Source organism: Sphaerochaeta sp. UBA5849 (genome assembly GCA_002432715.1).
GTDB lineage: Bacteria > Spirochaetota > Spirochaetia > Sphaerochaetales > Sphaerochaetaceae > Sphaerochaeta.
On sequence record DJGJ01000065.1, the window covers coordinates 1 to 41,030 of the forward strand.

The following is a 41,030-nucleotide window of genomic DNA, read 5'->3' on the forward strand; positions in this document are numbered from 1 at the left end:
GGGAATGGAATTACTGCATATCACCATCAGAGACATTTGCATAGTTTATTTTTGCACGATTCCTTAGATTAAAAGTAGGGAATTCCCTACTTTGGAGGAGAAACATGGCACAACAGTTCGTTGACAATGCAAAAGTGATGGCCAAAGGTCAGGTGACCATCCCCAAGGACGTCAGGGCTGCCTTGGGTGTCGGAACCGGGGACCGTGTGACCTTTTTGGTGGATGGAAGTAGTGTGCGGATTATCAATTCAGCGCTCTACGCCATGGAGATGCTGCAGAACCAGATGGCTGGTGAGGCACAAAAGTCAGGCTTGAAGGATGATGAGGATGTGATAGCTCTTGTCAAAAGCTTACGCTCCGAGGATACTGAGTGAGAGTTCTTATCGACACAAACGTTTTGATTTCAGCTGCGCTGTTTCCCCACAGCACGCCTGCCCAGGCTTTCTGGAAAGCCAATACCTATCCATACCAGGCAGTGATTTGAGAGCAGAACCTAGACGAGATGAAGCGCATTTTCACGAAAAAGTTTCCTGACAAGCTACCGGCTTTAGAGTCGTTCATCTCGAACTCTCTTCTTTCAATTGAGATAGTGGATACTCCCGAAATTCCTGTGGAAGAAGAAAGTCTGATGCGCGACATGATGGACAGACCGATACTGCGTAGTGCGGTAGTTTCAGATGTGGATATCATTTTGACAGGGGATAAAGACTTCCTTGAGTCTGGAATTGATCACCCTCGGATGATGACTCCATCGGATTTTTGTTCATCTGTCTTTTAGGGAGTGATTTCTTTATCTGTACTATTTTAAGGTTTGAGATTTTCTCGAACGTGAGGGCGACTATTCTCCATCTGCGTAAATAGTAAAGGACTTACAACCGTGCCACGGATTATCCCGGGGCATTCCCTTCTGAACAGCAAACCAAACAACAGCTTGCTTCTTGGGCTAAAAAACCAAAGGCTGACCATTTCTGATCAGCCTTGTGGTTTTATTGGAACTTGTACCTGGAACCCTGTTTCTCAAAACCCTTGATTCAAACCGCTATCTTGCGATTCCTGAGGAACTTTTGGAATCCGTACCTGGTACCGATGGTTACCCTGTTTCTCAAAACCCTTGATTCAGACCGCCATCTTGCGATTCCTGTGGATTTTGTGGAGATTGTACCTGGTACCGATGGTTTTAATCTTGGAGAAATTTGAGAATATCCAAATCATCACAGCAAGAGAATTCTGCGAAAGATTTCTTGTTTGATAGTTTCCAGCTATTGAGCACATTCAAAGGCTGACCATTTCTGATCAGCCTTGTGGTTTTATTGGATGTTGTACCTGGAACCCTGTTTCTCAAAACCCTTGATTCAAACCGCCATCTTGCGATTCCTGTGGATTTTGTGGAGATTGTACCTGGTACCGATGGTTCATCAGCCTTGTGGAATTATTGGAAGCTGTACCCGGTACCCTGATTCTCAAAAACCTTGATTCAAACCGTCATCTTGCGGTTCCTGTGGAAACTTTGGAATCCGTGCCTGCGCCCCGGATTATTCCGGGGCATTCCCTTCTGAACTGCAAATCAAACAACAGCCTGGCTCTTGGGCCTAAAAACACCAAAGGCTGACCATTTCTGATCAGCCTTGTGGAATTATTGGAAGCTGTACCCGGTACCCTGTTTCTCAAAACCCTTCATCCAGACCGCCATCTTGCGATTCCTGTGGATTTTGTGGAGATTGTACCTGGTACCGATGGTTTTATTGTGCAGTCAGCTTGAAGGTAACGGTTGCTGAATAAAGACCAGCAGGATAATTAGCAGCAGACCCTGCAACTCCACTGATTTGAATCTTTCGATGGTCAGTAAAAAGTGAAGTACCGCTGGTTGCTTCGAAAAGTACCACGTCTGCTGTGGTATCACCAGTCGCATTGAGCTTAATAAGGCTCTTAGTTGTATCACCACTTACATCGCCAGCAAGTACATCAATTTGATAAGGGATGATATATGCATTATTAGCAGCGTTCGCCAAATATGTACCATTCATTGAAACAGTAACGCCGTTAGCATTATTAGTCTTGTAATGGATATAGCCAACATCAACAGCAGCAGTACTAAAAGCAACCGTATGGGTTATCATACTTGCTTCTGATACGATTGGATCTACAGTACTCAATGTAGGAAAACTATAGGTGGAACCTGTGGTAATTGCAATCCTATTTACTTCATCAATGGTCGTTTGAAGATTCAAGGTTGCATTAGCCTCCTCCGCCCACACCCCAACCATTCCGATTACCAGGACCAACAAGATAGCGATTGTCTTTTTCATTTTCTTCCTTTCCTTTAGGGGCTTCCTTTCAAGCTCCTGTGCAAGTTATGTTTTTTCTGCTCTTTCCCTGAGCACACTTGTATAATAGGAACAAAAGAGACTTATGTCAATACTAAAAAGATAAAAGTGATAAATTTTTGAAATATTTTTAAAATATTTTCTAAAATGTTTATATATAAGTAATTGCAAATAATATCTTGTACACCTACTTGTGACAACACGTTGTACATAAGAGGAACCTGGCAAAATATATGAGGGGAGAACAATTCCTATTAGACTGATATTACATTGCAAAACAAGCGACATACGTTAGAAGTAGAGCAGAAGATGAAACAGTGTTGCTTGCACTATTGGTGTATGTTTATTCACTTATGCTCCAGAAAAGTACCGATGGAACCGCAAGTTTATTCAAAATGTGTAAAAAATGGAGAAACTTTTTTAAAGTTACAGAAATATTTACGTATATACACACTTTTTGCTTGTGCAGATTCGACAGAGAACGCAATAATAATTCATCTATATATGGAGGGCTCTTGTTATGAAGAAACTAACTGTGTGCTTGTTGGTTCTGTTGCTAGCCTCTTCCGTACTCTTTGCTGCCGGTGGGGCAGAGCAGAAGAGCGGGGCAAAAGAAATTGTGATCGGAGTATTCGAACCCCTCACTGGTGAAAACGGCGGCGGCGGATACCAGGAAGTCCTGGGCATGCGCTATGCCAACAAAGTCTATCCCACCGTAAAGATCAACGGTGAGACCTACAACGTCAGACTCGTTGAAGCTGACAACAAGTCAGACAAGACAGAAGCAGTCACCGCAGCCCAAAGCCTGATCTCCAGCGGCGCTTCCGTCATTCTCGGCTCCTATGGTTCCGGTGTATCGATTGCAGCCGGCGACATCTTCCTTGACAACAAGGTACCCGCCATCGGCGCATCCTGCACGAACCCCCAGGTAACCCTCGGTAACGACTATTACTATCGCGTATGTTTCCTCGACCCCTTCCAGGGCACCGTCATGGCCAACTATGCTTGGCAGGAAGGCGCCAAGAAGGCTGCAGTCATCACCCAGCTTGGGGATGACTACTCCTCCGGCCTCGGGAACTTCTTCCTCCGCGCCTTCAAGGAGCTGGGTGGCAGCATCGTCAGCGAACAGCAGTTCCAGACCAACACCACCGACTTCAAGTCGATTTTGACCAACATCAAGGCAGCAAACCCTGACGTAATCTTCGCCCCGTCCTCGATCGCCACCGCACCGCTTATCATCAAGCAGGCACGCGAGCTGGGTATTACGGCCAAGATCATGGCCGGCGACACCTGGGAGAACTCTTCTATTATAGAGAACGCAGGCGCGAGCGCTGAAGGTGTCGTTCTCTCCACATTCTTCGACGATGCAGACCCTGCAACCGCTGAAGCAGCAAAGTTCATCGAAGGCTTCAAGAAGTACTTGGTTGAGAACAAGCAGCCGGAGATCATCCCTGCAGTCTCCGCACTCGGCTACGACGCCTACATCACAGCCCTGAAGGCCATCGAGCTGGCAAACTCCTCCAAGGGTCCCGCAATTCGCGACGCCCTGGCCAAGGTTGACGTTGAAGGCGTAACCGGACGCATCGTATTCAACGAAAATGGTGATGCCAACAAAGACATGGCATTCATCAAGGTTGTTGAAGGCGGCCAGTTCAAGTTCCTCAAGACTGTCAGCGTTATCTAAGCTTCATCGCTTGGCTGGGACGGATTGTCCCAGCCAACCCTCTTTTTTTTGCAGTTTGAGTTTCCGTTTCTCTTTGTTATTGGCAGCTAATTTGCCTATGTTTAGCTTGACTCAGGTATGGAGAATTACTGATGAGTATGACAACAATCCTGCAGCACTGCCTGACAGGAATATCTCTGGGAGGAGCGTATGCCTTGATAGCCATCGGCTATACGCTGGTCTACGGCATCCTCCGGCTGATCAACTTCGCCCATGGCGATATCTTCATGATGGCAGGTTACTTCATGATCTTCTCGCTTGCCAGCTTCCCCTGGCCGGTAGCCATAGTCATCACCCTGCTGGTGACGACCGTGCTGGGAATCGTCATCGAACGGATGGCGTACAAGCCGCTGCGCAGCAGTCCGCGCATGTCGATCATGATCAGCGCCATCGGCGTCTCCTATCTCTTGCAGAACCTCTCGACGTATCTCTTCACCGCCATTCCCCGCGGGTATCCGGAGATTCCCATTCTCAAGAGAATCTTCCAAATGGGAGAGCTTTCAGCCTCCTTCGTCACCATCCTTACCCCGGTGCTCACCATCATCCTGGTCTTCATCCTGATGGTACTGGTCAACAGGACCAAAACCGGTATGGCCATGCGGGCGGTGAGCAAGGACTTTGAAACCGCCAAACTGATGGGCATCAACATCAACAGGGTCATCTCGGTGACCTTCGCCATCGGCTCCTTCCTCGCCGGTGTCGGCTCCATTCTCTACTTCACCGACCGCATGTCGGTCACGCCGTTCTCCGGAACGCTCCCCGGCCTCAAGTGCTTCGTAGCCGCTGTGTTCGGTGGAATCGGGAACATCCCCGGTGCCGTAGTAGGAGGCTTCTTCATCGGCATCGTCGAAACCCTGCTCGTAGCCCTGGGCTACTCAACCTTCTCCGACGCCTTCACCTTCTTCCTCTTGATCGTGATGCTACTCGTACGACCGACCGGACTCTTCGGCGAAAAAACGGTGGAGAAAGTATGATCAAGATCAAACGAAACAACATCTATACCATAGTCACCCTGGCACTGCTGCTGGTCTTCCTCTACTGGCTCAACGCCAACAGATTGCAGAACGGCATGCTAGTCTCGGTCCTGCAGAAAGGAGTCATCCTCGCCCTGGTGGCAGTCTCGATGAACCTGCTCAACGGCTTTACCGGGCTGTTCAGCCTCGGACAAGCAGGCTTCATGTCCATCGGAGCCTATACCACCGCCATCCTGCTCATTCCTGTGCAGAACCTCGACGGTGTCTACTATATGAACGGTGTACATCCGGCGATACGGGCCTTCAAAACGATGGTTGCCTCATCGCCTGAATTCATCCAAATCATATTCCCTTTCATCGCCCTGCTTTTGGGAGGCCTGTTGGCAGCCTTTGCCGCCGCCTTGGTCGGCATCGCCGTCCTGAGGCTGAAGAGCGACTACCTGGCCATCGCAACGCTGGGCTTGTCGGAGATCGTCCGTGCAATCTTCTCCTCGCCGCAGTTCGACCAGATCACCAACGGCTCCTACGGCCTGAACAAGATCCCCAACTTCCCCCCGATGCTCTGGGGAGCCATTCCCTCGCTCATCACGCCGTTCATTGTTGTGACCTTCTGCATCATTTTCATCATGATGCTCATCAAGAGCTCCTATGGAAGAGCCTTCAAGGCTATCAGGGAGGATGAGATTGCAGCCGAAGCAATGGGAATAAACCTGTTCAAGCACAAGGAGATGAGCTTTGTGATCAGCTCATTCTTCTCTGCTGTCGCCGGCGGATTATTGGCCATGTACATGCGCTCCATCGAGGCGAAGACCTTCTCCATTACGCTGACATACGACATTCTCTTGATCGTCGTCATCGGAGGAATCGGGAGTGTCACCGGCTCGGTGCTCAGCGCCTTCCTGGTAACCGCTGCAAAAGAGTGGTGGCTGCGCTTCTTCGACCAGCCGCTTACCATAGGAACCTTCGAGGTGCCGCTCTTCCGCACCGGCTTCAGGATGGTCATATTCTCCATCCTCTTGATGATCGTCGTACTTATCTACCGCCGAGGTCTGATGGGAACCAATGAGTTCAGCTGGGATCGGATCATCAATCGATTCAAGAAGAGAGAGAAGGAGGCCGCTCATGAGTGACATCCTTTTGAAGACCGAACACATAACCATGCAGTTCGGCGGCGTGGTCGCCGTCGATGACTTGAACATCGAAATCCAGAAGGACAGGATTACCGCCCTCATCGGCCCGAACGGGGCCGGCAAGACCACAGCTTTCAACGTTATTACCGGCGGCTACCAGCCCTCCAACGGCCGTGTGACCTTTGACGGTCTGGTCATCGTTGAGAACTATCCCCGCTCGAAGATGAAGAAAATCTACAACGGGACCAATAAGACACCCTTTGAGAAGCAGGTGGTCAACACTCCGGACAAGATCACCCGCCTGGGCATGGCCCGTACCTTCCAGAACATTCGTCTCTTCAAGGACCTCACCGTCTTTGAGAATGTCCTGATCGCCAAGCACTGCCATATCAAGGCAGGGCTCTTCTCCTCCACCTTCCGCCTCAACCGCGAGGAGGAGCTGAAAATGTACCAGGACACCGAGGCGCTGCTTGAGCGGGTAGGGTTGCTTGGCAGCCGAAACGAGAAGTCTTCCTCCCTGCCGTACGGCAAGCAGCGCAGGCTCGAGATCGCCCGCGCCTTGGCCACAGGGCCCAAGTTGCTGTTGCTCGACGAACCGGCTGCAGGCATGAACCCAAAAGAAACCGAGGAGCTTTCGCTGTTTATCAAGAAGATCAAGGATTCGTTCAAGCTGACCGTCTTCTTGATCGAACACCATATGAACCTGGTCATGGATATCTCGGACACCATCTATGTCCTTGACTATGGCAAGACCATAGCCCAGGGAACTCCTGCAGAGGTGCAGAACGATCCTGCCGTCATCAGGGCATACTTGGGGGTGGATGAAGCATGAGTGTATTGGAAATACAGGACTTGAAAGTCTGTTACGGTGGTATCGTGGCCCTCAACGGCATCTCCTTCTCCGTTGATGAAGGAAAGATTGTCACCCTCATCGGAGCAAACGGCGCCGGTAAATCAACGACGCTTCGTTCCATCATGGGCCTGGTTCCAATCACCAGCGGGACCATCACCTACAACGGGGTGAAGCTCAACGGCATGGATACCCGCAAGATTGTGGAATTAGGCTTGGTGTTGGTTCCCGAAGGCCGCAGGGTCTTTGCGAACCTCTCCACGCTGGAGAACCTGAAGATCGGTGGATACCTGCAGGACAAGAGCCATGAGCAGCAGAGCCTCGAACGGGTCTATGAACTCTTTCCCCGCCTCAAGGAACGTCACTGGCAGCTGGCAGGAACACTTTCTGGCGGCGAGCAGCAGATGCTGGCCGTCGGGAGGGCCCTGATGGCCAACCCCAAGATGATCATGATGGATGAGCCGTCCCTCGGTCTTGCCCCGCTTGTGGTGAAGGACATCTTCTCCATCATCAAGAGAATCAACGAGGCCGGCGTGACCGTCCTGCTCATCGAGCAGAACGCCAACGTCGCCCTCAGAACCGCCCATACCGGGTATGTCATGGTGACAGGGAACATCACCCTCACAGGATCTGGCAAGGAGCTCTTGGAGAACGAGGAGATCAAGTTCGCCTACTTGGGTAAGTCCAAGTAACGAAGATCTTCAATCCATGAGTAACTCAGACAAGGAGGGGGAGACCCCTCCTTGGTGTGTGAAGAGGGAACTTAGTGATGACCGGTATCTCTGATACGGTCAACTTGAGAGCAGATAATTACTTTTTTTACTCCTCGTTCACAAACGCCCCATTGTGGATAAGGGTGCTGATGCACAGCATCGCAGATCCTATGACGCCGATGCTGTCGCCGAACTTGGTGACGTTCACATCAAAGTCGCTCTTGATCCAAGGAGTTGCCTCGGTGATGATGGCGCGTCTGATGGAGTCGACATACTGTAAGCCGAACTCACACAGGTTGCCGCCGAGCACCACCGCCTTCGGGTCGTAGAATACCACCAGGCTGCCTACCATGGATCCGATGGTGTGGGCGCTTTCATCCACCATCTGGATGATCTGGCTGTCACGGCGTCGGATGGCCTCCTTGAGATCGGAGAGCTGCAGATACCCTTTCTCTTCTACCACCTTCTGCAGGAACGGATTCTGCTTGGTGTGAGCCAACAGCTCGGCCCGCTTGAGCAATGCACTGCCTCCGGCGATGGCTTCAAGGCATCCGACCTTGCCGCACTTGCACTGCTGCGTGTTGCCGTCGACCCTCATGTGCCCGATATTGCCGCTCATACCACTGTTGCCACGATAAATCGAGCCTTGCACGATCATGCCCGCCCCGATACCGGCACCCAGCTTGATGAACAGGATGTCCTTGCCCCGGTACTGCTCGGACAAGAATGCTTCCCCGAAGGCCATGGTGTTCACTTCGTTGTCCACGAAGACCGGACATGCGTAGAGCTTTTCCAGTTTCGGTCCAACCGGATAGTGATGCCAGCCGGGCATGAAAGCAGGGTGTACCGCATACCCTCCGGCAAAATCGACCGGGGAGGGTAGTCCCACCCCGATGCCGAGGATGGCGGTCTCCCGCTCCTTGAGGCTTTCCTGCAGTGCTTTGATGGTTTGGGAGATCTGCTTGAGAATTGCATCGGGGCCGTCGACATAGTCGATGGTGATGCATTGTTCTTTCAGTAAGTTGCCCATGATATCACAGGCTCCAACAGCACAGCAGTCGGCATCCAGTTCGATACCGATGAACAGGCCGCGGTTCTGGTTGATGACCAGACTCTTGCGCTTGTCTTGGCCTTCGAGGGGTTGTTCCAAGAGAATCCCGTCTTCGAGCAGCTTGTCCACATTGGCGGTGATGGTGCTGCGCGAAAACCCGCTGAGCCTGCTGAGCTCGGCTCGGGTGATGGTTTTTTCATTCCACACAAGTTGGATGATGGTGTGGATGGCTAGGTTGGAACAGCAGTCGGTGATTCGTTTCATAGGCTCAGCATACTGCAAAACGGCTGGAGTTGGTAGATAGAATGACATATAGGATACAAATAATGTTCGACAATCGAACAAAAAAGTTTGACAAATGAAAAATACTCCCTTATGCTGAAGCTGTACCAGACTTGAAACGACCCTTTTGAAGGAGCCGAACATGCAACTGCAACGAAAGCACAAGGATTGGATATGGGCCTATCTCTTCATAGCCCCCACTGTGTTGGGCCTGTATATCTTCTTCCTCTATCCCATGGTGAGTTCAGTCTTCATCTCCTTCACCAAATGGAATCATCTGAGTGCTCCCCAATACATAGGACTTTCAAACTACAAGCGGCTCTTTCAGGATCCAACCATCTGGCTCGAATTCAAGAACACCATGTTCTTCGTGCTGGCATCAGTACCTTTGACCGTCGGCATTTCGCTCTTTCTTGCCAATGCCCTGAATAAGAAACAACTCATGGGAAAGGGAGTATTCCGAACGATTTTCTTCCTTCCTTATGTCATACTGCCGGTTATTACAGCCCAGATTTTCATGATCGTCTTCAACTCCCGCTACGGTCTGGTAAACGGTCTGCTCAGGATTATGAACCTCCCGCAACCGGCTTGGTTCAGCAATGCCTTGCTGACCCGGTTCGTCATAGTCCTGGTGACGTTGTGGGCGAGCATCGGGTACTTTACCGTCATTCTTCTTGCAGGCCTTCAGAATATTTCACCTCAGTACTATGAAGCTTGCGACATCGACGGTGGCTCGTGGTGGGTGAAATTTCTGCACATCACCTTCCCTCTGGTTACCCCGCAACTGTTCTTCTGCCTTGTGCTCGCGATCATCAACAGCTTCAAGATGTTCGACTACATCTTTGTATTCGGCAAGAGCAATGTGATCGTCAGGGAGAACATCCGTACCATGGCCTTCGGCATCTACGAACGGGGGTTCACCTATCTGGAAATGGGGTATGCGTCAGCAGAGGCAATTATTTTCTCCCTGATTGTACTTTCCGTAACCATTTTGCAGAACGTCGGTCAGAAGCACTGGGTGCACTACAGCTGAGGAGGCAAGCCATGAGAAAATTGAATAAAACATGGGGAATCAGCATTGGCTTCTTCGTCCTTGCCGTATTCGCCCTCATCACCTTGGTGCCGTTCTTCTGGATAGTCGTCTCCTCCTTCAAGACCTATCGTGAGACGGTGCAGATTCCCGTGGTTTTTTTCCCGGCAAGCTTCACCAATCTGGACAACTACAAAGAGCTGTTCGGCAGGCTGAACTTTCTCTCGTATTACAAGAACAACATCATCAACACCATCGGCATCACCTTCCCCCAGCTGTTTCTCTCCTCGCTTGCAGCCTATGCATTCGCCCGTATCGACTTTCCCTTCAAGAATGTGATTTTCGTATCCCTGCTGCTGGCCCTGATGATCCCCATCCAGATGATTCTCATGCCCCGCTACAAGCTTATTCTCGACCTGGGGCTCTTCGACTCCTATCTGGGCATCATCATCCCCAGCATTCCCAGCGTGACAACGACCTTCTACATGCGCCAGCAGATCATGAGCCTGCCGCGGTCGCTGGATGAGTCCGCCTACCTCGATGGGGCGGGGCATTTCAGGATTTTTTGGTCCATTCTGCTGCCGCTCTGCCATAGTGCATTGCTCGCAACCGGTATCATGTGCCTGGTCTTCAGCTGGAACGACTTCCTTTGGCCGTTGGTGGTGATCAATTCGACAGAGAAGTACACCCTGTCCATCGCTGTCGCCAACCTGCAAGGTCAGCACCTGACCAGGGACAACCTGCTGCTTACTGCAGCGGTGGTGGTATCGCTGCCGATGGTTGCGGTGTTCATCATCAGCCAACGGTATTTCATCGAAGGCATCGCCTTGTCGGGAATCAAGGAATAACCGCATTCATATCCAGAATATGCTGGATTGAAATACAACAGGAGGAATCTATGAAAAAGGATCTGAGAACCGTCTTGGTGGCTATGCTGCTCATCGCCTTGTCATTGAACAGTTTGTTTGCGGCCGGAGGAGCCGAAGCAAAACCGCAGGAAACGAAAACGATCAACTTCTGGTACTGGGACCAGAATGGTGAGGAAGTCTACAAGAAAATGATTGCAGAGTTTGAGGCCCAGAATGCAGGAATCAAGGTAAACATGTCGATCATTCCCTGGTCCGACTACTGGACCAAGCTGCAGATGGCACTGCCAACCGGAACCGGACCCGATGTATTCTGGCTCAACCATCCCAATGCCGTGTCCTATCTTCCTACCGGTTTGATCATGAACCTCGAGCCCTACAAGGACCAAATCAAGTTTGAGAACTTCAACTCCATCTACTCTGAGCCGTTCATGCATGAAGGCAGCCGCTATGGTGTACCCATCTTCTTCGACTCGGTCATTTTGTACTACAACAAAGCCATGTTCGACAAAGCCGGTCTTGCCTATCCCGACGACAGCTGGACCTGGGACGATTATCTCAACGCCAGTGCCAAGCTGACCATCAAGGACAAGGGCACCACCATCCAGTACGGCACCATCGCCGACCCCGACATGCAAAGCGGAGCTTCCAACTTCATCCTGCAGAATGGTGGAACACTGTTCAGCGAAGACCGCATGAAGCTTGTGATCGACACTCCCGAGGGAAGGGAAGCAGCCCAGTTCCTGCTCGACCTGATCTACAAGTACGGCTATTCACCGACGGTCAGCGAGATGCGTGAGATCACCAAGGCCACCATGTTCCAGTCAGGCATGGTTGCCATGATCACCAACCACACCGGCATCCTCAAGCAGTTTGCAGAGATTCTGGGTCCGGATCTGGGCATTGCCCCGATGCCCAAGCAGAAGCAGCGTGCCAGCATCTACCACAACCTCGGCTATGTGGCCTCGGCGAAGACCAAGCATCCTGAGGAAGTTATGAAGTTCATGTCCTACCTTGCCAGCGAACGGCATGCAACTTTGCTTTCCAGTGTTTGGGCACCATGCTACAATGGCGGAGCAGAACTTTTCTTCAAGGAGTACAGCTGGCTTGACACCAAGGCTATTGTGGATACCGTCAACTACGGCTATCCGCTTCCAATCTCCGGCAAGAATGCTGGGCCCGTGTACACCTTGTTGAACAACGAGATGGACAAGGTGTTCATGCAGCCGCAGCTGGGAAACGGCCTTGCAGAGATTGAGAAAGTCATCAACGCAGAAATCAACAAATAACCATGCTATCATCAGGTTGCGCCCCGAACGGGGTGCAACCACATAATCCAGGAGGGAACCAATGGAGCCGATTCGTGTAGCACTGCTTGGGGCAGGAAGTAGGGGAACTCATGTATATGCCGCCTATGCAAAAGCACATCCCCAGGAGATGAGAATTGTTGCGGTCGCAGAACCCGATGATGTCAAACGACAGCACATCGTTGAGGAGCATGCTGTAAAGACTGCCTATGCAGTAAAGGATTGGCATGACTTGTTTGTCGTCAAGCAGGACTTCGATGCGGTGGTCATCGCCACTCAGGATACCATGCATCGCGATGCAATCCTGGCAGCCATTGAGAAGCAGTACCATATACTCTGTGAAAAGCCCATCGTCACCACCCTTGAGGACAGCAAAACCATTGCCCGGGCCTCCCAAAACTTCTCCAAAGTATTCGTCATCTCCCATGTGCTTCGTTACTCCCCCTTCTTCACCCGCGTCAAGAAGTTGATCGCCCAGGGTGAGCTGGGAAGACTCATCGGCATCGAGCTGGATGAGTGTGTAGGCCACATTCACATGTCCCACAGCTTTGTCAGGGGGCACTGGAACAACAGCAACACCTCGGCTCCCATGATTCTTGCCAAGAGCTGCCATGACATGGATATCCTGCTCTACCTGGCCGGCGCCGATTGCACCTCGCTCAGCTCCTACGGCGACCTGTACCATTTCAGGCAAGAGAATGCGCCGGAGGGCGCCCCGCTTCGGTGCACCGACAACTGCCCGCACTATGAAGCATGCCCGTATGCAGCACAAAAGATTTACCTTGGAAAAAACACCGCATGGCCGGTGGATGTCATAACCACCGATCTCTCGGTTGAAGGCAGGCTCAAAGCCTTGCAACAAGGTCCGTGGGGCCGTTGTGTCTACCACTGCGACAACAATGTCGTCGACCACCAGACGGTGAATGCACAGTTCGCCAACGGCGTCATCGCCACCTTCACCATGAGCGGCTTTACGATGACCACCCATCGGGGCCTGAGGCTGATGGGCACCCAGGCCGAGTTGGTCGGAGACATGGAGAAGGGGATCATTACGATTAACTATTTCTCATCGCGGGACAAGAAAACCATCGAGATAGAGACCTCCCCAGAGGGGCACAGCGGCAGTGATGAGCTGTTCGTAGCCGATTTTGTCCGCCAGGTGCGGGCGAACAACACCAACGGAGAAACCAGTGTCGCTTCCTCCTTGCAGAGTCACTCCATGGCTTTTGCTGCCGAGGCTTCGCGTCTTGAGAATGGAAAATGCATGCAAGTCGCCGATTTCGGCAAGCAGGAATAAGGAGCTCAGAGCATGATACGAATTGCATTGGTGGGCTGCGGTACGATGGGGGAAACCCATGCCCATGCCTACACTTCGCTTGAGGATGCCAAGGTGGTTGCAGTCTGTGACATCAGGAGCCACCATGCCGAAGCCTTGGCATCACTCTTGGGTTGTGAAGCCTTCACCTCCTATGAAGAGATGAAAAAGAAGGCCGACTATGATGTATTGGATATCTGCCTGCCCACCTATCTTCACAGCCGGTATGCCATCGATGCCATGAAGAGCGGCAAGCACGTCTTCTGCGAGAAGCCCATAGCCCTCACCCTTGAGGATGCCAACCGCATGGTTGAAACAGCCGAAGAGAACAAGGTTACCTTCTCCGTCGGCCATGTGTTGCGCTTCTTCCCCCAATATCAGACGGCGGCCGATCAGATCAAGGCCGGCCGAATAGGAACACCTGCACTATTGAGGACTACACGCAATCAGGCATTCCCCGGTTGGAGCTGGGAGAACTGGTATCAGGACTTGGAAAAGAGCGGCGGGCCTGAAGTCGATTTAGCGATTCATGACTATGACTGGCTTCTCTGCAACTTTGGTCCGGTGAAGCGCGTCTATGCAAAGAACCTGGGGCCGAAGCATCCAGAGCAGATGCACACTCTGGCCATCCTGCGCTTTGCAAGCGGGGCAATGGCTCATGTTGAAGCAAGCTGGGCATTGCCCAAGGGCATCGAGTTCCGCACCACCTTTGAATTGGTGGGGACCGACGGCCAACTGTGCTATGACTCCACTCGTGATTGTCCACTCAAGACGCAGCTGGGCAGTGATGAGGAGGTTTCGCTGTTCTATGACAACCCGCTCAGCGAGGAGATGAATCCATACCGTGCAGAGCTTGCAGCCTTTCTGCATGCTGTAGAGCACAAGACGGAGCCGGTTGTCACAGCCGCCGAAGCCATCGCTGCACTGCACATTGCATTGGCGGCCAAAGAGTCGGCCAGAAGCGGGAAGGTGGTACGTCTATGAAAGAATCAAGAATCGGAGTTGTCAGCTTTGAGCACATGCATGCACTGAGCTACACCCAACAGCTGTTGAAATACCCTGAAGTTGTGCTTGTCGGCATCGCAGATGAGGATGAAAAACGCGGTAAGGAGATGGCTGCCAAATTCCAGACAACCTACTATCGGTCCTATGAAGCTTTGCTTGATGAGCAGCTGGACGGGGTGATCATCTGCACCAACAACCGTGACCACGCCAAGGTCAGCATAGCCGCTGCGAAGAAAGGCCTCCACATTCTGGTTGAAAAGCCGTTTGCAACGACAATTGCTGATGCGAAGGCCATGCTTGCTGCTGCAAGGGAGGCTGGTGTTCAAATAATGAACGCCTTTCCGATGCGTTTCAACCCCAATGTAATAGCCGCCAAGAAGAAGATTGATGCCGGTCTGATAGGGGAGGTGCTTACCATCACCTCGATCAATCACGGTAAGATTCCCGGGCTTTGGTTCATCGACCCGTCCCTGTCCGGCGGTGGTGCGGTTATGGACCATACGGTGCACTTGGGGGACTTGATCCGCTGGTTCACCGGCTCTGAAATCAAGAGTGTCTTCTGCGAAAGCGGCGAGCTCTTGCACCATAAGGGCATTGATGACACCGGCTTGGTGATGATCGAACTGGACAACGGGGTGTTTGCCACCATCGATTGCTCATGGGCCCACCATACCAACTATCCCATCTGGGCCCAGGTCGATATGCAGATCATCGGGACGAAGGGCGTGATCGAGCTCAAAGCTTTCGCCCAGGTGCTGCATCTGGACGATCAGGCCAACCAATGCTTCGAGGATATCAGTTGGAATGAGGGGGGTGATGAGGGCCTGATCAAGGAGTTTGTCCAGGTGTGTGCAACAGGAAAAACGCCCTTGGTGACCGGCCTCGACGGGCTCAGGGCACTGGAAATCGCTCTTGCCTCCTATGAGTCGAGCAGGACCAATGAAGCAGTAAGCCTTACGCAGGATTGAGAAACAGGCTGTTTGAAACACCGCTTTGGCGATCGCCAAAGCGGTGTTCTTTGGCGTAACATTGAAATGGTTCACAGAAATATGACGAAATATCAGGGATATAGGCCGACTCATGAGACGTGAATATGATTTTTCAAAGGGGACCAAGAATCCTTATGTTTCCAAATTGCCGAAACAACAAGTAACCATTTGGTTGGATTCAGAAACCATTCTTTATTACAAGCAAATGGCACAGAGAACCGGAATTCCTTATCAGACAATTATCAATCTCTATCTTACAGATTGTATGAAGAAGAGTAGGATGTTGGAATTTTCGTTCCCTGAACCATCAAAATGATGAGCAAGGCTGGTCAATCACCTATAGAAACCTAGTAGGGGAGATGAGGAAAATCTCTGCAAGTTGCTTCGCTTTTGCCTTGCTGATTGCTTTTCTTCCATTCTCCAAATCGCATACGTATTGCTTGGCAACACCCAGCGTATCAGCGAGCTGCTTCTGCGTCATATTTGCAAGTCTTCTGTGGAAACGCAGAGTTTTTCCAGGACTCATTTCTGCATCCATCTCTTTAAACCAAGGCATTTCAGCTACGCTCATATACTGGTCATCATCCTCGATATAAAGATCAGAGCCATAATGCTTCTTCAATAACACAACAATATCCTCCGGGATATCACCCTTCATTCGGATATCAATCATAGGGAGCTTTTTCACGACTGCCAACATAGTATACCTCCACAATATACGATCCTTTTTCAGCGTACCAACACGCTACCCAACTCCATCCTAAATGACAATGGAATTTGGTGCCTGACGAATTCAGAGTACTGAAATTCCTGTATTCTCTTCGATATGGACCTTTTTCCTGCATATCAAGAATCAATTCGTGGAGTGTGAGTCTTGCATTCATTGGCATTTCCCGTATCACTCTTTGAAATTTCTTCTTCATTATGACTTCAAAGCACATCCTTAATAATACCATAAAAAAGAGTACTAAGTAAACAAATATAGTATATCTTTACAAATTGTTCATTGCCCAAAGACGCTAAAGAGAATCTTCTCTATGTGCTGGAAAGATTGTTTTTAAGATAAATGCAAAAGAGCCGCTGAAGTTCAGCGGCTCTCAAAGAGGTGCCAATCGGATTCGAACCGATGCATCAAGGTTTTGCAGACCTTTCCCTTACCGCTTGGGTATGGCACCATGCGTTAGGCAATGTTGACCATACCAGTTTTCTTTTCGATAATCAAGGGGGAATAGTGAGGATTCTTTACAAGGAGGCATGATGATGAAACGAATGCTGCTTGTCTTATGCTTGGGTATTGCATATCTGGCTCCACTTTCTGCGTTTGGCAGTGAGCGGCATCTGAACATCAGTTTTGCCGCAGGCCGGCACTATGGATCTGCTTTGGACTTCGATACATCCTATGGCCTGGACATATCCTATTTCCTGTTCACACCATTTCAAGGCACTGGTCTGGTGACCAAGGTATCCACAACGTTTGCCGACTCGATCACCCGCATGGCTTTCTTCATCGGTCCGGCATTTCGCTCTGTATTGGCCGGGGGAGTTGATGGCTATGCCTCTGCAGGGCTCTCCATTGCCGATATCGAGAATCAGGTTCCAGGGGGAAGTAATGAGCTTCAGCTTGGCTTGGGAGCGGATCTGGGCGCCCGCTTCCGGTTCGCAAGTTCAGGCTCGCTCGATGTGGCTCTTGCTGCAGGCATTCTTGCCGATGTTTCCCTGCTCCATCTTCTTGATGGAAAGCGAATAACCGATTGGGCGTTCTCCATCGTTCCCTATGTCGGACTCTCTTTTTCCTCGTTTGCTCTGTATGGATTTCCTTCCTACACCATATATTGAACTTTCTTGAACGTTTTTCTTGCATTCTTTCAGATATTCACGTTGACATATGAATGTTTTTGATTGTATTATGGAGATGTAACGGGTAAAAAGTACAAAAACATTCAAGGAAGTGTGCATGTCAATCATTCCTGCCAGCAGACAGCAGTACATTCTGAGCCTGATCAAGACCGAAGGTACAGTCACGGTCAGCCAGCTGGCTGAAGAGCTTGGAGTCAGTGAGCTTACCATCCGCCGCGATCTGGACCAGCTTGAAAAGAAAGGACTTGTGGAGCGCACCCATGGAGGTGCGACGGCCAGAAGAAACCTACCCGTCGAACCCGATTACCTGCAGAAAGCATCAGAATATCCCAAAGAAAAGGAAGCCATCGGACAGGCCGTGGCAGCCATGGTGGAAGAGGGTGACACCCTGTACATCAACAGCGGGTCAACCACCTTTGAGGTGATTCGCTCGGTGGTTGCACTTCAGAAAAAGGTGACCATTGTCACCAACAACATCGACGCCATTTGGCTGTGCAAGGAGAGTGAACACATCCGTCTCATTCTTGCAGGCGGAGTGTATCGAAGCCGAAGCCACTCTGTTTCCGGCTCCCTCTCTTCTATCTTGGTCAATCAGGTCTATGCGAACAAGGCAATCATCGGCGTCGACGGCTTTTCGCCATCGGCCGGGCTTACCACCCCCATCCTGGAGGAGGCGGAGACCACCCGTGCCATGATCGAGCATACCGTAGGGACGGTCATTGTGGTGGCCGCAGCAAACAAGATCGGGGTGGTGTCGAACTTCAAGACCGTAGGACTCGATCAAGTCGATGTGTTGGTCACCGATGAAAAAGGCGGTGAAATCGTCAAGCAAATGGAGATCCCTGAGGGTCTTGCAATACAAATAGCAACTACATAGGTGTAGGAGGAGTACCGAATGAAGTATATGGATGAGTATGCCGAGCAGTATAAGGATTGCGCTTGGGTCAGCTTTGAGGAACTTGAGGCATTCATGGAAGAGGCTCTGGTTCATGCAGGAGTGCCTGCCGCTGATGCCAAGATCATCGGCGATGTCCTGATCGAAAGTGACAAGCGGGGCATCGACAGCCATGGAATCGGGCGCTTGAAGCCGATTTACATCGACCGCATCGATATGGGCATCATGAACCCTGTCACCGAGATCGAGGTGATCAAGGACCAGGATGCCACCGCAGTGCTTGATGCACACAACGGCATGGGCCATGTTGCAGGCTACCGTGCTATGGAAATGGCCATCGAGAAGGCCAAGAAGTATGGTTTGGGCATGGTGGTGGTACGCAACTCCAACCACTACGGTATTGCAGGCTACTTTGCCACCATGGCTACCAAGGCCGGCATGCTGGGCATCACCGGTACCAACGCCCGTCCCTCCATTGCACCGACCCACGGGGTGGAGAACATGCTGGGAACCAATCCTTTGACCTTCGGGTTTCCCACCGATGAGGAGTTCCCCTTTGTCCTCGACTGTGCCACCAGCGTATCGCAGCGGGGCAAGATCGAGGTATACGGAAGGGCAGGCAAGGAGCTTCCCGCCGGTTGGGTGATTGATAGCGAGGGAAAGACCAGAACCGATACGCTGCAGGTGCTTGAGGACCTGACGACCGGCAAGGCAGCCCTTACTCCGCTCGGAGGCATCGGCGAACTCACTGGCGGCTACAAGGGCTTCGGCTATGCAACCGTGGTTGAGATTCTCAGTGCCGCCCTGCAGGACGGAGCCTGGATGAAGGCCCTCAACGGCTTTGACGAGAACCATAAGCCGATTCCCTATCCGCTTGGGCACTTCTTCATCGCCATCGATCCCGAACACTTCATGGGTTTGAACACCTTCAAGCGCATCGCCGGTACCATCTGCCGTGAACTGCGCGCAAGCAAAAAGGCTCCGGGCGAGGATTATATCTTCACCGCCGGTGAAAAAGAGTACCTGGCCTACCAGTTCCGCAAGGAACACGGCTGCCCGGTTCCTCCTTCACTGCAGAAGGTCATGGTAACCCTGCGCGATAGGTACAAGATGGATTACAAGTGGGATTTTGAGAAGAAATAAGGAAAAGGAGAAATACAGAATGCAAGACGATTTGACCAAGCGCGCGCTTGATTACCACATGATGGATGGAGTCCCGGGAAAGGTCTCGGTTGTTCCATCCAAACCCTGCCAGACTGCCAGCGACCTCGGTTTGGCTTACACGCCCGGTGTTGCAAAGCCTGTTCTGGCCATTGAAGCCAACCCCGAGGATGCCTATAAGTACACCTCCAAGGGAAACTTGGTTGCTGTCATTTCCAATGGGACAGCCATTCTCGGTCTTGGTGACCGTGGAGCTCTGGCCAGCAAACCGGTCATGGAAGGCAAGGGTGTCCTGTTCAAGAGATTCGCCGACATCGATGTGTTCGACATCGAGCTGGATGAGAAGGACCCGGATAAGATCATCGCCATGGTAAAAGCTATGACCCCTACCTTCGGTGGTGTGAACCTCGAGGACATCAAGGGACCTGAGTGCTTCAAGATCGAGCAGGAGCTGATCAAGCAGTGCAATATTCCCATTTTCCACGACGACCAGCACGGAACCGCCATCATTGCAACCGCCGGCCTGATGAACAGCTGCGAGATCGTGGGCAAGAAGCTTGAGGACATCAAGGTTGTCGTCAATGGCGCCGGGGCCGCCGGCATCAGCTGTGCAAAGATGTTTGTTGCGGCGGGTGTGAAACGCGAGCACATCACCATGCTCGACAGCAAGGGTGTCGTCTACAAGGGTAGAACAGTCGGAATGACACCTGAGAAACAAGAGTTCGCCACCGAAGGCAGTGCACGCACACTCGCTGATGCAATGGTGGGAGCTGATGTATTCATGGGGCTTTCCGTCGCAGACTGTGTAACGCCGGAAATGCTGCTCTCCATGGACAAGGACCCGGTGGTATTCGCCATGGCCAACCCCAATCCCGAGATCGACTACGAGCTGGCGATGTCCACCCGCAGCGACCTGATCATGGCAACCGGAAGAAGCGATTATCCGAACCAGATCAACAACGTACTCGGCTTCCCCTTCATTTTCCGAGGTGCTTTGGATGTCCGTTCGGTCATCATCAGTGAAGGCATGAAGATGGCAGCCGCCAAGGCTCTTGCTGCACTTGCAAAAGAACCGGTTCCTGCCTCCGTCGAGAAAGCCTATGGTGGACAGAAGTTCAGCTTCGGCCGCAACTACATTGTTCCCAAGCCGTTCGACCCCCGCGTCATCGAATGGGAAGCAGTGGCGGTTGCCAAGGCTGCGTGCGAGGAAGGTCTTGCTGCAAAGCCCATCACTGATTGGGAAGCCTATAGAGCTTCCTTGGTGAAGCGGATGGAGAAGTACTGGAAGTAATGTGTTTCGTGTGTCTGGTGTTGAAGGCCGCCGTTTTGGCGGCCTTCTCATATTGCTGAATTGAGTTCTTGCCTGCCACCTGTTCAATTCACTAGGATGCATACAGGAGACTTCCCATGCACCTTATCGAATGCTCTCGATCCTATGCCGACCAGATTCTCGCAATCTATAACGATGCAATACTGACCACCACCGCCATGTATGAGTATTCTGAGCGGCCCAAAGAGTCCATGACCGCCTGGTTCGATGCAAAAGAGCAGGGCGGGTATCCCGTCATCGGCTTGGTGGACGACTATGACAGGCTGCTGGCCTTTGGAACCTATGGACCGTTTCGGGCGAGACCTGCCTATCACTACACCATTGAACACTCGGTGTATGTGCACAAGGACCATCGGGGTAAAGGCCTCGGGCCTATGATTCTCTCCACCTTAATCGAGAAGGCCATCGAGCAGCAGTATCATTGCATGGTTGCCGCTATAGATTCTGATAACGCCGCCTCAATTCATATGCACGAAAAGGCCGGATTCGAGCCTATCGGTGTGGTCAAGGAAGTGGGGTACAAGTTCGGCGCATACAGAAGCTTGGCTCTGATGCAGTTGCTTCTCCCTACACCTGAAAAGCCGAAAGAAATCCAAGCTTCAAGAAGTATTCCTCCAGTTTTGCACACAGAAGCCAAATTTCATTGGGCTATAGGAATCATCTTTTGAATTGAAAAGGTAGAATAGTTATAACAGAAAAAATAGAAAAGAGAAGCCAGTGATGTTTCCCGCAACACTGGCTTCTAACTATATGCAAGCTTGTCTGTCCGGACGCGCTTTCTGTGAGCAAATCAGTTGGCAACCACGAACAAGGTTCTTTCCATTCCCTGCTCGAACACCGAGTAGGTGAAGTTGTGGGCGTTGGAAGCCACCTGAAAGCCGAACTCGTCGGCACTGAAGGTGGTCCTCTCAGGAACGTATGCGGTCAGTCTCAAGACTGCGGTTTCGTTTATGCCTGCGGCGAAGAGAGAGGAAGAAAGCAGGGCCATCAGGATGATGGTAAGTGTAATGGTTGCTAACTTCTTCATCTGCTCTCTCCTTTTTATCGTCCTTGTACTTGAATGATACGTGAGATGTGAGAAGAAGTCAATATAGTAAAACATATAATTTGTTGTAATAAAAGAAGATAGAAAATGTCATATGTGCGAAGAAGTGGCTTCTAACATCTACCAATAACATCTCACATATCACAAGTGATAACCGGTTTAGCAACCGGGTTTCGTCACTTGTGACAGAGAGAAAACCAAGGAATTTGAAGGCATATGAGGATATGAGGGAGATGGAGCCTATGGCATACCTCCAGCTGTGACAAAAGACATGAACGAAGAGCAGGTCCGCTTCTGACAGGAGGGCGGTGGAAGAAGTGATATGAACTTCTACCATCGCCGGGGAATCTTATTCACTGTATGGGCGCTATTGAAAAGAGGAAGGGAGAGGGATGGACCTAACCTGCATGTGCATGTCGTCTATTTCGAATGCCAAGGATCCGCAACGGGGAAATTCGAGGTTGAGTGCATAAGCGTTCTGTTGGGTTGAGAATACAGCCTCAACGACAATCGGTTTGAGAGTTGAGGCGTAATCGTAGAGAAGGGGATAGCGCAGCTTGCGCATGCCTGGGTGGGAAATGAAGAGGAAATATCGGTCATCCTGTCTTCTGCACCAGAAATCAAGCGGCTGTGAACTCTTAAGCAAGGGTTTGAGATGGGTGGGGAACTCTCTGCGAATGGTTGCAGTGAGGCTTTCATACTGTGGATGCTTGTTTGTCCCGGGCTGCATTGGAATGGTAGTGAAATATATGGGTGCACCAAGATTCTTCAGTTCAAGCAAATGCTTGAGTGAATCGAAGGTCAACCATTCATTCTGACAAAGCAATGCGTCGATGGTTCGATGCTTGTATCGCAGAAGGCCTTGTGCAAAGACAAGGTCCTTGAGCCACAGAGGCGAGAACCAAAGCGGCCGGTACACAAGCAACTCATCGGGAATTTTCAATTCCTGAAGCTCCCAGTAAAACCTGCTGCTGGGTTTCTGCTTCTGTTGCGGCAGTTCATCTTGCATCCATTGGTCTTCCAATGGAAGCAGTATGGAAAGTCTTGATTCTGCCTCCCCTTTGGAAAGGAATTCACTCAAGGTTGCCAGGTATGCATTGAAAGGCAGCAGGTACGGCTGAAGCGCACTGTTCGGCCCCACATGCACGGTGGCATAGAACTCGTTGGGGTTGTCGAGTGTTTCATAGGGCTTGCCGTGCCATACGATACGGTTGACCCCCCAGGCGAACTGCGCATCGGCAACACAGCGAAGGTCGTCGATTTTTTCTGCTTTCAAGCCGGGCGGAGTTGCAGGATTGGGAACCCAGCCATAGATGCAGGAAAAAGTCTCGCTCGACACCAGTCTTTTGTGTTCCATTGCAGCCGCAGAGGCCGCAAGCAAGGAAAAATCGGGATCGAACAGCAGCGTTTCTGATTCAGGGATATCAACAAGGGCGTAGGCGGCAAGCATATCGGTAGGTGCGCCATGGCACTGGACACGACTAGTTGCGCCCACCTGGTGACAGATGGTGCTGAACGGTTGGTAGAAATCAGTCAACACCCGCTGCGAGATCAGACAGCGGTAATCAAAGCGTTGGTCCCTGCTGTTGTTTTTCGGATCGTAGGAGTAGCCGAATTTTGCCAGGAACGCTTCGGCAAATTCGTTGAATCCAAGGTTGTGTGTTTCCACCTCCCATGAGTCGCAAAAGAGGGAGAGGGGCGCAATTGTGCAAAATTTCTCGAATCCATGCTCAAGAAGATGGGAAGCATACCAAGTCAAGGCCTTCTCATCGAGATGGTCGAGCACTCGTGCCGGCCCTGATGCATACCGGGCCTCCCATGAACGGTCGACAGTCTGGGGTTGTTCCCCCGTCAGGGTCTTGGTTCCATACTGCTCCGGGATGAAAGTTCCCGAGAACGGCCACAAGGTACCAAAGGTGAGGTCGCACCCGAGATTGCGCTTTTTGCATCCCCTGATGGTATATTCCACATAATACTGGAACTGCTCATCAAGAAAACGGGGACCTTCTTCGGCTTTGCAATCCTTGCGTGGATACACCCAGGCGATTTCGACTCCACCAAAACCATGGGAGGCGATCCAATCGAGCTGTTCATCAATGGCCCGGATCTCCAACGGACCTGAGAACCACCACCAACGGACGTAGGGTCTGGCATCTGAGAACATCAACGCCGGCTCCTACAAATGCGAGAACGCTTGATCAAGGTCCTCAATCAGTGTCTGAGGGTCCTCCAGACCGATGTGCAGCCTGAGAACCGACGGATCCCCGTCTTTGGTTGCAAGGGGAGGGAATACCAGACTCTCGTACCCGCCCCAACTTACGCCGATACGAAAGGCCGTCAATGAGTTTACAGCCTCTTCAATTCTTGACCTGTCTTTGGACTTCAGTTTCAGTGACAACAATCCTGAGCCTCCCTTCATTTGGGAGGAGGCGAGCTGGTAGTCGGGACTCTTGGGGTGCATCGGATAAAACACCTGTTGGACAGCAGGGTGGTCATACAGGTAATCACACACCTTCAGGGCGCTCTGATAGTGGTAGGGAAGCCGTACATGCAGGGTGCGCATCCCTCGTTGGATCAACCATGCTTGGAAGGGATCTGGGACATGACCGATCGGCAAAAACTCAGTTCTGACAATTTGCTCAACCAATGCATTGCTGCCGATTAAGACTCCTCCGATGATATCGCTGTGCCCTCCCAGATACTTGGATGCTGAGTGCACAACCAAGTCGATGCCCATGGCCAATGGATTCTGATACAGCGGTGTCGCCCACGTGTTGTCTACAATGGTGGTAATGCCGTTCTGCTTTGCAATCTTTGCGAGGGCAGGAAGATCCTGCACTCTCAAATAAAGGGTTCCAGGACTTTCCAAATACAACACCTTTGTATTGGGCTGGATTGCTTTCTCAACTTCATCCAGCTTGGTTGCATCCACAAACGTTGTGGTCACCCCGAAGCGTTTGAGATAGGTGTTGCTGATGTACTTCGCCCATGTGTAGGCATCACTGCTGCATACGATATGATCGCCTTGTCCAACACAGGAGAGAATGCTTGAGGCGATCGCCGCAACGCCTGCGGAGAAGAGCTTTGCCCGCTCGCCTCCCTCCAGGGCTGCGATGCGCTGTTCAACCAACTCGACGGTGGGATTGTTCCCACGGGAGTACAGATGAGTGGAAAGCTCATCAGACAGGGCTTTTCGCAACGCCTCTACGGTAGGAAAGGTAAACAACGATGTCTGATACAGCGGAGCCGCCACCGGACGTTCGATCTGGAGAAAATCATACGTATCATCAGTCACAATATCTGCAATTCGGTACATGGATGCTTCCTTCAACCCCGAATGGGTTCAAATACAATTTCATCGCCTTCGACTTCAACACAGATGACCTGGTCGAACTCATCTTTTTCACGTTCGGGGAGGGTGATGAGCCAGCTGCTGTCGCCCTCGCAGGTGACCCGCTCCTTCAGTGTAAGCGGTAGCCTGTCCCACAGCCGGTAGCAGACCAGCGGCTTATTGGCAATATTCAACAAATATGCCCGCCCCATCTCCTCGAAAATGTGGATGTACAACTTTCCGGGTTTGGCTGTGAAATATCCCCAATCAATGTCGTAGGGATACATCGGCATCCGCTTGGTGCCATAGATACTCTCACCGTTCTTGGTCATGAATGAGCCTACAGCCTTCAGTACGTCAACGCTCGGCTGTGGGACTTCACCGGTTCCGGTCGGTCCGATGTTGAGCAGGTAGTTACCCCCTCTGCTGACGATTTTAACCAACGAGCGGATAATCTGCTTGGGACTCTTCCATGCATGGTCGTTCTTGTTGTATCCCCAGCTGTTGTTGATGGTTGCCGGGACTTCAAAGGAAGCAGGATAAGGCAACAACGGGATGAAATTATCCCCGGTGGTCATGTAATCGCCAAGGCCATTGCCGATTCTCCCATTGATCAGGCAACTAGGTTGCAGGCCCTTGATGAGGTCCCTGAGCTCTTGTGATTGTTCCTTGGTCATATACATCGGAGTATCGAGCCAGATAAGGCCGATCGGACCATAGTTTGTCAATAGTTCGGTAAGCTGAGGGATGCACTTGTTTCTGAAATATTTCTCAAAATCCTTCCCATCAGGACCGATGCCGTCCTCGCATGCATCCTCATCGTCCCAGTCCTGGGCTTGCGAATAGTAGAGCCCGAAGACCAGATTATGCCGGTCGCAGGCTTCGCGTAGTTCACGTACGAAATCACGGTTGCTCGGTGTCGCTCTTTTGGAATTATACTGGGTTGCACGAGAGTCGAAGAGGGAGAAGCCATCATGGTGCTTGCTGGTAAACACCAGGTACTTCATGCCAGCCTCCTGGGCCAAGGAGGCTATGAACTCTGCATTGAAGTCTTTACCCTCAAACTGGCGGGCCAACTTTCGATACTCTTCAGCACTGATGGACAAATCGTGCATGATCCACTCTGCAATATTGTCTGTACTGGTTCCTTGGTATTCACCTGCAAGCAGTGAATACAGACCCCAGTGGATGAACATGCCGAATTTCCCGTCCATCCACCACAACGCTGATGGTTCCATACCTATGCGCCTCTCTTTTTACTGTATTTCTTTTTCCGCAAGATCGTTGAGTACTTCCAGATCGTAGCGGTAGATATATTCATGTGCAGCAACTGCATAGCTTGTTTGTCTTTGTTCCAAAGCCTTGACAATATCCATATGGAACGGGATGGTTTTCACCCAGATGTCCGAAACATTGCCCAAGATTTTTGTAAAACTGTTCAGTGAATCGATAAGGGAGAGCACCAGTTGGGTAAGTGTCGAGCTTCCCCCGCACTCAAGCAGAGCGATATGGAACTCCCGGTCCAACTGGACTGAAAATCTGCCTTCGTCCGCCATGGCGCAGAGCTGTTGGGCAATTCCCTTCAGATGAGCAATCTGCTGGTTACTCGCCCTTTCAACCGCTCTCTGGATTGCCAGTCGCTCAACCGATATCTTGATCTCCAATAAATCCTGATAGTTTACCCTTGCCAGCCTGAGTTGGATGGAATCGGCATTGACCTCGCGTCTGACAAAAGCGCCCTTGCCTACCAGCCGTTCAATGATGCCTGCCTCCTCGAGCTGGCAAAGTCCGAGGCGTACTGAATTGCGTCCTACCATCAATTCCTGGGCAAGCTGGCGCTCACCGGGCAGCTTGTCGCCGATCTTCAGACCGTTTCGGTAGATATAGCTGATGATCGCATCAGAGACCTTCTCATGCAGCAGATCCTTTGCAATGGGTTGTATTGGTTCCATCATACTCATGTCCTTACTCCTTGACTGCTCCAGCGGTAAGGCCTTCAACGACAAACTTCTGCATGAATGCAAACATGATTGCTGTAGGAAGAAGAGCACATACTCCACCGGCCATTAATACTCCCCATTTTACGTCATATTTGCCGATAAGTGACTTCAAACCTACAGGGATTGTCCATAAATCTGCAGTGTTTATGAATATCGTGCCTGCAATGAGTTCGTTCCAAGCGCCGATGAAGGCAAAAACAAACACAGCGACAATTCCAGGAAACATGACCGGCAGAACGATGCGGACCAAGGTGGTCAATTTGGAACAGCCTTCGACATAGGCAGCTTCTTCAAGCGTATACGGTATCCGTTCAAAAAAACTTCGCATCGTGATGACGCAGAACGGCAGGTTGGTGATCAGATAGAAGAAGAACAAGCTGAGTCTGGTATTGATCATTCCCAACTTCGCGAAAATAACATACAACGGAATGATTACGAGAATACCGGGTATCATCTGGGTAACCAGGAAGAACAGGAGCATTGCATCCTTTCCCTTGAAGGTGTACCGGGCAAGACCGTATCCTCCTAGAATTGAGAGCAGCGTGATGCACAATCCTGTTGAGACAGAGACGACAAGGCTGTTCGTGAGCATGCCCTTGTAATCATAGAGTTTGAAGAGCTGAACGTAGTTCTCGGTGGTGATTTCACGGGGAAAGTAAGTGATTTGTTGTGCATTGATAATCTCTGCATTGGTTTTGAACGAGGTGATGAACATCCAGTAGATCGGCAGGATGACCAGCAGAAGGAATACCAGAAGGATGACCGTTCTCCCGAAATTGCCCAAGTGGCGTTGCAAGGTATATGGTTTCATGAGAAGTTCCCCGCTTTGTTGTAGTTGGTCGCCTTGAGGAAGAGTGTCACATAGAGGATGAGGACCGTCATCAGCAGTACACCCAATGCAGAAGCCAGACCGAAATCGTAGCTGGCGAATGCCTTGGTATACATATAAGAGGGAAGGGTTTGTGAATAATTGGCCGGCCCCCCGTTGGTAATGACCACGATCAGGTCGAATGAATTAAAGATCCAAATGGTACGCAGCAGAATCGTTATGATTACGGTAGGTTTGATGTAGGGGAGGGTAATCTTGGTGAATCTTCTGATCGGTCCGCAACCGTCTATGTAGGAAGCTTCATACACATCGGCTGGGATTGACTGCAAGGCGGCAAGAATCATGATTGCAAAGAAGGGGATACCCATCCAAATCATTGCCATGATGACGACGGCCAGAGAGAAGCCGGGAGTTCCGAGCCAGGCAATCTTGCTGCCGATGAGGTGTAATTTCATCAAGAGGTCGTTGACCACGCCGTATTCGCCGTTGAAGGACCATCGGTGCATCAGACCGATGACGAAGGCTGAGAATGACCAGGGAAGGAAGACCAACGCCTGATAGAGTCCCCTGAAAGGAAATTGTTTGTTCAAAGCCATCGCCAATGTCATTCCCAACAAGAATTGGCCTGAAACTGAGACCACAACATAGATGAATGAGTTCTTGATGATGAGCCAGATATCCGTCTCAGAAAACAGCTTCTGAAAGTTTTCCAACCCATTGAAGCGGATTTTCGACGGGGCAGTGAGCTTATAGTTCTGAAAGGCCATAATGAAGCTGTTGATCAATGGATAGCCAAACATCAGAAGCAACAACAGCATGGTGGGCAGAAGAAAAAGATACGGCTCTGCCTTGCGGCGTGCTGAAAGATTGCTGTAGGTCGTCGGGCGACCTTTGGTATGCCTTCGTATGAACATCATACCAAAGGCGCATGCCGCCGCAACCCCTATTATGTAGAGTGCCAAGATCCCCATAGTCTTCATCCTTTATCCATCAAGCGATGGTACTGCAGGAACCCCTGCAGTACCATCTTCTTACTCCTGCTTACAGCAAACCCTTGGGCTGCTCGACTGCAGATCCGGGATTCTCGGCAAGATACGCTTTCATGCGCTTCTCCAGTTCATTGACAACATTGAACAAGGAAGTCTGTGCATCCTGTCTGCCCAACAGGTACTTCTGCATCTCTTCATGCATCATGCCTTGGTGCATATCTGTGTAATTGAACGGACCGAAAGCTACAGGAACCACCATGGCTGGATCGTTGAGCTGCTGCACAAAGGCTGCATACGGGCCGTTGGGGCCATAGAACGGGTCGTCTCCGACAGCGGTCTTGATGGGAATCAAGCCTGTGAGCTTGCAGTACTCGATGTTGTTGTCGGGTCTGGTAAGGAACTCGATGAGCTTCCAAGCTGCATCCTTGTTCTTCGAGGAAGAAGAGATGGAGTAGGCGTAGGGGGAGTTGACTGTATTATAAATCTTCCCATCCTTGTCGCTTCTCGGCATCGGCATAACCATCCACTGCTCATCCTTCATATTGGCAAGGGCGGTTGCAGTGACTTCACTATCATTGATGAGCGTACCGGTAAGTCCGCCGCAGAAGTTGTCCACCATCTCGACAAAGCCCCAGTTGATTGCATCCTTCGGTGCACAACCGTCGAGATAGAGCCCCATCCACTTCTTGTACGCATCAACGGCTTCCTGGTTCTTCATCAACGATGAACCGTCCGCTGCATAGGCCGAACCACCATTGAGGCTCTCGAGGTAGACAAACAAGGGATCGAAAGCCCCGCGTGAACCGCGGAACGAGGTGCCATACCGGTTCTTCGAGGGATCGGTAAGTTTGTAGACAGCATCGAAGTACTCTGCATAGGTCCAACCCTTCTTCATATCAAGATCGAGACCAACCTCTTTGGCCCAATCCTTGCGAACGAAGACGCCCTTGACCATCATCCCATCGGGGATGGTATAGATATTGCCGTACAGCTCCTGCTCCGCTTTCCACACAAGCTCGGTGACAGTTGAGGCATATTCGTCCTTGGTGGATCCGATATAATCGGACAAGGGGACGACCCATCCGGCTTCTGTGAATTGCCCAAGCCAACCTGCCCAGGTGGTCATGACATCCGGCAGCTGGTTTGAAGCACCGAGAACGGTAAGCTTGTTGGCTGCATCGTCCCAGGGCACACTTTCATACACTACGGAAATTCCGGTCTCCTGCTTGAATTTCTCGAATGTATTGGTGAAATACTCTTGGCGGGTCGGACTGGGGGATACGTCGATGAAGCGAAGTTTGGTTTCTTGCTTCTCGGCTGCTCCACCAGCAAAAGCGAACGTCATGATCGCCAGCATGGCAATCACCGAACACAGACGCAACTTGTTTCTCATAGAGGCCTCCTTTGGCTTTACTCCCTTACTAGGGATGGTGAACATAAGAAAACTGGATGGTCATAAAAAGAACCAGTTATTGTGAATATATTGTCATAATTTGAACAAAACAAGAAAAATTGGTTCCATAGTAGAACCACTATAGATAATCGTATCATAGAATCTACGTCTGTCAACAGTAATCTTGTGACAATATCACCTGCTTGGTATCCAAGATTCCCTCTCGAGGGTGATGATAAAAAAACCTGCCGAAATGGCAGGCTTCCTATTTGGATGACGCTCTTGCTCAGTCGATGCCAAGCAACTCTTTGATCTGAAGCTTTGCCTGGGTCAGGATATTGGTATACTGGTCGTCAAGCTGGGAGAGTTGTTTGTCCAACAACTTCATGAACTCAGGGTCCTGTTCGGGCCTGAGTGTGAAGTTGGGACCATACTGCTTTCTCAACTGGGCCTCTTTCTGCTGCAGAGCAGGAGCATACTGTTGCTTCAACCGCTCGACCAGATCCTCCTGGTTCTCCAGATACTGGCTGAAAAAGCCTTCCAGTTGCCCGAGCAACTGTTCAAGCTGCTCGTTGCCCTCACCGAGAATCATGCCCAGGTCGAGTACCTTCGCAAAGCTCTCCTTGAATGCAGCACTCCTGGGAAGTGCGAGATTGGACAGCATGGTGAGTGCCATACCCTCCTTGAATGCTTCCTTATCTTCAACAGGAACAGCGTCATACTGTTTCTTGGTACTTTCCTTTGTTGCATCTATATCGCTGAGGAAAGTGCCGGCCAATTGCCTGCCTTCCTTGACCTTGAGGTCCCGCTTGATTTTAACCGGGTCCACTTGGAGATTCTCAGCCTTTTCCAGTGCAAGTTCCCATGCAGATTTTATGATTGCCATACATCACTCCTCATTACTTTTCTAAAGATAGTGCAGTTCGCTGTCTTGGACAAGTCTTGGTTTGGTGATAGTCTCGAGCCATGGAACTGGAACTGGGCATCATCTATATTTTCGACCTGTTCGGAACTTTCATCTTCGCCGTCACCGGAGCCGTCAAAGGGGTGCGCTGCAAGCTCGACATCCTGGGCGTGGTGGTGTTTGCCTGCACCGTCGGCTGCGGAGGCGGAATGTTTCGGGATATGCTGATCGGGGCAACCCCGGTTGCCGCCTTGACCAACAGCGCCTATATTCTTACGTGTGTAGGGACGGGGCTTGCAGTGTTCTTTCTCGCCCCGAAATTTGTTGGCAAGTGGAGAGTCATCCTCTTTGCCGACTCTCTTGGGTTGGGTGTATTCACCGCCTTGGGCGTGGCCAAAGGAGCCATGTACGGCATAGGTCCGGTTGGGCAGGTGCTTTGTGGTGTCTTCTCGGCTGTTGGCGGTGGTGTGGTCAGGGACATCATGAGCCGCTCGGTCCCCACCGTCCTGACAAGCGACTTCTACGCCACCGCTTCATTGATCGGAGGCATCGTCTACCTGCTTCTGGAAATGACAGGTTTGGGAATGTTCGCAAAATTCCTGATGGCAAGCAGCACGGTGTTCATCATCCGCTTGATCGCAATCAAATACCATTTCCATCTGCCGGTGGCCGATACCGCCCTGCCGGTGGATGATTACTTGACCATGCAACACTGATTTGGAAGGAAGTACATGCATTCATATCCTCTTTATTACGAACAGCCTTATCAAAAAACTCATACAGCAACCATTGTCGACATCATCGATGGAAATCTGATTCTGGATGCAACCATCTGCTACCCCGAGGGGGGCGGGCAGAGTGGTGATATCGGCACAATTTCAGGTGTTCAACTATTGAACACGACCAAGGACGATGACCACACCATCCATCACCACGTCAAGCAGCAGGTGTTTCATATCGGCCAGCAGGTGAATATCGAACTGGATTGGCAGCATCGCTTCCATTTCATGCAGATGCACACAGCCCAGCATGTGGCCAGCGGCCTTCTCTTCACCCGGTTCGGCATCCAGACAGTGAGCGTCCATCAGGGTGAGCGCATCCTCACCATCGAAACCGATGCTGCATCAGTCGACCAGGAAATCTGTTTCGAGCTTGAGGATTTGGTGAATGCCGTGATCCGCGGCAATCATCCGGTGCACTATGAAGTACATACCCGGACCTCGGCACAGAGCCTAGGGCTGAGAAGGTCGATCAAGGTGGAGGGGGACGGAGTGCGCCTGGTTGTCGTCGAAGATGTCGACACGGTTGCCTGCGGAGGCCTCCACGTTGCCAACACCAGTGAGATCGAGTTGTTTCACTACTCAGGGCAGGAAAAAATCCGCGGACACATCCGCCTCATCTTCACCGTAGGGCAAATGGCACGTCAGCAGATCAGAAAAGCACAAGATGCCGTCACCGAGCTGGGTGTGCTCTTCTCCGCCCCGCTGGAGGATCTGGTCGAGGTGGCAAAAGCCTCAGTCGCTCAGGCCGCTCAGACAAAAAGTGAGCTGAGAAGGGCCCAGCAGGCCATAGCATCCCTCCAGCTCTCCTCATTGGTTGCTCATGCCCCTCTGGTTGCATCGATACCGGTGGTCTATTGGAACGTCCCGCAAGACATTGATATGAAGGATGTCGCCCAAGCCTTCCCTGAGCATGAGGATTTGCTGCTTTTTGCAGCCAAGATGGTCGATGGAAGACTGCTTTGGCTGGTTGGCGTTCAAGGCAAAGCTTCAACTCTGTTTGACTTCAATACAAGAAAAAGCACCTTGCTTTCAGCCATAGAAGGAAAGGGAGGAGGCAAAGCCCCGCTCTTCCAAGGGTCTGCAAAGGCCGACAGTGCTGTCTTTTTTTCTACATGCAAGGATCTGATGCAATGACATTCCAAGAACGAGTGAAAGCACTCTTTGCCAAAGAGACCTACCTCAAAAGTGATGGGGCTCTCGATACCAGGAAGCTGCTCAAGCGCACCTTGGTTCTCATGCTCTTCATTTTTTTGCTCTACTACATCGGCTTTCAGTTCTATCAACGACTTGGGTGGGACAAGAACGCGGTGGTACAGCGGTTCATCACCGATTTCGGGGTGCCTGGGGTGGCTCTGTACGTCTACATCGTCGATCTCTTCGTGCTGCCTTTGTCGGTTGACCTGATGTGGCCTTTTGTCATGGATTGGCATCCGCTTCTGGCGATTGTTGTGATGGGAACGGCCTCGGTGGCCGGGGCCTTCTCAGCCTATCTGTTCGGCCGCCTGGTGGGTCTCATACCCCTCTTTCGGCGGTGGGTGCTCAGGCAGTCGGGCACGCATACCGAGCAGCTGATCACCAAGTACGGAATCTGGGCGATTGTCATCAGCGGCTTGACACCCTTGCCGTTCTCCACCATCTGTACGGTGGCAGGCATCGTGGAGCTCAAAGTCCACCTTGTCCTGCTCTCCATCACGATCCGCTATGTACGAATGGCGCTCTACTACCTGATTTTTGCAGGCCTGATCGTCATCGGCTGAGCACGTCCCTGATCTCCTCGATCACCTTGCGGGTGCGCTCCGGGCTGTCGCCGATGTACTGGTTGGCATCGAGCAGGGCTTCGATGGCTTCCTTTTGAAGGTAGGCACGAATTGTTGCGTCCTCACAGAGCATCTGCTTGAGGGTGTTCGGCTTGCCGGCCTGCACCTCGGCCCAAGCGCACAGACTGTGTTCACGGATCAACTCATGCATCTCCTGCCGGTTCGCACCGTTCTTTCCGAGCTCCATGAGAAGCCGCTCGCTTGCAGCGAAAATGCCGTAGGAGGCGAGATTGCGTTCAATGCCTGCACGATGCACCTGCATGCCGTGCACCACCTTGATTGCGGTGCTGAGAATCTCATCAACCGACAAGAAGAGTTCGGGCAGCACGAGGCGGCGGTTGGCACTGTCGTCAAGGGTCCGCTCGAGCAGGGTGGATGCGGCATTCTGCCACAGTACGCTCTCCTGGGCTTCGACAAAACGACAGAGGCTGTCGATCTTCTCGCTGTTGATCGGGTTGCGCTTGAACGGCATGGCCGACGAGCCTACCTGCTTGGACCCGAAAGGTTCGCTCCATTCTCCGATTGGAGGGCTTTGCAGCAGTCTGAAGTCTATGAAGAACTTATACAGGGTAGCACAGAGGGAAGAGAGGGCTTGTCCGATCCTGAGGTCCTGCTTGCGGGTGTACACCTGGGTTGCCGCAGTGTAGGCCTCAAGCCCCAGGTCCTTCATCACCATCGCCTCAAGCTGTGAGGCAGTGATGCCGGTACCCCGGAGCAATTCGGTATAGCTTGCACTGGTACCCACCGCCCCCTTCATGCCCTTGCCCCGGATCGAGGCATAGACGCGAATCAGGTCCTGAAGATCCTCATTGAGGTCCTGCGCCGTCTGGGCAAGCCGATACCCAACGGTTGTGGGTTCTGCGGGCTGGATATGAGTGAAGGCCATGCAGGGTTGATCTGCATAGGCCTCCATGCGGGTGATGAATACTGCAAGCAGCGCCTTGACCTGGATGATGACCAGGTTCAGAGCCTCCTTGAGACGCATGGCATCCATATTATCCAGGATGTCCATGCTGGTGGCCCCGAGATGGATGACAGCCCCCCCTTTGGGGCACTGCTCAGCATAGGTCTTGATTTCAGCCATCAGGTCATGACCGATTTCAGCTTCTATCTCAGTTGCGCGTTCAATGTCGATAGTGTCCTGATTGGCGACCAGCTCATCAAGCTGCTCTGCCGACACCAAGTTCGCTTGAGACTGAGCCTTGGCCAAGGCCACCCAGATTCTCCTCAGTAATTTGCGCTTGTGCTCCTCACTGAAAACGGTTCGCATCTGCTGACTGCCGTAGCGCCAGCTGAAGGGGGAGAGATAGGTGTCATGGGTAAAGCTTTGCATTCAGACCTCCGCATACCCATGACTGTACTCCCTAACGCAAGTTCAGGTCAATTGACGTAACGGATCGTCTCCCATGCCTTGTTATACATCTCAAGATTTGGTCCGAGGTCGTCTTTCAGCTCATAGTTCTCAAGCATCTCGACGGTGTAGAACGGAGTGGTGGTCCGATACTTCTCAGCCTCGGTATTGACTGAGGCAGGGAAGTGGAACCGGTCGAGGAATTGGGCGTAGTTCTCCGGCTTGTGGATGTAGTTGATGAACTCAAGGGCAAGGTCGTAGTTCCTTGCTCCCTTGGGAATGCACATCGAGTCGAAGTACATCGGCCCGCCGTCGGCGGGGAGGAAGAAATCGACGTCAGCCCACTCGCTTTCAGGCAGCTCTTCGAAAATTGCTTCGGCATAGCCGTGGGAAACCCAATACTCGCCGGAGGCAAAGGCCTTGGCAAATCCCTCGGCATCGAATTTGACGAGATTCGGCTTCCACGTGTCATTGACAAGCTTTCTTGCTTCTTCAAGTTCGGCGGGGTTGGTTGTGTTGACCGAGTAACCCAGGTATGCCAAGGCATCACCGAGGACTTCGCGCATATCGTCCATCATGACCATGCGACCCTTGAGGCGTGTATCTGCGAAGATATTCCAAGTCTTCTCATACTCCTTGACCATTTTGGTATTGACTGCAATACCGCTGGCTCCGAGATAGTAGGGGACCGAGTACTCCATCTTCGGGTCATAATAGGCCTTTGAGAGGGCAAAGTCTGTGATGTATTGGAGGTTGGGCATTTTGGAAGTGTCGATTTTCTCCAGCATGTTCAGGTTCTTCATGATCGAGACATAGTCACCCGAAGGAAAAATTACGTCATAGCCTGCATCACCGCTGGCCATGAGCTTGGCAAACATCTCCTCGTTGGAGGCGAAGTAGTCGAGTACCACGTCAACACCATACTCTTTCTCAAACGATTCAATGACCGAGTCGGGAGTATAGTAGGACCAGTTGTACACATACAGTTTTTTACTGCTGGTGGTATTTTTCTCAGTTGCTTTGGAACAACCGAGGAAGAGAAGAGAGCCCAGGACAACCAGGGCAAAAGCGAGGATGAGGTGCTTGGTGGTAGGTTTGCTCATGGCTAAACCTCCTGTACAATAGTGATGTCTGCCCGTCCAGGTCAACATACGCCATTCCCTGGATCGGTGATAGGTGTGAAGCCTTGCCCGGCAAGGCCCAATGGATATTTCTAGGCTGGGGTGGCAAGGAGAAGATAAGATTGCGAACTGGTTGTGTAGTGCATCGGTATCTCCTTGGAATTCAGCCCCATAATTGGGTATTTCTGAAAGTAGGTCAATCACTTTGCTGGGCAAAACCAAAAATTGATACATTTTTTCTTCAACGGCATCGCTTGTGAGCGTTGCATAAACAAGCTGAATCACCGATACTTGCTCTTCAAGAAGTATGTACACACAAACCTACTCCCAGGAGGTGGTTAACCTCCATACCCATAGCTTTTATTGCGGACATGGCAGCGGACAGGTGAGCGAATATGCCCAAGCGGCTGTAGACCAGGGTCTGGCATTGCTAGGCTTTACCGAGCACTGTCCGGTACCCGACTCCCGATGGTCCAGAACCCGGATGGCCTATGAGCAGATGGCTCTCTACGAGCAGGATGTAAAGGCGGTACAGCAGCAGAACCTGCTCACTATCCTTACCGGGTACGAATGCGACTACCTTGAGCAATATCAGGGATATTACGAAGAGCTGAAAACGAAAACCGATTACTTGATTTGCGCCATTCACGATCTCAGTTTTGACAGCAGGCGAGAGTACTCGGTGTTTTGGAACACCCTGACCAAGGAAGACCTCGGCCTGTACACCGACCTCTACTGCAAAGCCTTGCAGTCGGGGCTCTTCCTCTTCGGCGCACACCCTGATGTCTTTGCCTACAATTATCATACGTGGGATGAAGAGGCCGTGGCCTGTTCGAAGGCGATCATCGAGTGTGCCGCAAGTTCCGGTGTTGCCTTGGAGATCAACGCCAACGGCATGCGCAAGCGCAAGGTGAAGACAGCGGACGGGGAACGCTATGCCTACCCGGTTCTCCCATTCTGGGAGCTGGCAAGCGAATATCCGGTACAGGTGGTCACCAACAGCGACGCCCATAAGCCGGCTGAAATTCGGGCCGGCCAGGACAAGGCCTTCGCATTGGCTGAACAGGTGGGGATCACCTATGCCTCCTATGCGTTGGTGGATGGCAGGATTGCCCTACTCTAGAAGAAAAGGGACAGAGGGCAACGCCCCCTGCCGGGGTATACTACGGAAAAACATCTCCGTATTATACGAGGTTCTGTGATTTGAGGAACTCGGACGCAACTTGCTCAACGGCTTTCCCTTCCACATCGACAAGGTAGTTGAGCTCCGTCATCGTCTCATCGTCAAGCCTGCCTCCGAGCATGTTCAGGACATTTTTCAGCTCAGGATGCTTGTCCAGGACATCCTTGCGCACAATCGGTGCTGCATGGTAGGGAGGGAAGAATCCCAGGTCGTCCTCGAGGATTTTCAGATTGTACTGCTTGATCGGGCCGTCGGTGGCGAAGGCATCGGTGACGTCCATGTCACCGCGTCCGATCGCCTGGTACTTGAGCGAGGCGTTGAGTTTCATCGGCTCTCCCTTGAACTGGAAGCCGTAGAGGTCTACCAAGCCGTCGAAACCGTCCCGTCGGTCGAAGAATTCATGTTCTGCACCGAATACCAGGTCAGGGGCATAGGGAATCAGGTCGCTGTAGGTTTCCACCCCATAGGTTTCATACACTTCAGGGGTGACAGCCAGGGTGTAGGTATTGTTCAGGCCAAACGGCTCGAGCCATACGATATCCCATTGCTTCAAAAACTCCTCGCTGACGATTCGATAGGACTCGTCGGGATCATTGACCACATCCATTTTCAGGTGGGCGGTCAGACCGGTGCCGGTATACTCTGGATACACGTCGATCTGGTCATTCTTGATCGCGTTGAAGTTGACAAACGTGCCGCCCAGATTGAGCTTGCGGTTCACCTTGAGGTCGGTATGGGCTTCCACCAGCTGGGAAAGCATTTCGGCGATGACGATATTCTCTCCAAAGTCCTTTGACCCAATGGTTATGCTGTCGTTCTTGGCGCAGCCGGTGAAAACCAGGATTGCGGCCAAAGCCAGCGTCAGTACACTCATAATTTTGGTTCTTTTTGCATGCATATGTCTCAATACTCCTTACCGTGTGTGTTTTAGTAGTCGTTTTTCAGCTTTTCCCATGCCCCAATCGATAATGAGGGCTATGACAACAACCGGAATTGCTCCGAGCAGAATCCTGTCCATATTCCGTTGCTGGATTCCCCGGTAGATGATGTACCCCAAGCCGCCGCTGCCGATGAGAACACCCATCACGGCGATGGAGAGTGAGTTGACCAAAGCCACCTTCAGGCCGCCGAAGATCATGGGTATGGAGAGGGGGATTTCCACCCTCACCAACCGTTGCGTCCTGCTCATGCCCATGCCGCGTGCGGCATCGATGATGTGGGGAGGCAGCTCCGTCAGGGACGTATGGGTATTACGAATGATGGGAAGCAGTGCATACAGCACGAGGGCCACTATCATGGTAAGGTCCCCCAGTCCAAAGACGATCATCAACAGGGCCAATAAGGCCAGTGATGGGATGGTCTGGATGATCTCGGCAAGGCCGATGATGAAGCTCCCCAGTTTTCGTTTCCAATAGGAGAGGACCCCCAAGGCGATGCCGATGACCGATGCAAAGACCATCGCTATTGCTACTATGGTTATATGTTCTGCGATTGCGTTCATAAGTTCATTCATGTGTTCCTCCTGAGCCCGCGCGGGGTGAGAAGCTTTTGCAAGAAACCGATGAAGGCGCTGAATGCAAAAGCCAGGATTGCAGAGGGTATGGCACCGGCAAGGATGTAGTCGGTGTTGTAGGTGGCCAGACCAGTCCAGATCCAGTCTCCCAAGCCTCCTGCCCCTATCATGCCGGCCAAGGTTGCCCAGCTGACGATATAGACCGCCGAGATGCGGATTCCGCTGACAATTGCAGGGAGGGCGAGGGGAAGCTCCACCTTGAAGAGCACTTGGCTCTTGGTCATGCCGATTCCCTTTGCTGCATCCTTGTAGGCAGGTTGTACTTCAGTGATGCCGGTGTAGGTATTCCTGAGGATGGGCAGTATCGAGTAGATGGTCAGTACCGCCAAAGCCGGCAGGGTTCCGATTCCCATGAATATCAGGGCGAATCCCAACATGACCAGACCTGGGATTGTCTGTACGGTTCCTGCAAGGGCGAGGACCGGCTTGGCAGCTCTCTTGTGCCTGGTAAGCAGGACTCCCAAAGGTATGGCGATTGCCATTCCCAGGCCCACTGCAATGAGGACCAAGGCGATGTGTCGGCCGATGCTGGCAAGCATCGCTTCTGTGTTCTTGGAAAAAAAGGCTATCATTCTCATGCCGACAAGTCCCCCCAGAGCGCTTCTCCCATGGCCTTCGCCGTACTGGTCCTGGTTATGATTCCAGCCACAGTCCTGTTGTCGTTGAGCACAACCACATAGTTGGAAGTGGAGGAGAGCAGCTTGTCCAGCGCCTCCTTCGCATCGTCTTTGCGACCGACTGTCATGGTGTCGGGATTGATCAACTCCGCAATCGAGCGGCCGGCCCTTCCGCGTGTTTTGATATCCTCGATGGATACTGTTCCAAGATAGGTCTCATCATCATCGATGACTACCAGGCTGTTGATCTCGCGCTTGCTCATCATCTCGATGGATTCGAGCGTCTTGGTATTCTTATAGACCTTATAGACTTTCTTCTTCATAAAGTCCTCTGCAAGCAGGATTGCAGCGGGACTTTCATGGCCCACATGTTTGCCCATGAAGCTTTTGATCACCGGGCTTGCCGGATGCTGGAGCATCTCCTCGGCACTGGCCATCTGTACAATCCTGCCCTTGTCCATGAAAATAATGGTGTCGGCGAGTCGAAGTGCCTCATCCATATCATGGGTGACAAAGACGATGGTCTTTTTCAGTTTCTTCTGGATCCGCTTCACTTCTTCCTGAAGCGAATCGCGGGTAACCGGGTCCAAGGCCCCAAAGGGTTCGTCCATCAGGACGATCGGCGGCGATGCCGCCAAGGCTCTGAGAACCCCGATGCGCTGTTGCTGTCCCCCTGAAAGTTCAGAAGGATATTTATGTGCGTTCTCCTCATAGGGCATATCAACCAAGGCAAGGAGGTCGTGGACGATTTTGTCGCACTCCTCTTTGGAGTAGCCCAACAGCTTGGGAACTACGCTGATGTTCTGGTGTACGGTCATGTTGGGGAACAAGCCTATTTGCTGAATGACATAGCCGATCTTTCGGCGCAGCTTTACAGCATCCTGCTTGGTCACGTCCTTGCCATCGATGAAGACCGTACCGGCTTTGGGTTCGATCAAACGGTTGATGGTCCGTAGTGTGGTGGTTTTACCGCATCCGCTGGGACCGATCAACACGACGAACTCTCCCGTTTTGATGGTAAAGCTCAAATCATGCAGAACGGTGTTTGACCCGTATCGTTTGGTCACATTCCTAAATTCAATCATCGTGTTTCTCCTCGTATAACAGTGATGTCTTTTCTGTGCAAGTTAAGACAACCTAATAGTAATATATAAGTTGTCAGTTAGGCAACCCAAGGCAAAAATTAGTCTATTGGTCAGCCGAAAATTGCAAATGGACGCTCTGTTTGAGGATATTTGTGAATTTGGACAGCAAAATTGTTCACACCATCATGGTGTCAGTTTGCAAAAAAAG

The 41,030-nt window shown here is 51.5% G+C and carries 41 protein-coding genes and 1 tRNA gene; 23 read left to right on the top strand and 19 right to left on the bottom strand.

The window, feature by feature from the left end; all coding sequences use genetic code 11:
• Positions 1-104 precede the first annotated feature (104 nt).
• Both B3K89_RS11060 and B3K89_RS11065 read left to right on the top strand, forming a co-directional pair.
• Positions 105-374 (top strand): AbrB/MazE/SpoVT family DNA-binding domain-containing protein, encoded by a 270-nt coding sequence (locus tag B3K89_RS11060; protein WP_345907406.1) that lies wholly within the window; start codon positions 105-107, stop codon positions 372-374.
• Between the two features lie 128 nt (positions 375-502).
• Positions 503-778, top strand: coding sequence for a hypothetical protein (locus B3K89_RS11065; RefSeq protein WP_345907407.1), 276 nt, complete (start codon positions 503-505; stop codon positions 776-778).
• A 961-nt stretch (positions 779-1,739) separates the two neighbouring features.
• Here the strand turns inward: B3K89_RS11065 and B3K89_RS11070 are convergent.
• Positions 1,740-2,306 carry a hypothetical protein gene (locus B3K89_RS11070; RefSeq protein ID WP_345907408.1) on the bottom strand — a complete coding sequence of 189 codons (567 nt, stop codon included), beginning with the start codon at positions 2,304-2,306 and terminating at the stop codon, positions 1,740-1,742.
• A gap of 538 nt (positions 2,307-2,844) precedes the next feature.
• On the opposite strand from B3K89_RS11070, the gene B3K89_RS11075 reads away from it, so the two are divergent.
• The 5 genes from B3K89_RS11075 (at position 2,845) to B3K89_RS11095 (ending at position 7,693) form a co-directional block, all read left to right on the top strand.
• On the top strand, positions 2,845-4,008 hold the full coding sequence (locus B3K89_RS11075; RefSeq protein WP_345907409.1) for an ABC transporter substrate-binding protein: 1,164 nt from the start codon (positions 2,845-2,847) through the stop codon (positions 4,006-4,008).
• A 131-nt stretch (positions 4,009-4,139) separates the two neighbouring features.
• Positions 4,140-5,021 (top strand): branched-chain amino acid ABC transporter permease, encoded by an 882-nt coding sequence (locus B3K89_RS11080; protein ID WP_345907410.1) that lies wholly within the window; start codon positions 4,140-4,142, stop codon positions 5,019-5,021.
• Complete coding sequence (locus B3K89_RS11085; RefSeq protein WP_345907411.1) at positions 5,018-6,151, top strand: branched-chain amino acid ABC transporter permease; 1,134 nt, start codon at positions 5,018-5,020, stop codon at positions 6,149-6,151. The genes B3K89_RS11080 and B3K89_RS11085 overlap by 4 nt, the downstream gene beginning before the upstream one ends.
• Positions 6,144-6,983, top strand: a complete 840-nt coding sequence (locus tag B3K89_RS11090) for an ABC transporter ATP-binding protein (RefSeq protein WP_345907412.1) — start codon at positions 6,144-6,146, stop codon at positions 6,981-6,983. The genes B3K89_RS11085 and B3K89_RS11090 overlap by 8 nt, the downstream gene beginning before the upstream one ends.
• Positions 6,980-7,693: an ABC transporter ATP-binding protein gene (locus B3K89_RS11095; RefSeq protein WP_345907413.1), complete on the top strand. Its 714-nt coding sequence runs from the start codon at positions 6,980-6,982 to the stop codon at positions 7,691-7,693. Before B3K89_RS11090 ends, B3K89_RS11095 begins: the two co-directional genes overlap by 4 nt.
• Before the next feature lie 127 nt (positions 7,694-7,820).
• Here the strand turns inward: B3K89_RS11095 and B3K89_RS11100 are convergent, their stop codons facing one another.
• Positions 7,821-9,029, bottom strand: coding sequence for an ROK family transcriptional regulator (locus B3K89_RS11100; RefSeq protein WP_345907414.1), 1,209 nt, complete (start codon positions 9,027-9,029; stop codon positions 7,821-7,823).
• 160 nt (positions 9,030-9,189) lie between these two features.
• Here B3K89_RS11100 and B3K89_RS11105 point away from each other — a divergent pair, with 160 nt between their 5' ends.
• From B3K89_RS11105 to B3K89_RS11135, 7 genes are all read left to right on the top strand, one after another.
• Positions 9,190-10,080 (top strand): sugar ABC transporter permease, encoded by an 891-nt coding sequence (locus B3K89_RS11105; RefSeq protein WP_345907415.1) that lies wholly within the window; start codon positions 9,190-9,192, stop codon positions 10,078-10,080.
• An 11-nt stretch (positions 10,081-10,091) separates the two neighbouring features.
• Positions 10,092-10,925, top strand: a complete 834-nt coding sequence (locus B3K89_RS11110) for a carbohydrate ABC transporter permease (RefSeq protein ID WP_293893517.1) — start codon at positions 10,092-10,094, stop codon at positions 10,923-10,925.
• 50 nt (positions 10,926-10,975) lie between these two features.
• Entirely contained in the window at positions 10,976-12,232 is a 1,257-nt protein-coding gene (locus B3K89_RS11115) for an ABC transporter substrate-binding protein (protein WP_293893514.1), read from the top strand.
• A 61-nt stretch (positions 12,233-12,293) separates the two neighbouring features.
• On the top strand, positions 12,294-13,547 hold the full coding sequence (locus tag B3K89_RS11120) for a Gfo/Idh/MocA family protein (protein WP_293893511.1): 1,254 nt from the start codon (positions 12,294-12,296) through the stop codon (positions 13,545-13,547).
• A gap of 12 nt (positions 13,548-13,559) precedes the next feature.
• Positions 13,560-14,549, top strand: a complete 990-nt coding sequence (locus tag B3K89_RS11125) for a Gfo/Idh/MocA family oxidoreductase (RefSeq protein ID WP_345907416.1) — start codon at positions 13,560-13,562, stop codon at positions 14,547-14,549.
• Positions 14,546-15,538, top strand: a complete 993-nt coding sequence (locus tag B3K89_RS11130; RefSeq protein ID WP_293893505.1) for a Gfo/Idh/MocA family protein — start codon at positions 14,546-14,548, stop codon at positions 15,536-15,538. Before B3K89_RS11125 ends, B3K89_RS11130 begins: the two co-directional genes overlap by 4 nt.
• A gap of 112 nt (positions 15,539-15,650) precedes the next feature.
• On the top strand, positions 15,651-15,875 hold the full coding sequence (locus tag B3K89_RS11135) for a BrnA antitoxin family protein (protein WP_345907417.1): 225 nt from the start codon (positions 15,651-15,653) through the stop codon (positions 15,873-15,875).
• Positions 15,876-15,896: 21 nt separating this feature from the next.
• On the opposite strand, the gene B3K89_RS11140 is transcribed toward B3K89_RS11135, so the two are convergent.
• Together B3K89_RS11140 and B3K89_RS11145 are read right to left on the bottom strand one after the other, a co-directional pair.
• Entirely contained in the window at positions 15,897-16,259 is a 363-nt protein-coding gene (locus B3K89_RS11140; protein ID WP_293893502.1) for a helix-turn-helix domain-containing protein, read from the bottom strand.
• Between the two features lie 403 nt (positions 16,260-16,662).
• Positions 16,663-16,734, bottom strand: a tRNA-Cys gene (locus B3K89_RS11145).
• Positions 16,735-16,819: 85 nt separating this feature from the next.
• On the opposite strand from B3K89_RS11145, the gene B3K89_RS11150 reads away from it, so the two are divergent.
• From B3K89_RS11150 to B3K89_RS11170, 5 genes are all read left to right on the top strand, one after another.
• Positions 16,820-17,395, top strand: coding sequence for a hypothetical protein (locus B3K89_RS11150; RefSeq protein ID WP_345907418.1), 576 nt, complete (start codon positions 16,820-16,822; stop codon positions 17,393-17,395).
• A 118-nt stretch (positions 17,396-17,513) separates the two neighbouring features.
• Positions 17,514-18,293: a DeoR/GlpR family DNA-binding transcription regulator gene (locus tag B3K89_RS11155; RefSeq protein ID WP_293893496.1), complete on the top strand. Its 780-nt coding sequence runs from the start codon at positions 17,514-17,516 to the stop codon at positions 18,291-18,293.
• Between the two features lie 18 nt (positions 18,294-18,311).
• Positions 18,312-19,454 (top strand): Ldh family oxidoreductase, encoded by a 1,143-nt coding sequence (locus tag B3K89_RS11160; protein WP_293893493.1) that lies wholly within the window; start codon positions 18,312-18,314, stop codon positions 19,452-19,454.
• Between the two features lie 19 nt (positions 19,455-19,473).
• Positions 19,474-20,763 (top strand): malic enzyme-like NAD(P)-binding protein, encoded by a 1,290-nt coding sequence (locus B3K89_RS11165; RefSeq protein ID WP_298502265.1) that lies wholly within the window; start codon positions 19,474-19,476, stop codon positions 20,761-20,763.
• Between the two features lie 116 nt (positions 20,764-20,879).
• Positions 20,880-21,470, top strand: coding sequence for a GNAT family N-acetyltransferase (locus tag B3K89_RS11170; RefSeq protein WP_293893488.1), 591 nt, complete (start codon positions 20,880-20,882; stop codon positions 21,468-21,470).
• A gap of 122 nt (positions 21,471-21,592) precedes the next feature.
• On the opposite strand, the gene B3K89_RS11175 is transcribed toward B3K89_RS11170, so the two are convergent.
• The 9 genes from B3K89_RS11175 to B3K89_RS11215 all read right to left on the bottom strand — a co-directional run bounded on the left by B3K89_RS11175 (position 21,593) and on the right by B3K89_RS11215 (position 31,275).
• Positions 21,593-21,829, bottom strand: a complete 237-nt coding sequence (locus B3K89_RS11175; RefSeq protein ID WP_293893485.1) for a hypothetical protein — start codon at positions 21,827-21,829, stop codon at positions 21,593-21,595.
• A gap of 385 nt (positions 21,830-22,214) precedes the next feature.
• The gene (locus tag B3K89_RS11180) at positions 22,215-24,014 is read right to left on the bottom strand and encodes a hypothetical protein (RefSeq protein WP_293893482.1); all 1,800 of its coding nucleotides are present in this window, start codon (positions 24,012-24,014) and stop codon (positions 22,215-22,217) included.
• Between the two features lie 9 nt (positions 24,015-24,023).
• Positions 24,024-25,163, bottom strand: coding sequence for an aminotransferase class I/II-fold pyridoxal phosphate-dependent enzyme (locus tag B3K89_RS11185; protein WP_293893479.1), 1,140 nt, complete (start codon positions 25,161-25,163; stop codon positions 24,024-24,026).
• A gap of 11 nt (positions 25,164-25,174) precedes the next feature.
• Positions 25,175-26,416, bottom strand: a complete 1,242-nt coding sequence (locus B3K89_RS11190; RefSeq protein ID WP_293893476.1) for an alpha-L-fucosidase — start codon at positions 26,414-26,416, stop codon at positions 25,175-25,177.
• Between the two features lie 18 nt (positions 26,417-26,434).
• Positions 26,435-27,139 carry a FadR/GntR family transcriptional regulator gene (locus B3K89_RS11195; RefSeq protein ID WP_293893473.1) on the bottom strand — a complete coding sequence of 235 codons (705 nt, stop codon included), beginning with the start codon at positions 27,137-27,139 and terminating at the stop codon, positions 26,435-26,437.
• A 4-nt stretch (positions 27,140-27,143) separates the two neighbouring features.
• Positions 27,144-27,989, bottom strand: a complete 846-nt coding sequence (locus B3K89_RS11200) for a carbohydrate ABC transporter permease (protein WP_293893470.1) — start codon at positions 27,987-27,989, stop codon at positions 27,144-27,146.
• Positions 27,986-28,978: a carbohydrate ABC transporter permease gene (locus tag B3K89_RS11205; protein WP_293893467.1), complete on the bottom strand. Its 993-nt coding sequence runs from the start codon at positions 28,976-28,978 to the stop codon at positions 27,986-27,988. The genes B3K89_RS11200 and B3K89_RS11205 overlap by 4 nt, the downstream gene beginning before the upstream one ends.
• A gap of 70 nt (positions 28,979-29,048) precedes the next feature.
• Positions 29,049-30,389, bottom strand: a complete 1,341-nt coding sequence (locus B3K89_RS11210) for an ABC transporter substrate-binding protein (protein WP_293893464.1) — start codon at positions 30,387-30,389, stop codon at positions 29,049-29,051.
• Positions 30,390-30,675: 286 nt separating this feature from the next.
• On the bottom strand, positions 30,676-31,275 hold the full coding sequence (locus B3K89_RS11215) for a DUF6657 family protein (RefSeq protein ID WP_345907419.1): 600 nt from the start codon (positions 31,273-31,275) through the stop codon (positions 30,676-30,678).
• Between the two features lie 80 nt (positions 31,276-31,355).
• Here B3K89_RS11215 and B3K89_RS11220 point away from each other — a divergent pair, with 80 nt between their 5' ends.
• From B3K89_RS11220 to B3K89_RS11230, 3 genes are read left to right on the top strand one after another with little or no spacing between them, the layout of a single operon-like run.
• A complete protein-coding gene (locus B3K89_RS11220; RefSeq protein WP_293893458.1) occupies positions 31,356-32,009 on the top strand; it encodes a trimeric intracellular cation channel family protein in 654 nt (217 codons plus the stop codon).
• Positions 32,010-32,024: 15 nt separating this feature from the next.
• Positions 32,025-33,209, top strand: a complete 1,185-nt coding sequence (locus tag B3K89_RS11225; protein WP_293893455.1) for an alanyl-tRNA editing protein — start codon at positions 32,025-32,027, stop codon at positions 33,207-33,209.
• Positions 33,206-33,832 (top strand): VTT domain-containing protein, encoded by a 627-nt coding sequence (locus B3K89_RS11230; protein ID WP_293893452.1) that lies wholly within the window; start codon positions 33,206-33,208, stop codon positions 33,830-33,832. Before B3K89_RS11225 ends, B3K89_RS11230 begins: the two co-directional genes overlap by 4 nt.
• On the opposite strand, the gene purB is transcribed toward B3K89_RS11230, so the two are convergent.
• Positions 33,822-35,225 carry an adenylosuccinate lyase gene (gene purB, locus B3K89_RS11235; RefSeq protein ID WP_293893449.1) on the bottom strand — a complete coding sequence of 468 codons (1,404 nt, stop codon included), beginning with the start codon at positions 35,223-35,225 and terminating at the stop codon, positions 33,822-33,824. The genes B3K89_RS11230 and purB overlap by 11 nt on opposite strands.
• A gap of 47 nt (positions 35,226-35,272) precedes the next feature.
• Positions 35,273-36,346 (bottom strand): extracellular solute-binding protein, encoded by a 1,074-nt coding sequence (locus tag B3K89_RS11240; protein ID WP_293893446.1) that lies wholly within the window; start codon positions 36,344-36,346, stop codon positions 35,273-35,275.
• Positions 36,347-36,671: 325 nt separating this feature from the next.
• Between B3K89_RS11240 and B3K89_RS11245 the strand changes: the two genes are divergently transcribed.
• On the top strand, positions 36,672-37,487 hold the full coding sequence (locus B3K89_RS11245; protein ID WP_293910300.1) for a histidinol-phosphatase: 816 nt from the start codon (positions 36,672-36,674) through the stop codon (positions 37,485-37,487).
• A gap of 61 nt (positions 37,488-37,548) precedes the next feature.
• Here the strand turns inward: B3K89_RS11245 and B3K89_RS11250 are convergent, their stop codons facing one another.
• From B3K89_RS11250 to B3K89_RS11265, 4 genes are read right to left on the bottom strand one after another with little or no spacing between them, the layout of a single operon-like run.
• The gene (locus tag B3K89_RS11250) at positions 37,549-38,445 is read right to left on the bottom strand and encodes a glycine betaine ABC transporter substrate-binding protein (protein WP_345907420.1); all 897 of its coding nucleotides are present in this window, start codon (positions 38,443-38,445) and stop codon (positions 37,549-37,551) included.
• 15 nt (positions 38,446-38,460) lie between these two features.
• Complete coding sequence (locus tag B3K89_RS11255; RefSeq protein ID WP_293894205.1) at positions 38,461-39,060, bottom strand: ABC transporter permease; 600 nt, start codon at positions 39,058-39,060, stop codon at positions 38,461-38,463.
• Positions 39,057-39,698 carry an ABC transporter permease gene (locus B3K89_RS11260; RefSeq protein ID WP_293894202.1) on the bottom strand — a complete coding sequence of 214 codons (642 nt, stop codon included), beginning with the start codon at positions 39,696-39,698 and terminating at the stop codon, positions 39,057-39,059. Before B3K89_RS11260 ends, B3K89_RS11255 begins: the two co-directional genes overlap by 4 nt.
• A complete protein-coding gene (locus B3K89_RS11265) occupies positions 39,695-40,822 on the bottom strand; it encodes an ABC transporter ATP-binding protein (RefSeq protein ID WP_293894199.1) in 1,128 nt (375 codons plus the stop codon). Before B3K89_RS11265 ends, B3K89_RS11260 begins: the two co-directional genes overlap by 4 nt.
• Positions 40,823-41,030: the final 208 nt, after the last annotated feature.

Coding starts and splice junctions, on each gene's coding strand:
- B3K89_RS11090 (WP_345907412.1), top strand. CDS start 6,144: ATGAGTGACATCCTTTTGAAGACCGAACACATAACCATGCAGTTCGGC.
- B3K89_RS11085 (WP_345907411.1), top strand. CDS start 5,018: ATGATCAAGATCAAACGAAACAACATCTATACCATAGTCACCCTGGCA.
- B3K89_RS11225 (WP_293893455.1), top strand. CDS start 32,025: ATGCATTCATATCCTCTTTATTACGAACAGCCTTATCAAAAAACTCAT.
- B3K89_RS11210 (WP_293893464.1), bottom strand. CDS start 30,389: ATGAGAAACAAGTTGCGTCTGTGTTCGGTGATTGCCATGCTGGCGATC.
- B3K89_RS11255 (WP_293894205.1), bottom strand. CDS start 39,060: ATGAATGAACTTATGAACGCAATCGCAGAACATATAACCATAGTAGCA.
- B3K89_RS11080 (WP_345907410.1), top strand. CDS start 4,140: ATGAGTATGACAACAATCCTGCAGCACTGCCTGACAGGAATATCTCTG.
- B3K89_RS11195 (WP_293893473.1), bottom strand. CDS start 27,139: ATGAGTATGATGGAACCAATACAACCCATTGCAAAGGATCTGCTGCAT.
- B3K89_RS11125 (WP_345907416.1), top strand. CDS start 13,560: ATGATACGAATTGCATTGGTGGGCTGCGGTACGATGGGGGAAACCCAT.
- B3K89_RS11065 (WP_345907407.1), top strand. CDS start 503: ATGAAGCGCATTTTCACGAAAAAGTTTCCTGACAAGCTACCGGCTTTA.
- B3K89_RS11075 (WP_345907409.1), top strand. CDS start 2,845: ATGAAGAAACTAACTGTGTGCTTGTTGGTTCTGTTGCTAGCCTCTTCC.
- B3K89_RS11120 (WP_293893511.1), top strand. CDS start 12,294: ATGGAGCCGATTCGTGTAGCACTGCTTGGGGCAGGAAGTAGGGGAACT.
- B3K89_RS11115 (WP_293893514.1), top strand. CDS start 10,976: ATGAAAAAGGATCTGAGAACCGTCTTGGTGGCTATGCTGCTCATCGCC.
- B3K89_RS11060 (WP_345907406.1), top strand. CDS start 105: ATGGCACAACAGTTCGTTGACAATGCAAAAGTGATGGCCAAAGGTCAG.
- B3K89_RS11150 (WP_345907418.1), top strand. CDS start 16,820: ATGAAACGAATGCTGCTTGTCTTATGCTTGGGTATTGCATATCTGGCT.
- B3K89_RS11140 (WP_293893502.1), bottom strand. CDS start 16,259: ATGTTGGCAGTCGTGAAAAAGCTCCCTATGATTGATATCCGAATGAAG.
- B3K89_RS11250 (WP_345907420.1), bottom strand. CDS start 38,445: ATGCATGCAAAAAGAACCAAAATTATGAGTGTACTGACGCTGGCTTTG.
- B3K89_RS11105 (WP_345907415.1), top strand. CDS start 9,190: ATGCAACTGCAACGAAAGCACAAGGATTGGATATGGGCCTATCTCTTC.
- B3K89_RS11260 (WP_293894202.1), bottom strand. CDS start 39,698: ATGAGAATGATAGCCTTTTTTTCCAAGAACACAGAAGCGATGCTTGCC.
- B3K89_RS11240 (WP_293893446.1), bottom strand. CDS start 36,346: ATGAGCAAACCTACCACCAAGCACCTCATCCTCGCTTTTGCCCTGGTT.
- B3K89_RS11185 (WP_293893479.1), bottom strand. CDS start 25,163: ATGTACCGAATTGCAGATATTGTGACTGATGATACGTATGATTTTCTC.
- B3K89_RS11160 (WP_293893493.1), top strand. CDS start 18,312: ATGAAGTATATGGATGAGTATGCCGAGCAGTATAAGGATTGCGCTTGG.
- B3K89_RS11245 (WP_293910300.1), top strand. CDS start 36,672: ATGTACACACAAACCTACTCCCAGGAGGTGGTTAACCTCCATACCCAT.
- B3K89_RS11215 (WP_345907419.1), bottom strand. CDS start 31,275: ATGGCAATCATAAAATCTGCATGGGAACTTGCACTGGAAAAGGCTGAG.
- B3K89_RS11155 (WP_293893496.1), top strand. CDS start 17,514: ATGTCAATCATTCCTGCCAGCAGACAGCAGTACATTCTGAGCCTGATC.
- B3K89_RS11220 (WP_293893458.1), top strand. CDS start 31,356: ATGGAACTGGAACTGGGCATCATCTATATTTTCGACCTGTTCGGAACT.
- B3K89_RS11230 (WP_293893452.1), top strand. CDS start 33,206: ATGACATTCCAAGAACGAGTGAAAGCACTCTTTGCCAAAGAGACCTAC.
- B3K89_RS11130 (WP_293893505.1), top strand. CDS start 14,546: ATGAAAGAATCAAGAATCGGAGTTGTCAGCTTTGAGCACATGCATGCA.
- B3K89_RS11135 (WP_345907417.1), top strand. CDS start 15,651: ATGAGACGTGAATATGATTTTTCAAAGGGGACCAAGAATCCTTATGTT.
- B3K89_RS11165 (WP_298502265.1), top strand. CDS start 19,474: ATGCAAGACGATTTGACCAAGCGCGCGCTTGATTACCACATGATGGAT.
- purB (WP_293893449.1), bottom strand. CDS start 35,225: ATGCAAAGCTTTACCCATGACACCTATCTCTCCCCCTTCAGCTGGCGC.
- B3K89_RS11175 (WP_293893485.1), bottom strand. CDS start 21,829: ATGAAGAAGTTAGCAACCATTACACTTACCATCATCCTGATGGCCCTG.
- B3K89_RS11190 (WP_293893476.1), bottom strand. CDS start 26,416: ATGGAACCATCAGCGTTGTGGTGGATGGACGGGAAATTCGGCATGTTC.
- B3K89_RS11110 (WP_293893517.1), top strand. CDS start 10,092: ATGAGAAAATTGAATAAAACATGGGGAATCAGCATTGGCTTCTTCGTC.
- B3K89_RS11070 (WP_345907408.1), bottom strand. CDS start 2,306: ATGAAAAAGACAATCGCTATCTTGTTGGTCCTGGTAATCGGAATGGTT.
- B3K89_RS11205 (WP_293893467.1), bottom strand. CDS start 28,978: ATGGGGATCTTGGCACTCTACATAATAGGGGTTGCGGCGGCATGCGCC.
- B3K89_RS11200 (WP_293893470.1), bottom strand. CDS start 27,989: ATGAAACCATATACCTTGCAACGCCACTTGGGCAATTTCGGGAGAACG.
- B3K89_RS11265 (WP_293894199.1), bottom strand. CDS start 40,822: ATGATTGAATTTAGGAATGTGACCAAACGATACGGGTCAAACACCGTT.
- B3K89_RS11100 (WP_345907414.1), bottom strand. CDS start 9,029: ATGAAACGAATCACCGACTGCTGTTCCAACCTAGCCATCCACACCATC.
- B3K89_RS11170 (WP_293893488.1), top strand. CDS start 20,880: ATGCACCTTATCGAATGCTCTCGATCCTATGCCGACCAGATTCTCGCA.
- B3K89_RS11095 (WP_345907413.1), top strand. CDS start 6,980: ATGAGTGTATTGGAAATACAGGACTTGAAAGTCTGTTACGGTGGTATC.